This is a genomic window from Microbacterium sp. ZOR0019, from assembly GCF_000800925.1.
GTDB lineage: Bacteria > Actinomycetota > Actinomycetes > Actinomycetales > Microbacteriaceae > Microbacterium > Microbacterium aurugineum.
In genome coordinates this window covers 57,672-106,760 of record NZ_JRKC01000050.1, presented here as the reverse complement: position 1 = coordinate 106,760, position 49,089 = coordinate 57,672, and the positions used below count along the sequence as shown (strand labels likewise).

At 69.4% G+C, this 49,089-nt stretch carries 41 protein-coding genes, 1 tRNA gene and 1 pseudogene (1 of these 43 cut by a window edge); 25 read left to right on the top strand and 18 right to left on the bottom strand.

The annotated features are described in order from the left end of the window. The first annotated feature begins 63 nt into the window (after positions 1 to 63). The 5 genes from L978_RS10905 (at position 64) to L978_RS10885 (ending at position 3,768) form a co-directional block, all read left to right on the top strand. Positions 64 to 378 (top strand): AzlD domain-containing protein, encoded by a 315-nt coding sequence (locus tag L978_RS10905; protein WP_047523077.1) that lies wholly within the window; start codon positions 64 to 66, stop codon positions 376 to 378. A 52-nt stretch (positions 379 to 430) separates the two neighbouring features. After that, a complete protein-coding gene (locus L978_RS10900) occupies positions 431 to 835 on the top strand; it encodes a histidinol dehydrogenase (protein WP_231555044.1) in 405 nt (134 codons plus the stop codon). 9 nt (positions 836 to 844) lie between these two features. Further along, positions 845 to 1,165 carry a ferredoxin gene (fdxA, locus tag L978_RS10895; protein ID WP_047523075.1) on the top strand — a complete coding sequence of 107 codons (321 nt, stop codon included), beginning with the start codon at positions 845 to 847 and terminating at the stop codon, positions 1,163 to 1,165. Positions 1,166 to 1,174: 9 nt separating this feature from the next. Continuing rightward, on the top strand, positions 1,175 to 2,287 hold the full coding sequence (gene dapC / locus L978_RS10890; protein WP_047523074.1) for a succinyldiaminopimelate transaminase: 1,113 nt from the start codon (positions 1,175 to 1,177) through the stop codon (positions 2,285 to 2,287). Between the two features lie 140 nt (positions 2,288 to 2,427). After that, complete coding sequence (locus L978_RS10885) at positions 2,428 to 3,768, top strand: citrate synthase (RefSeq protein ID WP_372491360.1); 1,341 nt, start codon at positions 2,428 to 2,430, stop codon at positions 3,766 to 3,768. Between the two features lie 133 nt (positions 3,769 to 3,901). On the opposite strand, the gene L978_RS10880 is transcribed toward L978_RS10885, so the two are convergent. Together L978_RS10880 and dapD are read right to left on the bottom strand one after the other, a co-directional pair. Continuing rightward, the gene (locus L978_RS10880; protein ID WP_047523073.1) at positions 3,902 to 5,278 is read right to left on the bottom strand and encodes a DEAD/DEAH box helicase; all 1,377 of its coding nucleotides are present in this window, start codon (positions 5,276 to 5,278) and stop codon (positions 3,902 to 3,904) included. A 261-nt stretch (positions 5,279 to 5,539) separates the two neighbouring features. Then, positions 5,540 to 6,487 (bottom strand): 2,3,4,5-tetrahydropyridine-2,6-dicarboxylate N-succinyltransferase, encoded by a 948-nt coding sequence (gene dapD, locus L978_RS10875; protein ID WP_047523072.1) that lies wholly within the window; start codon positions 6,485 to 6,487, stop codon positions 5,540 to 5,542. A 65-nt stretch (positions 6,488 to 6,552) separates the two neighbouring features. On the opposite strand from dapD, the gene dapE reads away from it, so the two are divergent. The 3 genes from dapE to L978_RS18580 all read left to right on the top strand — a co-directional run bounded on the left by dapE (position 6,553) and on the right by L978_RS18580 (position 9,093). After that, on the top strand, positions 6,553 to 7,626 hold the full coding sequence (dapE, locus tag L978_RS10870) for a succinyl-diaminopimelate desuccinylase (RefSeq protein ID WP_047523071.1): 1,074 nt from the start codon (positions 6,553 to 6,555) through the stop codon (positions 7,624 to 7,626). Continuing rightward, on the top strand, positions 7,608 to 8,825 hold the full coding sequence (locus L978_RS10865; RefSeq protein ID WP_047523070.1) for a hypothetical protein: 1,218 nt from the start codon (positions 7,608 to 7,610) through the stop codon (positions 8,823 to 8,825). Before dapE ends, L978_RS10865 begins: the two co-directional genes overlap by 19 nt. A gap of 94 nt (positions 8,826 to 8,919) precedes the next feature. After that, a complete protein-coding gene (locus L978_RS18580; RefSeq protein ID WP_017203323.1) occupies positions 8,920 to 9,093 on the top strand; it encodes a DUF3117 domain-containing protein in 174 nt (57 codons plus the stop codon). A 103-nt stretch (positions 9,094 to 9,196) separates the two neighbouring features. Here the strand turns inward: L978_RS18580 and L978_RS10860 are convergent, their stop codons facing one another. Further along, a complete protein-coding gene (locus L978_RS10860; RefSeq protein ID WP_047523069.1) occupies positions 9,197 to 9,835 on the bottom strand; it encodes an O-methyltransferase in 639 nt (212 codons plus the stop codon). 89 nt (positions 9,836 to 9,924) lie between these two features. On the opposite strand from L978_RS10860, the gene L978_RS10855 reads away from it, so the two are divergent. Then, the gene (locus L978_RS10855; protein WP_047523068.1) at positions 9,925 to 10,299 is read left to right on the top strand and encodes a twin-arginine translocase TatA/TatE family subunit; all 375 of its coding nucleotides are present in this window, start codon (positions 9,925 to 9,927) and stop codon (positions 10,297 to 10,299) included. Between the two features lie 21 nt (positions 10,300 to 10,320). On the opposite strand, the gene L978_RS10850 is transcribed toward L978_RS10855, so the two are convergent. Genes L978_RS10850 through L978_RS10835 form a run of 4 tightly spaced genes read right to left on the bottom strand, consistent with a single transcriptional unit; the run spans position 10,321 to position 13,735 of the window. After that, entirely contained in the window at positions 10,321 to 10,815 is a 495-nt protein-coding gene (locus L978_RS10850) for a hypothetical protein (protein WP_047523067.1), read from the bottom strand. A 3-nt stretch (positions 10,816 to 10,818) separates the two neighbouring features. Beyond that, positions 10,819 to 11,958, bottom strand: a complete 1,140-nt coding sequence (locus L978_RS10845; RefSeq protein WP_047523066.1) for an Mrp/NBP35 family ATP-binding protein — start codon at positions 11,956 to 11,958, stop codon at positions 10,819 to 10,821. After that, positions 11,955 to 12,467 carry a DUF1003 domain-containing protein gene (locus L978_RS10840; RefSeq protein WP_047523065.1) on the bottom strand — a complete coding sequence of 171 codons (513 nt, stop codon included), beginning with the start codon at positions 12,465 to 12,467 and terminating at the stop codon, positions 11,955 to 11,957. Before L978_RS10840 ends, L978_RS10845 begins: the two co-directional genes overlap by 4 nt. Continuing rightward, entirely contained in the window at positions 12,467 to 13,735 is a 1,269-nt protein-coding gene (locus L978_RS10835) for a magnesium transporter MgtE N-terminal domain-containing protein (RefSeq protein WP_047523064.1), read from the bottom strand. The genes L978_RS10840 and L978_RS10835 overlap by 1 nt, the downstream gene beginning before the upstream one ends. 85 nt (positions 13,736 to 13,820) lie before the next feature. Between L978_RS10835 and L978_RS10830 the strand changes: the two genes are divergently transcribed. Together L978_RS10830 and L978_RS10825 are read left to right on the top strand one after the other, a co-directional pair. Then, positions 13,821 to 14,528: a general stress protein gene (locus L978_RS10830; protein WP_047523063.1), complete on the top strand. Its 708-nt coding sequence runs from the start codon at positions 13,821 to 13,823 to the stop codon at positions 14,526 to 14,528. 25 nt (positions 14,529 to 14,553) lie between these two features. After that, positions 14,554 to 15,216, top strand: coding sequence for an alpha/beta family hydrolase (locus L978_RS10825; protein ID WP_047523095.1), 663 nt, complete (start codon positions 14,554 to 14,556; stop codon positions 15,214 to 15,216). 3 nt (positions 15,217 to 15,219) lie between these two features. On the opposite strand, the gene L978_RS10820 is transcribed toward L978_RS10825, so the two are convergent. The 3 genes from L978_RS10820 to L978_RS10810 are packed head-to-tail and all read right to left on the bottom strand — an operon-like array spanning position 15,220 to position 18,620. Continuing rightward, on the bottom strand, positions 15,220 to 16,128 hold the full coding sequence (locus L978_RS10820; protein ID WP_047523062.1) for a phosphotransferase: 909 nt from the start codon (positions 16,126 to 16,128) through the stop codon (positions 15,220 to 15,222). Between the two features lie 9 nt (positions 16,129 to 16,137). After that, on the bottom strand, positions 16,138 to 17,559 hold the full coding sequence (locus tag L978_RS10815) for an aminopeptidase P family protein (protein WP_047523061.1): 1,422 nt from the start codon (positions 17,557 to 17,559) through the stop codon (positions 16,138 to 16,140). A gap of 38 nt (positions 17,560 to 17,597) precedes the next feature. After that, complete coding sequence (locus L978_RS10810; RefSeq protein ID WP_047523060.1) at positions 17,598 to 18,620, bottom strand: endonuclease/exonuclease/phosphatase family protein; 1,023 nt, start codon at positions 18,618 to 18,620, stop codon at positions 17,598 to 17,600. Positions 18,621 to 18,720: 100 nt separating this feature from the next. Between L978_RS10810 and L978_RS10805 the strand changes: the two genes are divergently transcribed. Together L978_RS10805 and L978_RS10800 are read left to right on the top strand one after the other, a co-directional pair. Continuing rightward, the gene (locus L978_RS10805; protein WP_047523059.1) at positions 18,721 to 19,593 is read left to right on the top strand and encodes a PHP domain-containing protein; all 873 of its coding nucleotides are present in this window, start codon (positions 18,721 to 18,723) and stop codon (positions 19,591 to 19,593) included. A gap of 62 nt (positions 19,594 to 19,655) precedes the next feature. Beyond that, positions 19,656 to 20,539, top strand: a pseudogene (locus tag L978_RS10800) (DUF817 domain-containing protein). A 69-nt stretch (positions 20,540 to 20,608) separates the two neighbouring features. Here L978_RS10800 and L978_RS10795 read toward each other — a convergent pair. Beyond that, the gene (locus L978_RS10795; protein WP_047523058.1) at positions 20,609 to 22,129 is read right to left on the bottom strand and encodes a DEAD/DEAH box helicase; all 1,521 of its coding nucleotides are present in this window, start codon (positions 22,127 to 22,129) and stop codon (positions 20,609 to 20,611) included. A 196-nt stretch (positions 22,130 to 22,325) separates the two neighbouring features. On the opposite strand from L978_RS10795, the gene L978_RS10790 reads away from it, so the two are divergent. Then, the gene (locus L978_RS10790; protein ID WP_047523057.1) at positions 22,326 to 23,039 is read left to right on the top strand and encodes a ferritin-like fold-containing protein; all 714 of its coding nucleotides are present in this window, start codon (positions 22,326 to 22,328) and stop codon (positions 23,037 to 23,039) included. Between the two features lie 8 nt (positions 23,040 to 23,047). Here the strand turns inward: L978_RS10790 and L978_RS10785 are convergent, their stop codons facing one another. Both L978_RS10785 and L978_RS10780 read right to left on the bottom strand, forming a co-directional pair. Beyond that, on the bottom strand, positions 23,048 to 23,335 hold the full coding sequence (locus L978_RS10785) for a hypothetical protein (protein ID WP_047523056.1): 288 nt from the start codon (positions 23,333 to 23,335) through the stop codon (positions 23,048 to 23,050). Positions 23,336 to 23,342: 7 nt separating this feature from the next. Next, a complete protein-coding gene (locus L978_RS10780) occupies positions 23,343 to 23,567 on the bottom strand; it encodes a DUF3107 domain-containing protein (RefSeq protein ID WP_047523055.1) in 225 nt (74 codons plus the stop codon). A 172-nt stretch (positions 23,568 to 23,739) separates the two neighbouring features. On the opposite strand from L978_RS10780, the gene L978_RS10775 reads away from it, so the two are divergent. Next, positions 23,740 to 26,961 carry an ATP-dependent helicase gene (locus L978_RS10775; RefSeq protein ID WP_047523054.1) on the top strand — a complete coding sequence of 1,074 codons (3,222 nt, stop codon included), beginning with the start codon at positions 23,740 to 23,742 and terminating at the stop codon, positions 26,959 to 26,961. Next, positions 26,958 to 30,467, top strand: coding sequence for an ATP-dependent DNA helicase (locus L978_RS10770; protein WP_047523052.1), 3,510 nt, complete (start codon positions 26,958 to 26,960; stop codon positions 30,465 to 30,467). Before L978_RS10775 ends, L978_RS10770 begins: the two co-directional genes overlap by 4 nt. Here the strand turns inward: L978_RS10770 and L978_RS10765 are convergent. Then, positions 30,413 to 31,753 carry a hypothetical protein gene (locus L978_RS10765; protein ID WP_052193597.1) on the bottom strand — a complete coding sequence of 447 codons (1,341 nt, stop codon included), beginning with the start codon at positions 31,751 to 31,753 and terminating at the stop codon, positions 30,413 to 30,415. The two genes, L978_RS10770 and L978_RS10765, sit on opposite strands and share 55 nt — an antisense overlap. 97 nt (positions 31,754 to 31,850) lie before the next feature. Here L978_RS10765 and nudC point away from each other — a divergent pair, with 97 nt between their 5' ends. Both nudC and L978_RS10755 read left to right on the top strand, forming a co-directional pair. Further along, positions 31,851 to 32,732, top strand: a complete 882-nt coding sequence (gene nudC / locus L978_RS10760; protein WP_047523050.1) for an NAD(+) diphosphatase — start codon at positions 31,851 to 31,853, stop codon at positions 32,730 to 32,732. Beyond that, positions 32,729 to 34,450 carry an ATP-dependent helicase gene (locus tag L978_RS10755; RefSeq protein ID WP_047523049.1) on the top strand — a complete coding sequence of 574 codons (1,722 nt, stop codon included), beginning with the start codon at positions 32,729 to 32,731 and terminating at the stop codon, positions 34,448 to 34,450. The genes nudC and L978_RS10755 overlap by 4 nt, the downstream gene beginning before the upstream one ends. An 830-nt stretch (positions 34,451 to 35,280) precedes the next feature. Here the strand turns inward: L978_RS10755 and L978_RS10745 are convergent. Further along, on the bottom strand, positions 35,281 to 36,672 hold the full coding sequence (locus L978_RS10745; protein WP_047523048.1) for a zinc-dependent metalloprotease: 1,392 nt from the start codon (positions 36,670 to 36,672) through the stop codon (positions 35,281 to 35,283). Between the two features lie 117 nt (positions 36,673 to 36,789). On the opposite strand from L978_RS10745, the gene L978_RS10740 reads away from it, so the two are divergent. The 3 genes from L978_RS10740 (at position 36,790) to L978_RS10730 (ending at position 41,949) form a co-directional block, all read left to right on the top strand. Next, on the top strand, positions 36,790 to 37,881 hold the full coding sequence (locus L978_RS10740) for a YlbL family protein (RefSeq protein ID WP_047523047.1): 1,092 nt from the start codon (positions 36,790 to 36,792) through the stop codon (positions 37,879 to 37,881). Positions 37,882 to 37,958: 77 nt separating this feature from the next. Next, complete coding sequence (locus L978_RS10735) at positions 37,959 to 40,868, top strand: UPF0182 family membrane protein (RefSeq protein WP_047523046.1); 2,910 nt, start codon at positions 37,959 to 37,961, stop codon at positions 40,866 to 40,868. Between the two features lie 109 nt (positions 40,869 to 40,977). Further along, a complete protein-coding gene (locus tag L978_RS10730) occupies positions 40,978 to 41,949 on the top strand; it encodes an arsenic resistance protein (RefSeq protein WP_047523045.1) in 972 nt (323 codons plus the stop codon). A 108-nt stretch (positions 41,950 to 42,057) separates the two neighbouring features. On the opposite strand, the gene L978_RS10725 is transcribed toward L978_RS10730, so the two are convergent. Then, a tRNA-Met gene (locus L978_RS10725) sits at positions 42,058 to 42,131 on the bottom strand. Positions 42,132 to 42,225: 94 nt separating this feature from the next. Between L978_RS10725 and L978_RS10720 the strand changes: the two genes are divergently transcribed. Further along, positions 42,226 to 43,035 carry a carbon-nitrogen hydrolase family protein gene (locus L978_RS10720; RefSeq protein WP_047523044.1) on the top strand — a complete coding sequence of 270 codons (810 nt, stop codon included), beginning with the start codon at positions 42,226 to 42,228 and terminating at the stop codon, positions 43,033 to 43,035. Positions 43,036 to 43,060: 25 nt separating this feature from the next. Here the strand turns inward: L978_RS10720 and L978_RS10715 are convergent, their stop codons facing one another. Then, positions 43,061 to 44,263: an aminotransferase class I/II-fold pyridoxal phosphate-dependent enzyme gene (locus L978_RS10715; RefSeq protein ID WP_047523043.1), complete on the bottom strand. Its 1,203-nt coding sequence runs from the start codon at positions 44,261 to 44,263 to the stop codon at positions 43,061 to 43,063. A gap of 98 nt (positions 44,264 to 44,361) precedes the next feature. Between L978_RS10715 and L978_RS10710 the strand changes: the two genes are divergently transcribed. Genes L978_RS10710 through L978_RS10700 form a run of 3 tightly spaced genes read left to right on the top strand, consistent with a single transcriptional unit; the run spans position 44,362 to position 48,674 of the window. After that, positions 44,362 to 45,939, top strand: a complete 1,578-nt coding sequence (locus L978_RS10710; protein WP_047523042.1) for a trypsin-like peptidase domain-containing protein — start codon at positions 44,362 to 44,364, stop codon at positions 45,937 to 45,939. Positions 45,940 to 45,987: 48 nt separating this feature from the next. Further along, positions 45,988 to 47,241 carry a CDP-glycerol glycerophosphotransferase family protein gene (locus tag L978_RS10705; protein WP_047523041.1) on the top strand — a complete coding sequence of 418 codons (1,254 nt, stop codon included), beginning with the start codon at positions 45,988 to 45,990 and terminating at the stop codon, positions 47,239 to 47,241. After that, positions 47,238 to 48,674 carry a CDP-glycerol glycerophosphotransferase family protein gene (locus L978_RS10700; RefSeq protein WP_047523040.1) on the top strand — a complete coding sequence of 479 codons (1,437 nt, stop codon included), beginning with the start codon at positions 47,238 to 47,240 and terminating at the stop codon, positions 48,672 to 48,674. The genes L978_RS10705 and L978_RS10700 overlap by 4 nt, the downstream gene beginning before the upstream one ends. An 18-nt stretch (positions 48,675 to 48,692) precedes the next feature. On the opposite strand, the gene L978_RS10695 is transcribed toward L978_RS10700, so the two are convergent. Beyond that, on the bottom strand, positions 48,693 to 49,089 hold the 3' portion of the coding sequence (locus L978_RS10695; RefSeq protein ID WP_047523039.1) for a glycosyltransferase family 2 protein. The gene runs 677 nt beyond the window's last position; 397 of the gene's 1,074 nt are visible here — the last part of the coding sequence; its start codon lies off the right edge, out of view; the stop codon is at positions 48,693 to 48,695.

The following is a 49,089-nucleotide window of genomic DNA, read 5'->3' as shown; positions in this document are numbered from 1 at the left end:
CAACTGGCTCGGACGACCCGTGTCGCCGGCCGACGAGCCGCTGGATGGCGCGGAGGCCCCCTCATGAGCCTCTGGAGCGCGATCCTCCTCGCGGCGGTGATCTGTCTCGCCATGAAGGCGGCCGGCTATCTCGTGCCGTCTTCGGTACTCGAAGAGCCCCGCGTCGCCCGGATCTCCGATCTGCTGACCGTGGCCCTCCTCGCGGCGCTCGTCGCCGTGCAGACCCTCGGTGACGGACAGGCCATCATGGTCGATGCGCGTGTGCCCGCTCTGCTGGTCGCCGGGGGACTCCTGTGGTTGCGGCAGTCGTTCCTCGTCGTCGTGGTGGCTGCTGCACTGGTGGCGGCCCTGCTGCGCGTCTTCGGCCTCGCATCGTGAACCCCGGATCTCGTCGGCACACCGCCGGCGCCGGTAAGCTCAACGGGTGCGCGTGAGCTGGTTGTCGAGAGTGCTGTCCTGGGTGGCTGCGGCCCTGGTGGGCGGCGTCTACGGCGTGGCGGGCACCATCGCCCACAGTGTGATGTGGGGGCCCGTCCCGATCGGACTGATCGTCGCTGCGATCGCGTGCGCAGCGATCCTCGTCGCCGTGCGCGCGCTCACCCACGACCGAGGGGCAGCGGTCGCCGCCGGACTGGGGATGATCGGGATGCTGGTGCTGATCTCCGGCGTGGGTCCCGGCGGGTCCGTGGTCGTGCCGGACTCGCTGAGCGGTCAGATCTGGACGTACGTCGTCGCGGGAATCGTGCTCCTGGTCGTCGCCTGGCCCTCCTTCTCGGGTGCCCCCGTGCGCACGGAGGCACCCGCCGCGCAGGAATCCGAGGCGCGCGAGTCGTAGACTGGAGCGGTGACGTATGTGATCGCCCTCCCGTGCGTCGATGTCAAGGACCGAGCCTGCATCGACGAGTGCCCCGTTGACTGCATCTACGAGGGCGAACGCTCGCTGTACATCCATCCCGACGAGTGCGTGGACTGCGGCGCCTGTGAGCCGGTGTGCCCGGTGGAAGCCATCTACTACGAGGATGACCTGCCCGACGAGTGGCAGGACTACTACAAGGCCAACGTCGAGTTCTTCGACGAGATCGGATCTCCCGGAGGCGCGGCGAAGGTCGGCGTCTACGCGTTCGACCACCCGGTCGTGGCCGCGCTCCCGCCGCAGGGCGAGTAGGCGCGCGCTGTGAGCGTCCGAGACCTCGACGACTACCCCTGGGATGCCGTCGTCCCGTTCCGCGAGCGTGCGGCCCGACACCCGGAAGGGATCGTGGATCTCTCCATCGGCTCGCCGGTGGATCCGACTCCCGACATCATCCGGCGCGCTCTCGCCGAGGCGACCGACGCCCACGCCTATCCGCAGACGGTCGGCACGCCGACCCTGCGCGAGGCGATCGTCGACTGGTACGCGCGCCGCCGCGGTGTGCCCGACCTCCGCGTCGACAACGTCCTGCCCACGATCGGCTCCAAGGAATTCGTCGCGCTGCTGCCCACGCTGCTCGGTCTGGGGGAGGGCGACATCGTCGTGCACCCCCGAGTGGCGTACCCGACCTACGAGGTCGGCGCCCGCGTCGTCGGCGCGACACCGCTCCCCGCCGACGACCCCGCGGACTGGCCGGAGGGCACGAAGCTCATCTGGATCAACACCCCGGGCAACCCGGACGGCCGCACCTGGACGGTCGACGAGCTCGCCGCTGCCGTGCGTCGCGCCCGTGAGCTCGGCGCCGTGCTCGCGAGCGACGAGTGCTATGCCGAACTCGGGTGGGATGGCGAATGGGCCACCTCGCCGATTCCGTCGATCCTCGACCCGCGGGTGACCGGTGGCAGCCGCGCGAATCTGCTCAGCGTGTATTCCTTGAGCAAGCAGTCGAACCTCGCCGGTTACCGCGCCGCGTTCGTCGCAGGCTGTGCGCGCGTGGTCGGCGACCTCCTCACGGCGCGCAAGCACCTCGGCCTGATGCCGCCCGCTCCGGTGCAGCACGCCATGGCGGTGGCGCTCGGTGACGACGCGCACGTCGCGGCGCAGAAGGAGCTCTATCGCGCTCGGCGGGATGCGCTGCGTCCTGCGCTCGCAGCGGCCGGCTTCCGTATCGATGGTTCAGAAGCCGGGCTGTACCTGTGGGCGACGGAGGGACGGGATGCCTGGGATTCGATGGAGCGGCTCGCTGAGCTCGGCATCCTCGCGGGCCCGGGGCCGTTCTACGGTGCCGACGCCGCGCAGCATGTTCGGCTCGCCCTCACCGCCCCGACCGAGCGCATCCTCGAGGCTGCGCGACGCCTCACTGTCGAAGCTCTGTAGGTTATCCCCTTGAAGTGGCCGTCTGTTTGGCGGATGTCACAGTAGGCCGGAGTGCCTACTAGGCTGTAAAAGCGATTCGGTCGTGACCCGACCTGGTGCCTCAGCGCCGTGAGATCGCCAGTTCCGACTTGATCAAGATCATGTCCGACTCCACCGCGACGAGCGGGGGCGGACACCAGGAGGAGGTCCGCGTGAGTGCAGCGGCAGACCAGACGGCGAAGCTGACGATCGGTGAGACGACCGCCGAATTCCCGGTACTGCGCGGCACGGCGGGGCACGACAGTATCGACTTCTCGACGCTGACCCGTCAGACCGGCTACACCGGCCTCGACTACGGCTTCGTGAACACCGCGTCGACGAAGTCCGAGATCACCTTCATCGACGGCGACAAGGGCATCCTGCGCTATCGCGGATACCCGATCGAACAGCTGGCGGGATCGACCAGCTATCTCGAGGTCGCCTGGCTCCTGATCTACGGCGAACTGCCCTCGGCATCCGAGCTCGCGGAGTTCGACGAGAAGATCCGCCGCCACACGCTGCTGCACGAAGACCTCAAGCGCTTCTTCTCCGCCCTGCCGCACACGGCGCACCCGATGTCGGTGCTGTCGTCGGCGGTCGCGGCGCTCTCGACCTACTACGAAGGTCAGACCGACCCGCACAACCCCGAGCACGTCGAACTCAACATGGTGCGCATGCTCGCCAAGCTCCCGGTGATCGCGGCGTACGCGCACAAGAAGAGCGTCGGCCAGGCCTTCCTCTACCCCGACAACTCGCTGAGCTTCGTGGACAACTTCCTGAAGCTGAACTTCGGTGTGCACAGCGAGGAGTACGAGGTCAACCCGGTGATGTCGAAGGCTCTCGAGCTGCTCCTCATCCTGCACGAAGACCACGAGCAGAACGCCTCGACCTCGACCGTCCGCCTCGTGGGCTCCACCGGTGCGAACCAGTTCGCATCGATCTCCGCCGGCATCCAGGCTCTCTCCGGCCCCCTTCACGGCGGCGCGAACGAGGCTGTGCTGACCATGCTCGGGCAGATCCGTGACTCCGGTCAGAGCGTTTCGCGCTTCGTCGAGCGGGTGAAGAACAAGGAAGAGGGCGTGAAGCTGATGGGCTTCGGGCACCGGGTCTACAAGAACTACGATCCGCGCGCCAAGCTCGTCAAGGACGCGGCCGACGAGGTGCTCTCCTCGCTGGGCGTCACCGATCCCCTCCTCGACCTGGCCAAGGAGCTCGAGGAGCTCGCGCTCGCCGACGACTACTTCCGCGAGCGTCGCCTGTACCCGAACGTCGACTTCTACACGGGTGTGATCTACAAGGCGATGGGCTTCCCCACGCGGATGTTCACCGTGCTCTTCGCGATCGGACGTCTGCCCGGCTGGCTCGCGCAGTGGCGTGAGCTGCAGCTCGACCCGCAGACCAAGATCGGCCGCCCGCAGCAGCTGTACACCGGATCCTCGGAGCGCTCTTTCCCGACCCGCTGAGTCTCGGCCGCGCGCGGCCGTAAGCGGTCGAGGCCCCCTCTGCCCGCCGACGCCCCCTCACACTGACGACTGTCAGAGGGGGCGTCGACGCGCTGAGGTGGCCTCGACGTGAAAAGGGGTGGGGCGGGATGCGTCAGCGCCCCCGGGCGCCGCCCTGACGGGACTGGCCGCTCTGCGTGGAGTAGCCTCCGCCCTGGCCGGCACCGGATGCGCCGGAGCGGGGACGGCGACGACGACGGGAAGGCGGGTTCGCCGCCCCGTTCCGCTCGCCGCCCGCGGGACGCTGCTTCGAGGACTGACGCTGCTGCTGCGGCGCCTGCACCGGGGCCGGGCGCACGTGCGGTGCGCGCTCGGGGACGAGAGCGGTGACGGCCGCCGTGGTCACGTCCTCCAGCGGAGCGCTGATGGCGGCCTTGCGCAGCAGATCCTTGACGTCACGACGCTGCTCGGGCAGCACGACGGTCACGACCGTACCGGCGGCTCCGGCGCGCGCCGTGCGACCGGAACGGTGCAGGTACGCCTTGTGCTCCACGGGCGGCTCGACGTGCACCACGAGGTCCACGTTGTCCACGTGCACTCCGCGCGCAGCGACGTCGGTCGCGACGAGCACGCGCACGCCGCCGTCCTCCGGTGCCGCCGAGAACGCGCTGAGGTTGCGCTCGCGAGCGTTCTGCGAGAGGTTTCCGTGCAGATCGACCGCGGGGATGCCTGCGGCGGTGAGCTGTTTCGCGAGCTTCTTCGCCTGGTGCTTGGTGCGGGTGAAGAGGATGCGGCGCCCGGTGCCCGATGCGAGGTCGCGCACGAGCGCGGTCTTGTTGTCGGTCGAGTCGACCACGAGCACACGGTGCGTCATCTCGCCGACGGGCACGCTCTCCTCATCGACCTCGTGGCTGACCGCGTTCGAGAGGAAGCGGCGGGCCAGAGTGTCGATGCCGCGGTCGAGCGTCGCGCTGAACAGCAGGCGCTGACCGCCGGCCGGGGTCGCCGTGAGGATGCGGGTGACACCGGGGAGGAAGCCGAGGTCGGCCATGTGGTCGGCTTCGTCCAGCACGGTGACCTCGATCGCGCTCAGGCGCACGACCTGCTGCTTCATGAGGTCCTCGAGTCGACCGGGGCAGGCGACCACGATGTCGACGCCGCCACGCAGCGCCTGCTCCTGCGGACGCTGGCTGACGCCGCCGAAGACGGTCGTGACGCGCAGGCCCGCGGCCTCGGCGAGAGGAGCGATCGTCGCAGCGATCTGGGTTGCGAGCTCTCGGGTCGGAGCGAGGACGAGTCCGCGCGGCAGGCCTGCGCGGCGCTGCCCCCCGGACGCGGCGAGTCGCGCGACGAGCGGGAGCGCGAAGGCGATGGTCTTGCCACTGCCCGTGCGTCCGCGGCCCAGGAGGTCGCGTCCGGCAAGCGAGTCGGGGAGCGTGTCGCGCTGGATGGCGAACGCTTCGGTCTTGCCGGAGTCGGCGAGAACGGCTGCGAGCTCGGCGGGAACGCCGAGTTCAAGGAAAGTAGACATGCAGAAACTCCGTCAGCGCACGAGTGAACGGCGCGAGATAAGGGGTGAGGTGGGCGACGGCGCAGGAATTGCGCATCGATTCGCCGTTCGAAAGGCCAGCTGATGCTGGTGATGGGAGCAGTTCCGCTCGCTTCGGTCCTCGGAGACCCCGTGACGACGACGATGTTGTGGGACCGGCGGTCCGTGCAACGAGGTCAGTCTATCAGCGCGGGCATGCCGTCAGCTGCATGCCCGCTGCGTGCGCGAGTCGTCGACGGCGGATCAGGCGTGCAGCGCCTCGTTCAGCGTCACTCCGACGCCCGCCCGTCGCACAGCCTCGACCGCCCCGCTGAGCGAGTTGCGGCGGAACAGCAGTCCGTCCTGGCCCGAGAGTTCCGCACCCTTCACCGTCCGCCGCCCGCCATCCGGCGTCGCGGGACCGTCGGCGAGCACGACCTTGGTGCCGGCTGTCACGTAGAGACCCGCTTCGACGATGCAGTCATCGCCGAGCGAGATGCCGATGCCGGCGTTGGCGCCGAGGAGCGTGCGCGCTCCGATCGACACCCGGTGCGTGCCGCCGCCCGAGAGGGTGCCCATGATGGAGGAGCCACCGCCGATGTCGCTGCCGTCCCCGACGACGACGCCCTGCGAGATGCGCCCTTCGACCATCGAGGCACCGAGAGTGCCGGCGTTGAAGTTGACGAAGCCCTCGTGCATCACCGTCGTGCCGGGGGAGAGGTAGGCGCCGAGGCGCACGCGGGACGCGTCGGCGATGCGCACGCCGGACGGCTGGACGTAGTCGGTCAGACGGGGGAACTTGTCCAGCCCCTGCACCTGGATGCCCGCGCGCTGGAGGTGCGGACGACGACGCGCGGCGACGTCGGGGTGCACCGGTCCGGCGTTCGTCCAGGCGACGTTGGGCAGGTGCCCGAAGATGCCGTCGAGGTTCAGCTCGTTGGGACGCGCCACGAGGTGCGAGAGCGCGTGCAGACGCAGATACGCGTCGGCGGTGGAGGCGGGGCCTTCGTCGAGGTCGATCTGCAGCTGCACGACCTCGACCGTGACGTCTCGTCGCTCGTCGCGTCCGACGAGGGGTTCGAGTGCGGCGACGGCCGCCTCATCCGCGACGGGCTCCCCGCGTCGCACCTCCGGGTACCAGGCATCGAGAACCGTGCCGTCCCCGGCGATCGTGGTCAGTCCGATACCCCATACCGTGCGTGCGTCGCTCATCCCTCCACGCTATCGCGCCCGGCCGGCGACGACTTCACGCATGACGAGGTAAGTAGGCTGGACGCATGGTGCTCGATCTGACCGCGTCCTCCGTCGAACTCACTCGTGCGATCTGCGACATCCCGAGCGTCTCCGGCGACGAGAAGACCCTGGCCGATGCGATCGAGGCCGCGATCTCGCCGTTGGCCCATCTCGAGGTCTTCCGGCACGGGAACACGATCGTCGCCCGCACCGACCTCGGCCGTGCGCAGCGCGTCGCGATCGCCGGTCACATCGACACCGTGCCGATCAATGCGAACCTCCCGACGCGGGACATCGAGATCGACGGAGTGCCCTACCTGTGGGGACGCGGCACGGTCGACATGAAGGCCGGCACCGCGGTGCAGCTGAAACTCGCGGCCGAGCTCACCGCTCCCGCCGTCGACATCACCTGGATGTGGTACGACAACGAGGAGATCGAAGCCTCCAAGAACGGTCTCGGGCTGCTCGCGGCCGTTCGTCCCGATCTGTTCCAGGCGGACTTCGCGATCCTCGGAGAGCCGTCCAACGGTGAGGTGGAGGGGGGCTGCAACGGCACCCTCCGAGCGCTCGTCCGGACGACCGGCGTGCGAGCACACAGTGCCCGCGCCTGGATCGGCGAGAACGCGATCCACAGTGCCGCGCCCATCCTCACCCGGCTGGCGGAGTATCGCGCCAAGGAGGTGCTGGTCGAAGGGTTGCTCTACCGTGAGAGCCTGAGCGCCGTGCGCATCGCGGGTGGCGTCGCGGGGAACGTCATCCCCGATGCCTGCGAGGTCGAGGTCAACTACCGTTTCGCTCCCAACAAGTCGGCTGCGGACGCCGAGTCCCATCTCCGCGGGGTTCTCGCGGGCTTCGACATCGAGATCACGGACGCCGCCGAGGGTGCGCGCCCCGGGCTCGACGCCGAGATCGCGAAGCAGTTCGTGGCTGCTGTCGGCGCGGAGCCGCGACCGAAGTACGGATGGACGGATGTCGCCCGGTTCTCGGCCCTCGGTATCCCCGCGGTGAACTACGGCCCGGGCGACCCGCACCTCGCGCACCACGACGAGGAGCGCGTGCCGCTCGCGCAGATCGACGCCGTGGAGCGGGGCCTGCGCGTATGGCTCGCTTCGCGCTGAGTGCGGCTCGCCGGTGGGCGCAGACACCGCTCGCACTGCGCATCGCCTTCATCTATCTCGGTGCGCGGGTGGTCACCACCGCCTTCTTCCTCGTGGCGGGCTCCCTGTCGACCGGGGCCTCTCGGTTCGGTGCAGACGCGGGCGTCGTCGACTTCATCCTCGGTTGGGACGCCCAGTGGTATTGGCTCGTCGCCGAGAACGGGTATCCGACCGACCTCCCCCTGACCGACTCCGGGGAGGTCGCCGAGAACGCCTGGGCGTTCATGCCGGTGTTCGCCTATGCGGCCAAGACGGTCGGGTTCCTGTTCGGCTCGTGGGGCGTCGGCGCTCTCGTGATCTCGTTCGTCGCCGGGTACCTCGCCTGCCTCGCCCTGCACCGCCTGCTCCGTGACCGCATCGGAAGCGGCGCGGCGACCTGGGCGGTCGTCTTCTTCGCCGCCGGGCCCATCGCGGCCATGTTCCAGGTCGGCTACGCCGAGACCCTTTTCCTCCTGCTGCTGTTCCTCGCACTCGACGCGACCGCCGCGCACCGCTACTCCTGGCTCTACGTGCTCATCCCGGTGATGGCCTTCACCCGCCCCGGTGTACTCGCCTTCGCCCTCTACCTGGGGCTGCACGGGATCATGCGATGGGTTCGTCGGAAGGAGGATCCGCTGTCCGGTCGCGAGATCGCGCACATTCTCGCGCTCGGTGCGCTGGCGAGCGTGACCGGCTTCGCCTGGCAGGTGATCGCCGGCATCGTCACCGGCGACCCCGGCGCCTACCTCGCCACCGAACTCGCATGGCGTCGCCACTGGATCGTCGGTGGTGTCGACGGTTTCGTCCCGTTCGAAGGCTGGGTCCAGGCAGCGCAGTTCTGGTTCGGTTTCTGGGGGCTTCCGCAGTGGTGGGGGCCGATCGCACTGGCGCTGCTGGTCGTCGGGCTCGCGGCCACGCTGCTGTACTCCCCGCAGGTCCGTGCGCTCGGCGGAGACCTGCGGCTGTGGAGCGCGAGTTACCTGCTCTACCTGCTCGCGGTGTTCTTCCCCCAGTCGAGCACCTTCCGTCTGCTCCTGCCGCTCAGCCCGATGTGGGGTGCGGTCGCCGTCCCGCGCTCACGGCGTTGGAGGCTCGGGATCCTCGCGGTGTGTCTCGTCGGTCAGTGGTTCTGGATCTACCACATGTATGCGCTCGGGAACACGTTCTGGCAGGTGCCGTGATCGTGAAGCTCGACCCAATTGTTGCTCGGTGACCTCCAGCTCCCGGTGACACCCGATAAACTCATCCCATACCACCGGAGGAAAGGGAGCCACGATGGCAGCGATGAAGCCGAGGACCGGAGACGGACCCATGGAGGCCGTGAAAGAAGGACGACTCATCATCGTGCGTGTTCCACTCGAAGGCGGCGGCCGACTGGTCGTCTCCGTGAACGACGCAGAGGCCAAGGAGCTTCACGACGTGCTGGCCGCCGTCGTGGCACCGGCCTGATCGATCTCGGATCCGCGTCCGCGGATCCGGAAGGGCGGTGGATCCTCGGATCCACCGCCCTTCGTCGATTCCGGACTCTTCGGGAGCGATCCGTGCGGAGGGCTCAGTCGCGCTCGGGGAGGCTGATGAGCTGCAGCAGGCCTTCGGCGGCAGGGGATACGGTCGCGAGGACAGCCGACGATTCCTGCGTCTCCTGCACCAGGGAACGGTAGGCGGACGTGATCTCGTCGCGCTGGACGGGATCGGCGACGCGGCCGCCGGCGAGGACGCGGGGGACCAGTACCAGGCCGCCGGTGCGGGCGAGACGAAGCCCGTGTTCGACGTACTCGATGATGTGCTCGGGGTCGGCGTCGACCAGCACGATGTCATAGGAGGCCTCGTTCATCCGAGGCAGCACGTCGATGGCGCGTCCCGTGATGAAACGGACCCTCGTGGAGGGGACCCTCGCATCGGCGAACGCCTGACGTGCGGCTGCGAGGTGCTCGGGCTCGTTGTCGATCGTGGTGAGCACAGCTTGGGGGGCACCGCGCAGGAGCCAGAGGCCGGAGACACCGGCACCGGTGCCGATCTCGACGATCGACCGCGCACCCGTCGCGGCGGCGAGCACGGCGATCTGGGAGCCGACGACCGTGCTGACCGGCATCGCGCCCAGCTCGACCGCATGTGCCCGAGCGCGGGCGATGGAGTCCGGCTCCACGATGGACTCGCGAAGGAAACGCGCGTTCGCGTCGTGCTCGCTCATGGCCTGTTCTCCCTGCCTGCCCGGTGATTCCCTCCAGCGTATTCGCTCGTCGCGCGCGGGGACCGCAGGCGCGGCGGTAGCCTGTAGAGATGACGTTCGGGCTCACCTTCGAGAAGATGCTGCTGATCGGCCTCATCGCGGTGCTGATCATCGGTCCTGAGCGTCTTCCGCGGGCCGCCGAGAGCTTCTCCCGCATGGTCCGCAAGGCCGGCGAATACCTTCGCGACACCAAGAGTCGGATGCGCCAGGAGATGGGGCCCGAGATCGACGACGTCGACTGGCGAAAGCTCGACCCCCGTCAGTACGACCCGCGTCGGATCATCCGCGACGCCCTGTTCGAGGAGCCGCAGTCGGCGACGCCGGTACAGGCCAAGGAGACGATCGCCGAGCCCATCGCCCCCCGCGCCGCCCCGCAGGAGTTCAGCGCGACGAACCGCCCCCCGTTCGATCCCGAGGCCACCTGACCTTCAGGCGCGAAGGGGCTCTCAGGAGATCCGTGAGCGCAGGGTCGCGATGTCCGCGTCGCTGAGCAGGGCACGGGGGATGGCGGTCGCCGCGCTCGTCCCACGCACCTTGAGCAGCACCGCATCCCTGCCCACGCGCATGCTCTGGAACGTCCCGTAGGCGATCTCCGACTGTCTCCTACCGCTGCCCAGCCTCAGCACGTCGTCTTCGAGCTGTGCCCACACCACGGTCTCGACGGGCATCGCCGTCCGCACGGCCTGGCGGGCGGACGACACCGACATCACGACGGCGAACACCGCGAGACCGATGATCAGCAGCGGCATCCAGCCCGCGCCGAACGGCGGTTCTGCGCCCGCGGGCAGGGGGGTGCTCAGATTCAGGATGCTGAGCGTCAGCGCGCCGGCGAGTGCGACCCACATGACGATGGCAGCCGGCCGGGTCAGCGAGTAGATCGCCGCATCGCGAGCCATCCGCTGCAGTAGCCCCTCGTCGATCGTCAGGGAGCGGGGAGGCATCGGTCACTCTTCCTTGCGTGGTCCGCCGACGGTCATCGGCAGCGAACGGCCGGAGAGGCCGCGTCCCCGCCGGGTGAGCGCGCGAGCGAGGTCGTGGATCGCGGTGGCGGCGGCATCCGTGGCTGCCCCCGAGACGAGGGGCGCGCCGGCGTCTCCGCTCTGGCGCAGCGCAGGGCTCAGGGGGATCGAGGCCAGCAGCGGGACGACCTCGTCCGGTTCGGAGAGCGCATCGGCGACGGCCGCTCCTCCGCCCGACCCGAACAGGTCCAGCACGGTTCCGTCGGGGAGCGTGTACGCGGCCATGTTCTCGACCACGCCGATCACCTGTTGACCGGTCTGCCGTGCCACGAGACCGCTGCGGATCGCCACGTCGGAGGCAGCGGTCTGCGGAGTCGTCACGACGAGGACTTCGGCGTGCGGGAGCAGCTGTCCGATCGAGATGGCGATGTCGCCCGTGCCGGGCGGCATGTCGATGAGGAGCACATCGAGGTCGCCGAAGAAGACGTCGGTGAGGAACTGGGACACGGTGCGATGCAGCATCGGCCCCCGCCAGGCCACGACAGACTCGCCGTCGCGCAGGAACATCCCGATCGAGATCGTCTTCACGCCGTGGGCCACCGGTGGCAGCATCAGGTCGTCGATGCGGGTCGGCTGCGTCCCGGCCGGGATCCCGAGGAGGCCGGGGATGGAGAAGCCGTGCACGTCGGCATCGACGAGTCCGACCGAGAGTCCCTGGTCGGCGAGGGCGACCGCGAGGTTGGCGGTGACCGTCGACTTGCCCACTCCGCCCTTGCCGCTCGAGACGAGGATCACGCGGGTGAGGGAGTCGGGGCCGAACGGCATGTGCCGTGCCGGGCGACCGTCGCGCAGCTTCTCGGTCAGCGCCTTGCGTTCGGCGGGGGTCATCACGCCCACCTCGACGTCGACGTCAGCGATGCCGGGGACGGACGCCGCGGCCTGTCGCACGTCGGCTTCGATTCGGGCCGCGGCGGGGCAACCCACGATCGTCAGCACGATGCCGACCTGGGCGTGGGCACCGTCGACGGAGATGTCGCGCACCATGTCGAGCTCGCCGATCGGTCGACGCAACTCCGGGTCCGTCACGGCGGAGACCGCGGTGCGGACGAGGTCGGCCTCGGTCACGATGCGGCGCCCCCCGATGCCCTGTCGTCGGTGTCCTCGAGTTCGGCGAGCAGGGTCTTCAGCTCCTGGCGCAGCACGTCTCGGGTCACGGTCTGCGAGTTGCGCTCCTCGAGCGCCATGCGCAGTGCCACGATCTCGCGGGCCAGGTATTCGGTGTCGGCGAGGTTGCGCTCGGCGCGCTGGCGGTCCTGCTCGATCTGCACCCGGTCGCGGTCGTCCTGGCGGTTCTGCGCGAGCAGGATCAGCGGTGCGGCATAGGAGGCCTGCAACGAGAGCATGAGCGTCAGGGCCGTGAACCCGAGCGCGGCATCATCGAAACGCAGATGCTCGGGCATCAGGGTGTTCCAGACGATCCAGACCACGCAGAACAGGCTGAGGATCACGAGGAACGCCGGCGTCCCCATCGCCCGCGCGACCCACTCGGTGAACCTTCCGAAGCGGTCGCGAGAGGTGGTGCGCGGGCGGGCCGTGCTGCGTCCCGGCGCGTCCAGACGCGACTCGCGGGCCATCAGCTCGTCTCCTTCGCAGCGGCGGCGATGTCGTCGCTGTCCTGTGAACGCCAGTCATCGGGGAGGAGATAGTCGAGCACGTCGTCGATGCTGATGGCGCCGACGAGCCGATGGGCTGCGTCGATCACCGGCAACGAGACGAGGTCGTAGCTCGCCAGCAGACGCGCCACTTCGGCCGCCGACGCGGTGACGGGAACGGGCTCGAGGCTGTCATCGAGGATCGCTCCGAGTCGTTCATGCGGGGGATAGCGCAGCATCCGCTGGAAGTGCACGAGCCCGAGCAGGCGACCGGTGGGCGTCTCGAACGGGGGGAGTGTCACGAACACGGCCGCGGCCAGCGCCGGGTGCAGCTCGTGGCGCCGGATCAGAGCCAGGGCCTCGGCGACGGTCGCATCGGCCGACAGGATGATGGGTTCCGGGGTCATCAGACCGCCGGCGGTGTCCGGGCCGTAGCGCAGCAGCATCCTGACGTCCTCGGCCTCCTCGGGCTCCATCAGTTCGAGGAGCTGCTCCAGGCGGTCCGGGGTGAGCTGGGCGAGCAGGTCGGCGGCATCATCCGGCTCCATCTGGTCGAGGATGTCGGCCGCGCGCTCGTCGCCGAGCCGGTCGAGGATGTGCACCTGCTCGTCCTCGGGCATCTCCTCGAGGGCATCGGCGAGGCGGTCGTCCGAGAGCTCCTCGGCGACCTCGATCATCCGCTGCTGCGGCAGATCGAGAAGAGTGTTCGCGAGGTCGGCGGCATGCAGCTCGGAGTACGAAGCGACGAGCTGTTCGGCGGACTGGGATTCGCCCGGCGCGCGTTCCTCGGCGACCTCGTTCCACGCGGCGAACGTCGTGGGCCCCTTCGCGAAGGGAGAGGCGCTGGTCTTCGGCCGACGCAGGAAGAGCTGACTGATGGCCCATTCCCCGAGGCGATTGGGCTCGATCGCCACATCCTCGATCACGGCGGTACCGCTGCCGTCGGAGAAGCTGACGCGTCTTCCGAGCAGCTCCGCGAGCACCCGCACCTCGCCGGCCCGCGGAGAGAAGCGTCGCACGTTGATGAGTCCGGTGGTGATGACCTGACCGGAGCGGATCGATGTGACGCGGCCGATCGAGAGGAACACGTGTCGTCGTCCGGGGATCTCGACCACGAGACCGATCACGCGGGGTGCCGCGGTACTTCGGTACACCACGACGACGTCCCGGACCTTGCCGAGCCGGTCGCCGACGGGATCGAAGACGGCGCACCCGGCTAGGCGCGCGGCGAAAACCCGTTGTGTGCTCACCCCTCCAGAGTAGTCGGCGGGCCCGGTCATCGGCGGGATGGCCGCGCCTCGGGCGGTCTGACGGTGCGCGTGGAAGAATAGTCGGATGAGTATGCTGAACCGCCCCGCGAACAGCTCGGAGACCGGCGAGATCGTCGCTTCCACGCGCGACTACGAGAACGCACAGAAGACCGTCTCGAAGCTGATCGCCGGGGAGGTCCCAGCACGGGACATCGCGATCGTCGGGCAGAGCGTGCGGACGGTCGAGCGCGTGACCGGCAAGCTCGGATACGCCGCTGCCGCCCGCTCCGGCGCCATCAACGGTGTCCTGATCGGCCTGTTCCTCTCCGCGATCCTCGTGCTCGGCAACCCGGAGGTCCCGATCCAGCTCTTCGTCGGCTTCGTCCTCATCGGCGTCGCGGTCGGGATGCTCCTGAGTCTCGTGACCTACGCGATCGTCCGGCGTCGTCGCGACTTCGCGAGCGTCACGCAGTTCGCGGCGGATCACTACGAGGTCACCGTCCAGGCCGCCTCGCTCGCCAAGGCTCGCGACGTTCTCGGAGCGACGCGCGTCGCTCCGGTCCGGCCTCCCGTGAACCTCGACGAGCCGCCGCGATACGGAGAACGGATCACGCCTGGCGCGACGGCGCCGGCACCCGAGGAGCCCGTGATCCCGCCGCGGCCGGCAGACCCCGTTGCCGAACCGGCCGCCGATCCGGAGCCGGGTACGCCCACGCCCGAGCCCGGGACGCCCGCACCGATCGAGCCCGACGCGACGCCGGGTGCAGAAGACGCCCCGGGCGAGCGGGCGTGACGACGATCCCCGGACGTTCCTCCTGATGGTCGAGATCCAGGTCGCGCTGCCGAACGGAACCACCGTCGTGTCGGCCGACTGGACGCGCGGCGACAACGGGGCGACGGTGATCGTCGCCCACGGCGCGGGAACGGGAAAGGACCATCCCTTCCTCACCGGCTACGTCGAGGCACTCCGCGCGATCGGCTTCTCGACACTGCGCTTCAACTTCCCGTACGTGCAGCAGGGGCGGCGGATGCCGGGGCCGGCCGCGCATGCGATCGCCACCTGGAACGCGGTCACGACGTTCGCGCGCACATCAGACCCCGCGGCGACGATCTGGGCGACGGGGAAGTCCTACGGCGGACGCATGGCATCGATGGCGGTCGCGGAGGGTTTACGGGTGGACGGACTCGTCTATCTCGGCTATCCCCTTCATCCGCCAGGTCGGCCGGAGAAGCCGCGGGTCGAGCACCTGCCCGCGATCACCGTGCCACAGCTCTTCGTGGAGGGGACGAACGATCCCTTCATCCAGCCGATCTCGCAGTTCGAACAGGCTGTCGCGACCTGTCGAGAAGCCCGGATCGTCTGGATCGAGGGCGGCGGGCACACGTTCGAGGTGAAGGGCCGCAAACTCCCCGCAGAGCAGATCGGTGCGTCGCTCGCCCCGATCGTGGCCGAGTTCGCCCTCGGACATGCTGTCGACTGACTCTCAGCCGACGAGCATCGACAGCTCGGGGTCCGCGAGCACGCGGCGGACGGTGGAGATCCCCAGCGCGCTCATCCGCGGGTTCGACTTCTCGTAGTACCACCCGAGGCCCAGCGCCTGTTGCAGGGCCCACCCGGCACCCCGCTGCCACTCGGCCTCGCCGGCGGAGACACCGTCGCGGACGAGGCGTCGTGTCGGGGCATCGAGGAGGTGCCAGGCGGCGACGAGGTCGAGCGCAGGGTCCGCAGGTCCGAAGTCCCCGCCGTCGAGCACGCCCGCCAGCCGGACCTCGTCGTCGCGCTCGATGACCAGGAGGTTGAACGGCGTGAGGTCGCGGTGGCACATCAGCGGAGCGTCGGCGGGCGGAAGCGCGCACAGGGCCGCCCAGAGCTTCGCGGTGCGTGCCACGTCGATCAGGTGCGCGCTCCGCGACAGACACTCCGAGACCCACTCATCGTGGTCGCCGAGTCTCCCGCCGCGGCCGTTCCCGTCGAACACCCGTCCGCGCACGTCGACCGCGCGCAGTGCACGGATGAGGACGACCAGATCGTGAGCGAAGGCTTCCGACGCGGCAGCACGCACGGGGCCCGGCGGCTCGCCGTCGATCCAGGACTGGACGGCCCAGGCCGAGTAGAACTCTTCCGACGCGGCAGCGATCCCGTAGGAGCGCGGGGCGGGGAACGGACTCGCTGCGGCCAACTCATCGAGCGCCGCGGCCTCACGCGCGAGAGTGGGCTCCGATGCCGCGAGGCGCGGGAAGCGGGCGACAAGGCCGTCGCCCACCCGGATGATCCTGTTGACCGTCCCGGTGGACGAGACCGGTCGCAGCTCCTCTCGGCGCAGCTCGGGGAAGCGGCGCGTGATCAGCCGTGCCGCGACCTCGGTCTCGAGCGCGAGCTCACCGTCGTGCATCCGCCGAGGTCAGCTCTGGAGCCGGGCGATCCATGCTTCGACCTCGTCGGCCGTGCGGGGGATATCGGCCGAGAGGTTCACGGGGCCGTCCTCGGTCATCAGGATGTCGTCCTCGATCCGCACGCCGATGCCACGGAGCTCTGCGGGCACCGTCAGGTCATCGATCTGGAAGTACAGCCCGGGCTCGATCGTGAACACCATGCCGGGCGTCAGGACGCCGTCGTAGTACATCTCGCGCCGCGCCTGGGCGCAGTCATGCACGTCGATGCCGAGGTGGTGGGAGGTGCCGTGCACCATGTACCGACGGTGCTGGCCGCCCTTGTCCGCGTCGATCGCCTCGTCAGCGGTCACCGGCAGCAGGCCCCACTCCGCGGTGCGTGCGGCGATGACCTTCATGGCGGCCGCATGCACGTCGCGGAAACGGACGCCCACCCGTGCAGCGGCGAATGCGGCGTCGGCGGCCTCGCGCACGGTCTCATACACCCGGCGCTGCACCTCGGTGAAGGTTCCCGAGACGGGCAGCGTACGGGTGATGTCCGCCGTGTACAGGCTGTCGGCTTCGACACCGGCGTCGACGAGGATCAGATCGCCCGGGGCCACGGTGCCGTCGTTGCGGGTCCAGTGCAGGTAGCAGGCGTGCGGACCGGACGCCGCGATCGTGTCGTAGCCCTCGCCGTTGCCGTCTTCACGGGCGCGGCGGTGGAAGACACCCTCCACGACACGTTCGCCGCGGGCGTGCGCGACGGCGGACGGAAGCTCGCGGACGATGTCGTCGAAGCCGTTCGCGGTGATCTCGATGGCACGGCGCATCTCGGCGATCTCGAACTCGTCCTTGATGAGGCGCAGCTCGGACACGAAACGGGTGAGGGTCTCGTCCTCGTCGAGCACGAGCTCTCCCTCCACGGCCTCGAGCTCGTGGAGATGGGCGGTCGCGATCTCCAGGTCGGCCGCGACACCGTCCAGGGACGGGCGTGGGCCGATCCAGAACTCACCGATCGTGGCGTCGGCGTAGAACTCCGTCGTGGTGCGGTCGGCGCGCTCGCGGAAGAAGAGGGTGACGTCGTGCCCCGTGTCGGTCGGCGCGAAGACCAGGACCGAGTCGGGCTCGGCATCCGCGGCCCATCCCGTGAGGTGGGCGAAGGCGGAGTGGGCCCGGAAGACGTAGTCGGTGTCGTTGCTGCGCTGCTTGAGCGATCCTGCGGGGATGACGAGACGCTTCCCCGGGAAGGCAGCAGAGACCGCGGCCCGACGGACAGCGGCGTACGGTGCCTGCGCACGCGGAGCGGGAAGGGTTTCCGGACGCTCGGCCCATCCCGTCGAGATGGTGTCGAGGAACCCCTGCGGGAAAGGCTGCTTGCGGTTCGTGTTGCTGTTCTCGACAGACGCTTCGACGGTGGCTTCTGCGATCGTGTCGCGTTCTCCGGTGCTCATCCCTCCAGTCTGTCACCTGCAGGGCGGGTTGCGGGAGTTCAGCCGGCCGGCTCCAGCTGGACGACGAGCGCACGGTGGTCGCTGCCCCCGGCATCACCGAGGACGACCGAGCCCGTCGGTGTCCAGTTCGGCGAGGCCATCACGTGATCGATCGGCGCCCCGGCGAGGGGCGGGAGCGAGCTCGGCCAGGTTCCCGCGAGACCGTTGCCGGTGCGCGACGCGACATCGCGGCAGTATCCGATGTCACCACCGTCCACTCCGAGGGGCGCCATGTGATCGATCGTCGCATTGAAGTCTCCGGCCAGGATGAAGTCGCCCTGCGGACACTGATCGGCGATCCACTGCAGATCGCTCTGCCACTGCTGCATCTCTTCCACACGGGGAGCGACGGCGTGCACGGCGACGATCGTGGGTCCGGAGCCGTCGACCGGCATCAGCACGACACTCGGCACGGAGCCCGTGTTGCTGCTGCCGTCCTTCGAGGATTCGATCACCGAGTACTCGCCGAGGTCGGGGGCCACCAGCACCGTGGTGTGCCAGGACTGGGGGCCGTTGGGGACATCGGGGCGGAACTGCACGTGGTGGACCCACATCGGATGCCCCTGCTCGCGCAACATGATCGCGATGCGCTCGCCGACGTCCTCGGTCGTCTCCGGCAGGGCCACGACATCGGCGCCCTGAGCGAGGATCTGCTGGGCGATCACCTCGGCGGACACGGCTTCGCCCGCCGTGTTCCAGGTCAGCACCCGGATGCTGCTCTCCGTCTTCTGGGGGAGCTCGGTGGTGCCGAAGCCGCGGGTCGCTCCGATGACGCCGGTCGCCCCCGCACCCAGCAGCGCGACGATGAGGACCGACGCGGCGAATCCGCGCAGAGGGCGGGCGAAGAGCAGCAGGAGCGCGAGCACGGCGATCACCAGGAATCCGCCGAGGACCAGGCCGCGCGCGGACACCAGCTGCGCGAACGGATAGGTCTGCTCGAGACGGAAGAACTGCGGCCACACGACGATCGCCGTCGCGATCGCGAGCAGGACGGTGAAGAGGATCCCCAGTAGTCGAAACATCCCCTCAAGCCTAGGAGCGCCGCCTGTGAAGTCCCTGCCCCGACATCCGCTTCCGTGTGCCTCCGCGCCCACCGGCCGTCGCCCTCGGTACGCTCGGAGGATGGCCTCTCCGTCCGCCGGGTTCGCCGGTCCCGCCGACCTGCACCTGCACTCCAACCAGTCCGACGGGACGGAGGCGCCGGCCGAGGTCATCAGGCAGGCGCACGCGCACGGGATCCGCACCGTGGCGCTCACCGATCACGATCGCTCCACCGGGTGGGATGAGGCCGGTGACGCCGCCGTCGCGCTCGGCATGACGTTCATCCCCGGGATGGAGCTGTCGGCGAAGCACGAGTGGCGCAGCGTGCACGTGCTCGGCTACCTCTTCGATCCCGGAGACCCGGCTCTGCAGGCCGAGACCGATCGCATCCGCGGGGATCGGATCGGGCGCGCGGAGCGGATCGTGCGCAACATCGGACGGGACTACGACCTGCACTGGGATGACGTGGTCGCGCAGACGGCTCTGGATGCGACGGTCGGGCGCCCTCACATCGCGGACGCTCTCGTGGCGAGGGGCATCGTGCGCGATCGCACGGAGGCGTTCGACGGGATCCTGCATCCGCGCGAGGGATACTACGAACCGCACTACGCCCCGGACCCGCTGACCGCGGTGCGACTGATCACGCAAGCCGGGGGAGTGGCGATCATCGCCCACCCGGTCACCGCGGGTCGCGACCGGATGATGCCCATCCCGTACATCGAGCGGCTGATCGCGGCCGGACTCGGCGGCTTCGAGGTCGATCACCGCGAGAACACCGAAGCGGGCAAGCGGATGCTGCGCGAGCTGGCGCAGAAGCACGACCTCATCGTCACAGGGTCCAGCGACTATCACGGCAGCGGCAAGCCGAACCGTCCGGGGGAGAACACGACGTCCGACGAGATGGTCGCCCGCCTCCTGGCGCAGGGCACCGGCATCGCCCCGCGCTTCCCCTGACGGTCGGGATACTGTCGGGATACTCCCGGTGACCTGTCGACCGGGAGCGCTACATTCCGAGCATGCAACGAGCGACGTCCGTGGAACGCCGTGTCGATGCGTGGGCCCACCGCCTGCTCCTCGGCGCCCCGACGAGCGGCTTCCGCGCCGGCCTGATCGAGTTCGCGGTGTTCGTGGTCAAGCAGGCATGGGCGTGCGTGTTCGGGGCCACGCTGTTGCTCGTGATCGTCGCGGCACGGTTCTGGTACCCGCCGGATGCGGCGCTCGCGCGCAACGATGCCCTCACCATCGCCGCCGTGCTCATCCAGGTGGCCATGCTCGTGTTCCGTTGGGAGAGCGGACGAGAGCTGTGGGTGATCGTCCTGTTCCACCTCACCGGAACCGTGATGGAGCTGTTCAAGACCGATGTCGGCTCCTGGGCGTATGCCGCGGACGGTTTCCTGCGCATCGGCGGAGTACCGCTGTTCAGCGGGTTCATGTATGCCGCTGTCGGCTCCTACATGGTGCGCGTCTACCGGCTCTTCGACCTCGGCTTCACGCGATACCCGCAGCGGTGGATGACGGCGATCCTCGCGATCGCGATCTACGTGAACTTCTTCGCGCACCATTGGTGGTGGGATGCGCGGTGGATCCTGCTGGCCGCGGTCATCGTGCTGTGGCTGCCGACGGTGATGCACGCGCGTATCTGGCGTCGGACGATCCGGTCCCGCTGCTCGTCGTGTTCGTCGGAGTCGCCGTCTTCATCTACCTGGCGGAGAACATCGGCACCTGGGCAGGAGCATGGGCATACCCCGATCAGGCGGCGGGATGGCAGCCGGTCTCGGCGAGCAAGCTGAGTTCGTGGTTCCTGCTCATGATCATCTCGGTCGTGCTGGTCGCGTGGGTCTATCCGCCGCAGGTTCCTGCGGCGATCCTCCACGGGGAGCGGGCGGCCTCTCTTCGCTGAGCGGCGGCGACGAAGGGCGCGTGCTGCGGACTTCGTCCCCGGCACGCGCCCTTCTGAGAGGTCGAGGCGTCAGGCTCCGGTGACCGGCGCTGCGCCTGCGCCGGAACCTCCACGGCGGCGACGGCGACGGCGCGCCGGCGCGGGCTTGCCGTCGTGGTGCTCCTTGCCCGCCCCGTCGTGGGTGCCGGCGCCCTCGGCGCTGCGGTCTGCGGCCGGAGCGGACTGTCCTTCGCCGGTGGTGGCCCCCGACGCGCCTTCGGTGAAGGTCGAGCCGACCGGAGTCGCGCTGTTGCGACGGCGGCGACGGCGACGCGTCCCGGTCTCGTCGGTGCCTTCCGCGGCGGCGTCCGCGGCACGCTCGGGCCGACGGGTGCGCTCGGTCTTGACGGATTCGGTCTTCGGCGCCGACACCAGGCGGCCCTTCGTGCCCTGCGGGATGTCCAGGTCTTCGTACAGGTGGGGGCTCGACGAGTAGGTCTCGACAGGCTCCGGCTGACCGAACTCGAGCGCCCGGTTGATGAGGGCCCACTTGTGCAGGTCCTCCCAGTCGACGAAAGTGACGGCGATGCCGGTCTTGCCCGCACGCCCCGTGCGGCCGGCGCGGTGCAGGTACGTCTTGTCCTCGTCGGGGATGGTGTGGTTGATGACGTGCGTCACGTCGTCGACGTCGATGCCGCGGGCGGCCACGTCGGTCGCGACGAGAACGTCACGCTTGCCTGCCTTGAATGCGGCCATCGAGCGCTCGCGCTGGTCCTGCCCCATGTCGCCGTGCACGCCGCCGACGTTGAAGCCGCGGTCGTTGAGCTCGTCGACGAGGCGCTGCGCCGCGCGCTTGGTGCGCGTGAAGATCACGGTCTTGCCGCGGCCCTCGGCCTGCAGGATGCGAGCGATGATCTCGTCCTTGTCCATCGAGTGCGCGCGGTAGACGAGGTGCTTGATGTTGGCCTGGGTGAGGCCCTCGTCGGGGTCGTTGGCGCGGATGTGGATCGGGTTCGACATGAAGCGGCGGGCGAGGGCCACGATCGGGCCGGGCATGGTCGCCGAGAACAGCTGCGTGTGGCGGACGGCCGGGACCTTCTGGAAGATCTTCTCGATGTCGGCGAGGAAGCCGAGGTCGAGCATCTTGTCGGCCTCGTCGAGCACGACCTCCGTCGCGTTGGAGAGGTCGAGCAGGCGCTGGCCCGCGAGGTCGATCAGGCGGCCGGGTGTGCCGACCACGATCTGCGCGCCCGCCTTGAGCTGGTCGATCTGACCCTCGTACGCCTTGCCTCCGTAGATGGCGACGACGCTGGTGGAGCGGTTGCTGGTGAGCAGGTCGATGTCTTCGTAGACCTGCACGGCGAGCTCGCGGGTGGGGACGACGATGAGTGCTTTGACGCCGTGCTCCGGGTCCTTGCCGAGGCGCTGGACGACGGGGATGCCGAACCCGAAGGTCTTTCCCGTTCCGGTCTTCGCCTGGCCGATGATGTCCTGCCCCGGAAGGCCGAGGGGGATGGTCTGCTCCTGGATCGGGAAGGCATCGATGATGCCCTTGGCCGCGAGTGCGTCGACGATGTCCTGATCGATGCCGAGATCGGCGAAAGTTGTCACTTTATTCAGATTGCCTGTCCGGCGACCCTGGGGGATCGCCACGTAAACGGATCCACGCCGTCTCTTGTGCCACAGGCGCGGGGCCCCGCTCCGACGGCGGGGACACGCCCAGCCTACCGGAGGGGTGGTGCGGACCAGGAAGGAGGGCCCGGCGCGGGTATTGTGAATCTCGTGGTGGACTCAGGAGGAAGACCTCGTGGTTAAGTGGTTCTGGCAGCGCGATGACGCGCCACGGCGAATCCTCACCCTGCGCAGCCGAGGCGAGCAGAGCGATGCGACGAGGGTCGACTTCGCCGAACTCGCCCCCGAGCTCGATCGGTTCCTCGGTCAGGCCGCGTACCTGCAGCTGGGCTACTTCGAGACGCTCACCAGGCTCATCCGGGCGACCCCCGAGCTTTCCGAGAAGGAGTCCCTGTCGCGTGCGGCCGGGGCGGCGTTGACGAAGCATCGCGGGATCGTGGAGGTCATCGCCGAGCGCGGTGGCGACCCCACGCAGGTGATGCTGCCGTTCCGCGAGAACCTCGACGCTTTCCGACGCAAGACCATCGGTGCGCGACCGCGGGAGACGCTCCTCGCCGTGTACATCACCGCCGGGATGCTCGACGACTTCTACCTCGCGCTCGCGTCGAGCTACGGCGAGACCGGTCGTCGGGTGGCGGAGATCCTCCGCGAAGACGACGCCGGCCATGAGATCGTCGCGATCATCCAGGAGACGATCGAGAGCGATGAGGAGTGGCGGTCCCTGCTGTCGATGTGGGCGCGGCGCCTCGTCGGTGACACCATCCTGGTCTGCCGTTCCGCACTGCGGCCGGAGCTGCTCCAGGTCGACGACGAGCGCGTCGAGCCGGTCTACACCGAACTCATGGGCGCGCACGCGCGCCGGATGGATGCGATGGGCCTCGCGTCCTAGGTTGCCCGTCAGATGCCGAGTGCCGCCTTGGCATGGGCATCGGACCGCTTGCGCATCCCGGTGATCGCCACCGTCACCAGCGCGGCGACGACGGGAGCACCGAGCACGCTCGCGAGCCACAGCCAGATGCTGTCCTCACCGACGCCGGCCCACTGCAGACCCGTGTAGGTGATCGCCGAGACCGCTGTCGCGACGGCGGGCGCGAGCGCCACTCCGCGCAGCTCGCGCCCGGAGATCAGGAAATGCACCGCGATGCCCAGGGCACACGCGCCGATCAGTGCGAGCAGGATGTACATCGTCTGCTCAGGCGACGAAGCCGACGCGACGCGATTCCTCGGTGCCCAGTTCGATGTAGGCGAGGTTCGCCGTGGGGACGATGTAGGAGTTGCCCTTCACATCGGCGAAGCTCACGTGCGTGGCGTTCTGCTCCAGCGCCGAGGTGACCTGGGTGCGGACCTCGTCTGCGCTCACGCCGGTGTCGAAGCTCAGTTCGCGGCCGGTGTTGATGATGCCGATGCGGATTTCCACGCGTGCTCCTTGAAGTTCGGGGACTGGCCCAACTCTACCCCGCGGGCATCGGGCGGGATCGGCACCCGGCGTCGGTTTCGCCGTGAGCGCACAGGTCGGCGGTGGCGGGTCGCGAGGGTGTCGCGTGCAGGCGCGCACGACGATGTCCCCGCGTCCGGATAGCGTGGAGGGCATGACACCGGATGCCGCGCAGCGAGCTGTGATCGCTGCCGAGCCGTTCGCCTCCGGTGTCATCATCGGGGCGCCGGGAACAGGAAAGACGCGAACGCTCGTCGACCGCGTCGTGCACCTGCTCGATGCGGCCGATCTGCGACCCGAGCAGGTGCTGGCACTCACGCCGAGCCGCCAGGCCGCAACCGCACTGCGTGACCGGATCGGTGTCCGCATCGGGCAGGCGACCCCGGGGCCGTTGGCGCGGTCGCTCGGCTCCTTCGCCTTCCAGCTGGTCCGGGGGGCGATGGTGCGCGAGGGAGCGGAGCCGCCTGCGCTGCTCACCGGAGCCGACCAGGACCGCATCATCGCGGATCTGCTCGCCGGTGACACCGAAGACGGTCGCATCCCCTGGCCGGACGCGCTCAGCGGCTCGGTGCGCGCGTCGAAGGGATTCCGTTCGGAGCTCCGCGCGTTCCTCGCGGAGTGCACCGAGATCGGGGCCCGCCCGGACGAGCTCCGCGCCTCGGGGAACGACGTGTGGGTGGCAGCCGCGGAGTTCCTCGTCGAGTACCGGACGGTACTCGACGCTCTGCGTTCCGCGCACCGCGACGCCGCGGACCTGCTCAGCGAGGCAGCTGCCATCCTGCGCTCGGCCGAGGCGGCGACGCTCGGCCCGCTCGCGCCGTTGCGCGTCGTGCTGATCGATGACGCACAGGAGCTCACCCGCGGAGGGATCGATGTCGTCAGAGCGCTGCGGGGGCGGGGCATCGCGGTGCTGGCGTTCGGCGATCCCGATATCTCATCCGGGTCGTTCCGTGGCGCGAGCCCGGAGCTCTTCGCGCAGCTCGCCGGTGCCGTCGGCGAGGTGCATGTGCTCGACGGCGCGCACCGGCAGCATCCGGCGCTCACCGCCTTGACTCGCACCGTCACACAGGCGATCGGAGTCTCCGGACGCGTCGAGCATCGCCGGGCGCCGGTGCCCGTCGACCCGGAGGCGGTCGATGCGCACGTGTCGACCTTCGTCGCCCCGTCTCCCTACGAAGAGCTGGACCGCATCGCCGGTGTGATGCGCGACTGGCATCTGTCCGAGGGAATCCGCTGGGATCGGATGGCCGTCATCGCTCACGACACGCGTCAGGTGACCACGCTGGAGACCGAGCTCGCGGCCAGGGAGGTCCCCACGCGCGCCGCCGGTGTGCAGCGTCCGCTCGGGAGCGAAGGGATCGTGCGTGACATCGTCGGCATCGTGCGCCTCGCGTTGACGCCGGTCGAGGAGCGCACCCCGGAGGCGCTGGAGGAGGCACTGCGCACCCCGTTCGGGGGGATGGACGCGATCGGGCTCCGCCGTCTCCGCGCCCGCCTCCGGCACATCGAACTCGCACAGGGCGGGTCGACGCCTGCGCGCGAGCTGCTGCGCCAGGCGATGGCGAACCCCAGCCACCTGACGCTCATCGACTCGCCGGAATCCCGCTCCGCCGAGCGCTTCGCGGAGACGATCGAGGCGGTGGCGCGTGCCGCCGACCAGGGCGAGACGATCCACGATCTGCTGTGGCGGGTGTGGGAGCAGGCTCGTGCCGTCGACGGTCGGCGTCTGCAGGTGGCGTGGCGCGAGATCTCCCTGCTGCCCACCGGAGCGGAGACGGCCCGTTCGCTCGACGCGCTCGTCTCGCTCTTCGACGCGGCGAAGCGCTTCGTCGAGCGCACTCCGAACGAGAAGCCCGAGGCCTTCGTGCGCGACGTCCTCGACAGCGAGGTCCCCGAGGATTCCCTGTCGACCCCGGACCGTCCTGGCAAGGTCACGCTGCTGACTCCGGCCACGGCGCTCGGCACGGAGTTCGACGCCGTCGTCGTCGCCGGGGTGCAGGACGGCGTCTGGCCCAACGTGCGTCTCCGTGGCGGTCTGCTGCAGACCTGGCGTCTGGCCGATGCGCTCGAAGCCGCTCGCACCGGCGTGAGCATCGAACCGCCCGGGGTACTGGACCGCCGGCGGGCAGCGTTGCATGACGAGCTCCGCCTGTTCGTGCGAGCCGTATCGCGGGCACGGAAGCGACTCCTGATCACCGCGGTCGATGACGACGACCTCACCCCGAGCCCGTTCTTCGCCTTCCTGCCCGCCCCGCACCCGCCGGAGCGCCACGCATCGGCCGAGCATCCGCTCACTTTGCGGGGGCTGGTCGCCCGGTACCGACGGACGCTGACCACGGCGCACTCGGATTCGCTCAGACGCGACGCGGCAGGCCAGCTCGCCGTCCTCGCCCGAGAAGGCGTGCCGGGCGCCGACCCCGCCGAGTGGTACGGCGTCACGGCCCCTTCCACGCAGGCGCCACTGCGCGATCTCGCCGTCGACGGCGCGCGGGTCTCGCCCTCGAAGATGGAGTCCTTCGAGGAGTGCGGACTCAACTGGGTCGTCTCGGCTCTCGGCGGAGACACGGTGATGCCGCCGACGGCGGGGATCGGCACGATCGTGCACGAGGCGATGGAGCGGGTGCCCGACGGCGATGTCGAGCAGATGCGTGCGATCGTCGCGGAGCGTTGGCCGGAACTCGACTTCGAGACCGAGTGGATCGGCCGCAAGGAGCGTCGACGCGCCGATCTGCTCGTCGGGCGCCTGCATACGTATCTCGGCGAGGTGCGCCGCGAAGGCGGGCGGGTCCTCGGCAGCGAGGTGGAGTTCCGTTTCGCCGTCGACGTGGTGGCTGAGGGCGATGCGCACGCGGTGCCCGCCGTGCATCCCGTCGGGGAGGACCGCGCGAACCAGGCGATCATCCACGGGTACATCGATCGCGTCGAGGCGTATCCGCCGGATGCGGGCGAGCACGGCGCCGCACGCGGACGCGGCTGGGAACGGATGTCTGGCGGCCCGGACGGCCGCATCGTGGTGGTCGATCTGAAGACCGGGAAGAACGACCCCGAGTCGGATCCCGGTGTGCGCGAGCACGCGCAGCTCGCGGCCTATCAGGTCGCCGTCCAGCAGGGCCTGGTGGAGGACGCTCCGCCGGGTTCGTTGGCCGGGGCGCGTCTCGTGATCGTCTCCAAGACGCTTGCCAAGAGCGAGTACCGCATCGCGCATCAGCACACGCTCAGCGACGAATCGCGGACGGCCTTCCTGCGCCGCGTCTCGGATGCCGCCCGTGGCATGTCGGCGTCGAGCTTCACGGCGCAGGTCGAGTCGCACTGCGCCGACACCCAGCGCCGCGTGCATCCGTGCCGCATCCACACCGTCCCGGCGGTGAGCGCATGACCGGGTGGAGCGGCGGCGAGGGGATCTCGGCGACCGACATCGCGGCCGCGCTCGGACAGCCTCCGCCCACACCCGCGCAGCAGCGGGTGATCGAGGCGCCCCCGGAGCCGGCGCTCGTCGTCGCCGGAGCCGGCAGCGGTAAGACCGAGACCATGTCCGGGCGAGTGGTGTGGCTCGTCGCGAACGGACACGTACGACGTGACGAGATCCTCGGGCTCACCTTCACCCGCAAGGCCGCGGGAGAACTCGCCGAACGGATAGGCCACCGCTTGGCGGTCATCGACGAGTACGGCCACCGGGGCCTGCTGCCCCATCTGGCGCAGATCGTGGCCGACGGCTCCCTTCGCCGGGTCGAGGAGTCCGCCGAGGGGCGGCAGCGCGAGGTGGTGCGCAGGCATGTCCTCGACGAGCTCGCCGCTCATCACGGCACCGGGTGGGACCCTGCGATTCCCCGCGCGGCGGAAGACGTGATGATCCGTCCGCGGGTGTCGACCTACAACGCCTTCGCCGACGGGATCGTCCGCGAACATGCTGCGCGCATCGGCCGTGATCCCGACGTGGCCATGCTCAGCCAGGCCGCCTCCTGGATGCTGGCCCGTGAGGTCGTGCTCCGCAGCGATCTTCCTGAGCTGGAGAACATCGACTTCGCGCTCGGCACGATCATCGACGCGGTCCAGCGCCTCGCCGGTGACACCCTCGACCATCGAGTCGACCTGGAGGTGGCAGAACGGATCGCGCGGGACCAGGCACTCGCCTTCGCGCCCTACCGGGGCAATGCCGACGTGGAGAAGGCGGCCGTGAACCTGCTCAGCCTGCCGACGCTCTCCCGTCTGGTGCGTGACTACATGGCCGAGAAGGAGCGCCGCGGCGTGCTCGACTTCGCCGATCAGGTGGGTGGTGCATATGACATCGTCGAGTCCGCGCCCGACGTGCGCGACGAGCTTCGGGAGCAGCATCGTGTCGTGCTGCTCGACGAGTACCAGGACACGTCGGTCATCCAGACCCGCTTCCTCGCCGAACTCTTCCGGGACTCCGCGGTGATGGCGGTCGGCGACCCCCACCAGTCCATCTACGGCTGGCGCGGTGCGAGCGCCGACAACCTCTACGCCTTCTCGCGGACGTTCTCGAGCACCGGAACGGCGCAGACCTACAGCCTCATGACGAGCTGGCGCAACGACCGCGGCATCCTCGGCATCGCCAACCGTGTGCTCGAACCCCTGCAGCGGCCGGGACTCGACGTGCCGCCCCTCGAGCCTCGTCCCGGAGCGGGGGACGGCACGGTGTCCGTCGAGTACGCGTTCACGGTCGATGACGAGGCCTCCGCCGTCGCGGATTGGTTCGCCGCGCGGAGGGAAGAGCATGAGGCGCGCGGGGTCGGCGCTGCGCAGGGTCTGCGTCCGCACACCGGTGCGATCCTGTTCCGGTCGAAGCGTCACATGCAGACTTTCGCGGCTGCGCTCGCCGCGCGGGGCATCCCGCACCGCATCCTCGGCCTGGGCGGGCTGCTCGCGACTCCCGAGGTGGTCGATGTCGTCTCGACACTCCGGGTCGTGCACGACCCCACGGCGGGGTCCGCCCTGATCCGCCTCCTCACGGGACCCCGCTTCGGGGTGGGGGTCGCCGACATGGCCGCCCTCTACGACCTCGGTCGCGCGCTCTCGGAGCGGGACACCGCGTTGGCACCGCTGCCGGAAGAGGTGCGCGCGCGGTTGCGTTCCTCGCGCGGTGCCGATGAGGCGGTGTCCATCGTCGACGCGGTCGACGTGGTGCGCGCGGTGCGTGACGACTACCGTCTGCTCGAGACGATCAGCCCGGATGGACGCGCACGCGTCCGTGCCGCAGGGGAGATGCTGGAACGGCTCCGGCGGGCGGCGTCGCAACCGATCCCGGAACTGATCCGTCTCATCGAACTCGAGCTCCGACTCGACATCGAACTGGCCGCCAACGAGACACGAGGGCCGGCCCGGATCGCCGCCACGCAACTGCGGGCGTTCACGGACGAGGTGCGGGCCTTCCTCGCGGCCGACGAGCGGGGGAGCATCGGGAGCCTGTTGGCGTGGCTCGACAAGGCCGAGAGCACCGACGAGCTGATGCCGCGCCCTGAGCCTCCGGAGCCGGGTGTCGTGCAGCTGCTGACCATCCACGGCTCGAAGGGCCTGGAATGGGATGCGGTCGCCGTCGTGCGTCTCGTGGTCGACGAGCTCCCCAGCCGTGTCTCCGACACCTCGGGGTGGTTCGGCTTCGGCGTGGTTCCGTTCGCCCTCCGCGGTGATCGGGATGCGCTCCCGCGCTTCGAGTGGGACCCCGTCGAGGCGATGGGGGAGGAGGCGGATCCGCAGAAGAGGCAGAAGCTCGCCCAGGCCTCGTTGTCAGGCGGCGCCACGAAGGCGAATCCGCAGGGCGGCGCGCTCAAGCGCTTCAAAGACGCGTACCGGGCGTATCAGCAGCAGGAGGAGCGGCGTCTCGCCTACGTCGCAGTGACGCGTGCGCGGACCGATCTCCTGCTCAGCGGCGCGCATTGGGCGGGCCAGAAAGCGCCTCGGACACCGAGCCCGTACCTGGTCGAGGCGATGGACGTGTTGGGAGTCGAGCCGATCGCGCCGGTGGACGCCGACGACAACCCCTACGACGGTCCCGGATCGACCCTGCATTGGCCGCTCGACCCGCTGGGTGCCCGGCGCGCGACCGTCTCGGCGGCAGCGAGGGCCGTCGACGAGGCGGTCCGTGTCGGTGCCGCCGAGCCGTCGATCGAGCTCACGCGATTGTTGGCCGAACGTGCCGCCCGGCAACGCGGGAACGACGCCGAGGCCCCGACCCGTGTGCCGGCATCGCGGTTCAAGGACTACGTGACGGATTTCTCCGGCACGCTGTCGTCGATCGTCCGGCCGATGCCGGAGAGACCGTACCGACAGACCCGCCTCGGCACCCTCTTCCATGCGTGGGTGGAACAGAGATCCGAACTCGTCGGCGTCGGCACGCGTGTGGACGAGGCGCTTTGGGAGGTGGACGAAGACGAGGTCGCCCCGGAGCTTGCGGTCGGAGCGACGGCGGCGATCGACGCGCCGGGGGCATCGGCGGATGCCGCTGATCTCGCGGTCCTCCAGGCGACGTTCGAGCGCAGTGAGTGGGGCCCGCTGCAGCCGATCGCGGTGGAGATCGAGATCGACTTCGCCCTCGGCGCCGGGTTGCCGGACGTCGATGCGGGAGCGGCACACATCGTCATCTGCAAGCTCGATGCCGTGTACCGGCGTGCCGATCGCGGTGACCGCATCGAGATCGTGGACTGGAAGACGGGCAGGGCTCCGCGCACGGCGAAGGAGCGCGACGAGCGGATGCTGCAGCTCGCGCTCTATCGACTCGCATACCACCGGCGGTACGACGTGCCGCTGGAAGCGATCGACGTCGCGCTGTACTACGTGGCGGATGACCTGATCATCCGCGGCGACCGGGTCTACTCCGAGGAAGAACTCTTCCAGCGCTGGAGTGCCGCGCGCGCCGCCCGCTGAGCCTCGTCCGAGTCGTTCTCGTCGAAATCGCCGTACTCGTCGTCGGAGCGCGGGGGACGCGGGTGGGAGTCCGCGCGCGCGCCGGCCGGACCGCTCGTCCCGGCGAACAGGCTCGCGACCCCGGAGAGGTCTTCGGTCTCGACATCCAGCATCCCGGCACGACGGTCAGCGTCGTCGACGCGCTCGCCGGGCACGGTCGCGGTCGGTTCGGCGGAGGACGCGGTCACCGCGGCTTCCCCGTCTTCCCCGTCCGCCGAGTCCGCCCACAGCTCCTCGGGGTTGTACGCATCGGTGTGCATCGACGTGTCGACCTCGGCGACGGCGTCCTTCGGCACGCGGTCGAGAGCATCGAGTGCGGAATCGACGCCGACTCCTCGGGCGTCGATGATGGCGAGGTCGTCGGTACGCAGTCCCTCGGCGAGTGCCTCCAGCAGTGACGCCGCATCATCGACGATGTCGGGTCGATGCATCGCGTCGCCGTGGACGAGCCAGCGGGCGAACTCCAGCTCGGCGAGAAGACGGGCGCGCACCTCGAGGCCGGCGTCCGGCGCCCGGTCGATCGCGTGAGAATACGCGCGCTGGACGTCTTCGGCGGCGTCCGGTGCAGCGGACAACCAGGAGAGGTCGAGGGCAGGGTCTCCTACCGAGAGGCCGTGCCAGCCGACCACGCCGACCACCTCGGGGCCGCGCTCGGGGTGATCGTCGAACAGGAAGGAGGTCGCCTGCACGCCGCCCAGGACGACGGTGGATTCGAAGCGCCACAGCTCATCGTCGGCCACGGCGTCACGCCACCGCACGGTGAGGCGCGCGGGGACGCGGCCGGTGGCGGCCGCGGTGTCGACCAGGCGCTCCAGCTCTGCGCGGCTCTCCTCGGCGCTGCGCGTGGCGAGACCAGCACCGCGCACGACCGAGGTGGGCAGGCCATGGACGGCGGCGATCGAGGCGCCCATGGACTCCGCCGCGCCGCGACCGGCGGGCACCATGGCCGCCTCGATCTGGAATCCGGGGAGGAGTTCGGTGACGAGAGCACGTCCCTCGCCGAGCCGAGTCTCGCCGATGTAGGCCGGGGCACGGAAGGGGAGCATGGCGCGTGCCCCGTCGGTCAGCGCGCGCAGGGCGAGCGCTTCGGCAGCCAGTTCCCGCGCTGTCTCGTCATCGTCGGCGACGCGGATCGCGAGCTCACGGCCGTCGGTGAGAGTGGCGATCGCCGAGTCGAACCGTCCATCGCCATCGGCGCTCAGACGGCGCGCCCCCGTGACCTCCGCCCCGGGCAGTGCAGCGGTCACTGCCGCGGCTAGAGTGAAAGGAGAGCGTCCCATGCCCCCAGGGTAGGTCGGCTCAGGGGCGGTCCCGCCTCCGCCACGCCCGTGAAAGAGGGAGTCGATGACCAGTCAGCGCCCGTCTCTCGACCGTGCAGCCGAACTCCGCGATGAGGCGGACGTCCTCGAACGCCTCCGAGAAGACCCCGCCACCCGCGTGATCGTCGTCCGTGAAGGGCGCGTCCGGGTGGTCGATTCGACGTTGCTGCGGGTTCGTCCCTCGGCCGTCGTCGAAGCCACCTGGGCTCTGCTCGGACGGGATTCCGATGGTGCCGTGGTGCTCCTCGCCGCAGCCCCTCCGGAGACCGATTCCCTCGACGCGGCGCCGGATGAGATCTGGCTCGGACTCCGCGACCTCGGCGGCCGTATCGACGATCAGGAGTCCGAACTCCTCATCGGCGCCATCGCCCTCGCCGGCTGGCTCCGCGATGCGCCGTTCTGCCCGACATGCGGGGGCGGAACGGAGCTGCGGCAGGCGGGGTGGTCACGACGGTGCCTGGTGTGCGCTCGCGAGCACTTCCCCCGCACCGACCCGGCGGTGATCGTCGCGGTCGAGAGCCGTGACGGCGAGCGGCTGCTGCTCGGAGCGAACGCGAACTGGGGCGGCCGCATGTACTCCTGCTTCGCCGGGTTCACGGAGGCAGGGGAGTCGCTCGAGTCGACCGTGCACCGGGAGATCGAGGAGGAGTCGGGCGTGCGGCTGTCGTCGCTGCGGTACGTCTCCTCGCAGGCTTGGCCGTTCCCGCGTTCCCTCATGGTCGGCTTCCGGGCCGTCGTGGACGAGGAGTCCGCTGCGCTCGCCGATGGCGAGGAGATCATCGACGTGCGCTGGTTCTCCCGTGCGGAGATCGGCTCCGCGCTGGCAGGGCGGGGGCCGGTGGGCCTCCCCGGGCCCGCGTCGATCGCCCGCGCGCTGATCGTCGACTGGTACGAGGAGCGCGCGTGAGCGCACTCGATGCCCTCGACGAGCGGCAGCGAGCGGCAGCATCGGTCCTGCGCGGACCCGTGGCCGTGCTCGCGGGCGCAGGCACGGGGAAGACGCGCGTCATCACGCATCGCATCGCCCACGGCGTCGATACCGGGGCGTATTCGCCCTCCCGCGTCATGGCGGTCACGTTCACGGCCAAGGCCGCCGGCGAGCTGAGGGGGCGTCTGCGGGCGCTCGGCGTCGAGGGAGTCGCCGCTCGGACGTTTCACGCGACCGCGCTCGCGCAACTGAATTTCTTCTGGCCGACGCTCGCGGGTTCGCCCGCTCCGTCGATCATCGACAACAAGGTACGGATGCTGGGGCAGGCGGCCGATGCGATCCGGTTGCGGCCCAGCACCGCGACTCTCCGCGACATCGCCTCCGAGATCGAGTGGCGCAAGGTCTCGATGCTCTCGATCGACCAGTATGCGGCGCTCGACCGTCCGATCAGCGGAGTGGACACCGGTCAGCTCATCGAACTGATGCGCGGGTACGAGGCATTGAAGGACGACCGCCGTCAGCTCGATTTCGAAGACGTGCTCCTCGCCTGCGCGGGGATGCTGGAGACGGAGCCGCGGGTCGCCGCATCCGTCCACGAGCAGTACCGGCACTTCACGGTCGACGAGTTCCAAGACGTCTCACCGCTGCAGAACCGGCTGCTCGAACTCTGGCTGGGAGATCGGCACGACATCTGTGTGGTCGGAGACGCCAGCCAGACGATCTATTCCTTCGCCGGCGCCGACCAGCGCTTCCTGCTCGAGTTCGAGCGTCGTCACCCCGACGCCACAGTGGTGCGGTTGGAGACGAACTATCGTTCCCAGGCGCCGATCCTGACCGTGGCGAACGCGCTGATGCACGGACGTCCCGGTGCGCTCGAGCTCGTGCCCGCGCGCGAGCAGTTCACGGCCGATGCACCCACCGTGACCGCGTACGACTCCGAGAGCGAGGAGGCCGCGGGGATAGCGGCCTCGATCTCGGCTCAGCTCGCCGCAGGGGCATCGCCCTCGGAGATCGCCGTCCTCTACCGCGCGCACGCCCAGTCCGCGGTCCTGCAGCAGGCGCTCGCGGCCGAGGGCATCGCGACGACGGTGCTGGGTGGTACTCGCTTCTTCGCGATGCCGGAGGTGCGTCAGGCCATCCTGGCGCTGCGGGCGGCGGCCGTGGCTCCCTCCGAGCACGGGTTCCTCCCCGCGGTCCAGCGGGTCCTGCGCGAGCTCGGTCTCACGGAGGAGCCGCCGGCTGCGGGCGGTGCGCAGCGCGGCGGATGGGAGGCGCGTCGTGCCATCCTGCGCCTCGCGGAGGATGCCGGTCCCGAGGCGGATCTGCGCAGCTTCAGCGACGCGCTCATGGCCCGCGCGAAAGACCAGCACGAGCCCACGATGCGCACGGTGACCCTATCGACCCTGCATGCGGCGAAGGGCCTCGAGTGGCCCCACGTGCACCTCGCTGGGTGGGCCGAGGGGTCGTTGCCGATCTCCTACGCGACGAGCTTCGAATCGGTCGATGAGGAGCGGCGCCTGGCCTACGTCGGTGTCACGCGCGCCGCGAGGACGCTGTCGCTGTCGTGGGCGAGAACGGCGGGGCGGGGAGAGCGGTCTCCGTCGAGGTTCCTCGCTGAGATGGGGACCACGGCTCGCGGCACCGGCATTCTTCGTGAAACCTCACCGAATGCCACCCGATCGAGCCGTCGGCGCTGACCTGCGCGATACGGCTCTCCGAAGCCGGATGTTCCCCCAGGAGCACTGCGGCGATCCGTCCGGCCTCGGCGACCTGCACCGCGCGGATCGGCCCGGGATCGCGACCGATCAGCTGTGCGTGCAGCAGGGGCCAGGCCGGGTCGAGATCCGTGGCGTGTGCGTCCCGGCAGGCGAGGCACGCGGACGCTCCGGGGATGACGAGGGGGCCGACCGTCACGCGTCCCGGTTCGAACGACACGGGAAGGTGCGGGATGTCGTCACGGAGGAAGCGGGCGAACGGCAGAGCGGCGGCGGCACCTCGCACGAGCACGACGGCGACAGCGGGTGGCTGAGCAGGATCGACGAGGGTGATGCCCTCGTCCACGAGCGACTCCCGCACGCGGTATTCGCACCTGCCGTCGGTGATGCCGATGCTCTCGACCCAGGCGGGGCGGGCCGCGGCTGGCTCATCGATCAGGAGCGGTTCCACCCGGGCGAGCAGGGCGCGAGCCTCTTCGCGCGGGGCGCCGGCGGCATGGGCGATCACGTCGAACGATCCCCGGCGGAAGGACGAGCGCAAGCGGCTGAGGAGGCGCTCCACCCAGGGGGCGACCGCATCGAAGCTCAGGGCACTGTCGTAGCCGAGCTGGAGCGTGCATTCGTCGCGCCACAGCAGTGGCGCGTTCGGGTCCACGCGCGTGAGGATCGGGGGAGTGAGCGGCATCCCTCCGATTCTGGAGGGGGCACGCGCACGGCGATCGCCACTCCGCCGCTTCGGTGGAGAACTCCCTGCGATTCGCATGACGGGGGAGGAGAAGTGCGACTTCTCGGTTCCGTCCGCGCCGCGTCGGTCAGACGGGTCGGTCGCCTTCCGGGGCAGCGTCGTCGCCGTCGCTGTCCTCGGGCTTGTCCTCCGCGAAGTCGTCGCCGTCGAGCAGCCGCGCCAGCGCCTCGTCGAACTCGTCGGCGACCGGCTGCTCACCGCGCTCCGCGGCCTGCAGTCGCGCCACGAGCGCCCGGGGGTCGTCGATGTCTTCGGCTGTCGGCATCAGGTCGGGGTAGTCCCACAGCGAGTCCCGTGCACCGATACCCACGGCGTCCGTCACGGCCTGCCACATCGCCGACGCCTCCCGCATCCGCCGCGGACGAAGCTTGAGCCCGACGAGTGCGCCGAGCGCGTCCTCCGCGGGGCCGCCCACCGCGCGCCTCCGGCGGGCTGCTTCCGCGATGCGCGCACCGTCGGGGAGCCGCGATGTCGCCTGTGCGGTCACCACGTCCACCCACCCGTCGATCGTCGCGATGAGGTTCTCCAGCCGGGTCAGCGCCTCGCGCTGGGCCTCGCTCTGCACGGGGAGCAGTGCGCCGCCCTCGATGGCCGCACGCAACTCCTCCGGGTCGGACGGGTCGAGCCGGCTCGCGACGTCTTCCAGGGCATCCACGTCGACCGTGACTCCGCGGGCGAAGTCCGTGATCTGCGCCATCACGTGCAGGTGCAGCCATTTCGCGTGCCGGTAGAGACGCGCATACGCGAGCTCCCGGGTGGCGAGGTAGAGCGCGATCTGGTCTTCCGGGATCTCGAGGCCCTCGCCGAAAGCGGTGAGGTTCTGCGGGATCACGGCCGCCGTGCCGGCGGGGAGCACAGGGATTCCCACGTCGCCACCGGAGACGACCTCGAGCGAGAGGTTCCCGAGCACCTGCCCGAACTGCGCCGCGAACACGGATCCGCCCAGACCCCGCATCAGCCTTCCGGCGCCCTGGACGACGCCGCGCATCTCCTCGGGGACCTGCGTGTCCAGCGCGGAGGTCAGTGCATCGGCGATGCTGGTCGACACCGGATCGGCGATCTCCTTCCACACCGGAAGGGTCTTCTCGACCCACTCGCCGCGCGTCATCGCGATCGGGGATTCGGCGAGCTCCGAGATCGTGGTCGCCTCGCCCAGCCACAGGTTGGCGAGGGAGAAGGAATCGGCGAGTGAGGTGCGTGATCCGCCGCTGATGCCCTGCCCGTCGCGATTGGCGATGAACAGGGCCTGACGCAGGGCGTTCTCCCAGGGGTCGCCGCCGAACGCGCCCTGGAGCTGCGACATGATCGTCTGCATCATCGCGGGGTCGAGGCTGAAGCCGTCCATGCCTTCGAACGCGCCGCGCAGCGCCTCGGGGTCGATGTCGCCACCGCCCTGGTTCGCGAGCATCCGTCGGAGGAACTCCTGGAAGTCCTCGGGGGTCGGGTCGTTGTCTGCCATGTCGCTCGCCTCTCAGCACATCTCTTGCCGTGGCATCTACGCTAGTCACAGGTTTCTGCGCGCGACCCCGATGCGGGCAGATCGGTGTACGCCGCTCGCGAACGACGGAGGAATGCTGTGGATCGAACGCGGTCTGGAAAGCCTGGACTCGGAGTCTGGGCGCTGATCGTCGCGCTCGTCGCCCTCGTCGTACTGACGTTCCTGCCGTCCCCCTATGTGATCCAACGGCCCGGTCCGGTCTACGACACGCTCGGCACCGCGACCGACAAGGACGGCGACGAGGTTCCGCTGATCAAGGTCGACGGCGCCGAGACGTTCGAGACGGCCGGCACGCTGGATCTGACCACCGTGCAGGTCGTGGGGAACCGTGAGCGCACCCCGAGCTGGTTCGAGCTGGCCCTGGCCTGGATGGACTCCTCGCGCGCCGTCGTGCCGCTGGACTCCGTCTTCCCTGAAGGCGTGACGACCGAGCAGCGCGACGAGCGCAACGCCACGCTGATGATCGACTCACAGCACGAGGCCACCGCAGCTGCGTTGAACGAGCTCGGGTACGACACCGGCGCGCAGGTCGTGGTGGTCGACGCCGTCCCCGACTCGCCGGCACAGGGCGTGCTCGAGGCCGACGACGTGATCACCGCGATCGACGGCGCACCGGTGGCCTCGGCGACGCAGCTGCGAGAGGCGATCCAGGTGGCGGCGGGCGATCCCGTGACGCTCACCGTGCTGCGTGATGACGAGGAGCAGACGGTCGAGGTGACACCGGTGGAGCACGTGGAGGGCGGGGTCACGACCTGGCTCATCGGCGTCACGCTCCGCACGGACTACGACTTCGAGATCGATGTCACCATCCAGTTGGACAACGTCGGCGGGCCCAGTGCAGGGATGATGTTCGCGCTGGGGATCATCGACACCCTCACGGAGGGGGAGCTCAACGGTGGGGAGAACATCGCCGGCACCGGGACCATCGACGCCGCGGGCACCGTCGGTCCGATCGGCGGGATCCGGCAGAAGCTGTACGGTGCGCGCGACGCCGGCGCGGAGTTCTTCCTCGCGCCCGAAGCGAACTGCGACGAGGTCGTCGGGCACGTCCCGGACGGACTCCAGGTGATCCGCACCGCGACGCTCGACGAGTCGCTCGCCGCGCTCGAGGTGATCGCCGACGACGGCGACGTCGCCGCGCTGCCGACGTGCGAGACCGCCGGCAGCTGATCCCCGACCGGGCACCGTGACCTCGCCGTGACCGGGATGACAGCCTGCGCACAGTGAGCGATGCCTAGGATGGAGGGGTGACCTCGACCTCAGCTCCGACTCCGGCCACGCCTCGAACGTCCCGACGTATTCTCGGCATCTCTCTGGTGATCATCGCCGCCCTGATCGCGGTGTTCTTCGTGTTCGCCTCCCTCTACACCGAATTCCTCTGGTTCGACCAGCTGGGCTTCACCGGTGTCCTCACCACGCAGTGGATCGCCACGGCGGTGATGTTCGTGGTGGGCTTCCTCGGAATGGCGGTGCCGCTGTTCGTCGCCATCCAGCTCGCGTACCGGCTGCGCCCGGTGTACGTGCGGCTCAGTTCTCAACTGGACCGCTACCAGGAGGTCATCGAGCCGCTGCGTCGACTCGCGATGTGGGGCATGCCGATCTTCTTCGGGCTGTTCGCCGGGTTCGCCGCCGCAGGGCAGTGGAAGACGGTGTGGCTCTGGGCCAACGGTGTCGCCACGTCCAGTGTCGATCCGCAGTTCGGCATCGACACCGGGTTCTACATGTTCGCGATGCCGTTCTACTCGATCCTGCTCGCGTTCGTGTCGGCGGTCCTGCTCCTCGCACTCCTGGTCACCGCGCTCGTCTCCTACCTGTACGGATCGGTTCGTGTGGGCCAGGGAGAGCTGCGCATCTCCAAGCCTGCGCGTATCCAGCTCGCGGTCATCGCGGGTCTCTACCTGCTCGTGCAGGCGGCGAGCCTGTGGCTCGACCAGTACAAGACCCTCGTCGAGCCCGACGACCGCATCACAGGTGCGGCGTACACGGGTGTCAACGCGACGATCCCGGGCCTCGCGATCCTCGCCATCATCGCCGCCGTCGTGGCGATCCTGTTCTTCGTCACCGCGGTCATCGGCCGCTGGCGCTTCCCGCTCGCGGCCACGGCGCTCCTGATCGTCGCCGCGCTCGTCGTCGGGGTCGGCTACCCCTGGGTGGTCACCACCTTCCAGGTGAAGCCGAACCAGAACGCCTACCAGGCGGAGTACTACCAGCGGAACATCGACGGCACGAAGGAGGCCTACGGCGTCGCAGACCTCGAGACCACGCCGTTCGCCGCCAAGACGGACGCCGAGGCCGGTCAGCTGCGCGCCGATGCCGAGACCACGGCGTCGACCCGCATCATGGACCCCAAGGTCATCCCGCCCACGGTGCGTCAGCTCGAGCAGTACCGCGGCTACTACCAGTTCCAGACGACCATGGACGTCGACCGCTACGAGATCGACGGCCAGATGCAGGACACCGTGGTGTCCGTGCGTGACCTCGACATGTCCGGTCTCGGCGACGGTGACAACTGGAACAACCGTGTGGCGGTCTACACGCACGGCTACGGTCTCGTGGCAGCCGCGGGTAACCAGCGGACCTCGGACGGCGAGCCGGTGTTCCTCGAGCGCGGCATCCCGTCCTCCGGGTTCCTGACGGACCGGGAGAACTTCGAGCCTCGCGTCTACTTTGGCGAGAAGTCGCCCGAGTACTCGATCGTCGGAGCGCCCGAAGGCGCCGAGCCGGCCGAGATCGACTACCCGCGGGGCAAGGACGGCTCCAGCGAGACCAAGACGACGTTCTCCGGGGACGGCGGACCCAAGATCGGCGACACGTTCACGAAGCTGCTGTACGCGCTGAAGTTCCAGTCCGAGCAGATCCTGTTCTCGAACCTCGTGAACGAGGAGTCGCAGATCCTCTACGACCGCGATCCGACGACCCGTGTGCAGAAGGTCGCGCCCTACCTCGAGCTCGACAGCGATCCGTACCCGAGCGTGGTGGACGGTCGTATCGTCTGGATCGTCGACGGCTACACCACGAGCCAGACCTACCCGTACTCGACGAGCGTGAGCCTGTCGGACGCGATCGCCGACTCCAACGTCACGTCGCCGACGCTGGCCATCGACGACATCAACTACATCCGCAACTCGGTCAAGGCCACGGTCGACGCCTACGACGGCTCCGTGACGCTGTACGCCTGGGACGATGAGGACCCGGTCCTCAAGACCTGGCAGAAGATCTACCCGTCGACGTTGAAGCCGATCAGCGACATGTCGGGTGAGTTGATGAGCCACGTGCGCTACCCGACGGACCTGTTCAAGGTGCAGCGCGACATCCTCGGCGTCTACCACGTCGACAAGGCCGGCTCCTTCGCACAGCAGGACAACCGCTGGCAGACGCCGAACGACCCGCGCAGCGAGTCGATGCTGCAGCCGCCGTACTACCTGACGATGCAGATGCCCGGCCAGGATTCCCCGCGGTTCTCGATGTTCTCGACGTTCATCCCGAACTCGCAGGGCTCGGGCGGCAGCCGCGACGTGCTCATGGGCTACCTCGCGGTGGACTCGGACGCCGGTTCGGAGAAGGGCGTGAAGGCAGAGGGCTACGGCCAGCTGCGGATGCTCGAGATCGACACGGACACGACGGTGCCGGGCCCCGGCCAGGTGCAGAACACCTACAACTCCGACACGTCCGTCGTGCCTCAGCTCAACCTGCTGCAACAGGGAGAGTCGGAGGTCATCTACGGCAACCTGCTGACGTTGCCGGTCGGTGGCGGTCTGCTCTATGTGCAGCCGGTGTATGTGCAGTCCTCCGAGGGCACGCAGCTGCCGCGTCTGCAGAAGGTGCTGGTCGCGTTCGGTGATCGTGTCGCTTTCGAGAACACGCTGACCGAGGCTCTGGACACGCTCTTCGGCGGTGATTCCGGTGCCACCGGTGGTGACGACACGGTCGAGCCGAGTGACCCGGACACGGAGAACCCGGACGCCGGCGAGACGCCGACCGAGCCCACGCAGCCGACGGATGCGCAGGCCGACGCCTTGGCTGCCGCGCAGCAGGCACTGGTCGACCGTGAGACGGCGCTGCAGTCGGGTGACCTCACGAAGTTCGCGGAGGCCGATGAGCGCCTCACCGCGGCCGTCGAGAAGCTCCTGGAGCTGGACGCCGCCGCCGAGAAGTGAGTCGCCCTGCACCGCAGTGAATGGGCGCCCCCGTGAGGGGGCGCCCATTCCTGTTCCGGCGGCGCGGCTCCGATTCGCGAGTGGCCGTGCGGCAGGACATGCTGGTGGCATGCGAAGCGTGATCGTCTGGGGTGAGCGTCACCAGGTCGCTCTTTATCTCGTGGCGATCGCCGCGGGTGGCGTGCTGGGTCTGCGGGTGCCCTCTGCTGCGCGTCCGCTCGAAATCGCGATCACCCCGGTGCTCGCTGTGCTCCTCTTCGCCACCTTCCTCGGAGTGCCCTTTCCGGCGATCGGCCGGGCGTTGCGCGACGGGCGGTTCCTCGCCGTCCTCCTCGCGGTGAACTTCGTGATCGTGCCCGTGGTGGTGTTCGGGCTCTCGCGTTTCGTGGCGCAGGACGCGGCGTTGCTGGCCGGCGTCCTCCTGGTGCTGCTCACCCCCTGCGTCGACTATGTGATCGTGTTCACCGGGCTCGGGGGAGGGGCGAAGGAACGGCTGCTCGCGGCAGCACCGATCCTGATGCTCGGACAGATGCTGCTGCTCCCGCTCTTTCTGTGGTGGTTCGTCGGCGTGGACCTGGTTCGAACCGTCGAGCTCACCCCGTTCATCGAGGCCTTCGTCTGGGTGATCCTCCTTCCTCTCGCGGCCGCGGGGGCGGTGCAGTACGCGGCGTCTCGGTCGCGGTGGGGACGGATCGTCGAGGCGGTGGCGGCCGATGCGATGGTGCCGCTGATGATGCTGACGCTCGCGGTCGTCGTCGCCTCCCAAGTGCACGGCGTGAGTGCGCGCCTGGCGGACCTCTGGGTCGCCGTGCCGATCTTCCTCGGGTTCGCCGCTCTGATGCTCCCTCTCGGCGCAGTCGCCGGTCGTGTCTCGAAGCTCGGCGTCCCCGCTCGACGTGCGATCGTCTTCTCCGGCGCGACACGCAACTCGCTCGTCGTCCTTCCGCTGGCGCTCGCGCTTCCGGCATCCTTCGCTCTCGCACCGTTGGTGGTGGTGACCCAGACGATCGTCGAGCTGATCGTGATGGTGGTCTTCGTCCGGCTCGTTCCGCGATTCATCCGAACCGGGGAGATCTCGTGATCCGGCCGGCTCCGCGCCCGCCGGCGACATCCATGCGCGCGTGCTCCTGCAGGAAAGGCGAAAGGCCCTCTGATCTGGATTTCTCTAGATCAGAGGGCCTTTCATTTGTTGCGGGGACAGGATTTGAACCTGCGACCTCCGGGTTATGAGCCCGGCGAGCTACCGAACTGCTCCACCCCGCGGCACAAGAAGTAACTTATCACGGAATGCGGACCTCGGCGAATCGAGGCGCCCGGGGATGACGCCCCGGGCGTGTCGATGCGGGAGGATGGATGCATGTCCGAGACAGCAGCCGTCCCCGTCGCCGTGTGTCAGTTCGCGCCGACCGCTTCCCGTTCGGAGAACCGCGAGAAGATCGCGGAGTTGACGGCGGAGGCAGCGGCTCGCGGGGCCAGGCTGATCGTCTTCCCCGAGTACTCGAGCTACTTCGTCGACCCGATGGACGAGAGCCTCGCGGCGAACGCGGAAGACCTCGACGGGGACTTCGTCACGACGCTCACCGCACTCGCCGCCGATCATGCGGTCGTGATCGTCGCAGGGCTGGTGGAGCGCGCGTCGGACGACCGCCGCGTGCGGAACACGCTCGTCGCGGTGCGGGGTGACGGCATCCTCGCGGTCTATCGCAAGCAGCACCTCTACGACGCGTTCGGACAGACGGAGTCCGACTGGATCGAGGCCGGCGAGGTGGGGGAGGTGTCGACGTTCGAGGTCGCCGGTCTGCGGTTCGGGCTCATGACCTGTTACGACCTGCGTTTCCCGGAGGTCGCCAGGTCGCTGGTCGACGCGGGGACCGATGCGCTGGTCGTGCCTGCGGAATGGGTGCGAGGTCCGCTCAAGGAGCACCACTGGACCACGCTGCTCGCCGCGCGTGCGATCGAGAACACCGTGTACGTGGTCGCGGCGGACCACCCCACGCCGATCGGCGTCGGACATTCGCAGATCATCGATCCGCAGGGCGTCGTCCTCGCCGGGGTCGGTACCGCGCCCGGAATCGCGGTGGCGGTCGTGGAACGTTCTGCGATCGACCGGGTGCGCGCCGTGAACCCCTCGCTCCGTGTGCGGCGGTACGCCGTCGTGCCGCGCTGAGGGAACGATCCGGTCCCTCGAACGCTCAGGCGATGAAATCGGCCAGGCGGGACGCCGCCTCCTCCAGGACATCCACTCGCTTGCACGCGGCGAAGCGCACGAGTCCCGCGTACTCCTGTCGATGCGGTTCCGACACGAACGCGGTCAACGGGATGGCGACGACGCCGACACGTTCCGGCAGCGTTCGGCAGAACGCCGCGGCGTCCGTGCCGCCGAGCGCGGTCGCATCGGCCACCGTGAAGTAACCGCCCTGTGGCGTGTGCACCGTGAACCCGGCCGCGCGCAGTCCGTCGCCGAGGATCCCATGCTTGTGGGCGAGCGCGGATGACGCATCGGTGAAGGTGGAGTCGTCGAGTCGGAGCCCCGTGGCGACGGCGGGCTGGAAGGGGGATCCGTTCACGTACGTGAGGTACTGCTTCACCGTGAGCACCGCCGTGATGAGAGCGGCGGGTCCGTGCACCCAGCCGATCTTCCATCCGGTGACCGAGAAGGTCTTGCCGGCGGAAGAGATCGTCAGGGTGCGCTCGGCGGCGCCGGGCAGCGTCGCGATCGGCGTGTGGGGTGCCTCGAAGGAGAGGTGCTCGTACACCTCGTCAGTCACGATGACGGCGTCGTGCCGCGCAGCGAGCCGCACCACCGCGGTGAGGACGTCGTGTCCGAAGACCGCACCCGTCGGATTGTGCGGGTCGTTGACGAGGATGATCCGCGTGCGATCGTTCACGGTGGCCGCGAGCTGGTCCAGATCGGGCTGGAAGTCGGGCGCGCGGAGCGGAACCGTGCGCAGGCGCGCTCCCGCCAGAGCGACCGCTGCGGCGTAGGAGTCGTAGTACGGCTCGAAGACGACCACCTCGTCGTCGGGACCGTCGATCAGCGCGAGCAGCGTGGCCGTGAGCGCCTCGGTCGCCCCTGCCGTCACGATCACCTCGGTACCGGGGTCGACATCGAGCCCGTAGAACCGGCGTTGATGCTCGCTGATCGCCTGGAGCAGGTCGGGTACGCCGCGACCCGGCGGGTACTGGTTCGCCCCGTGGGCGATCGCGGCCCGAGCGGCTTCGAGCACCTCCGGAGGGCCGTCCTCGTCGGGGAATCCCTGTCCGAGATTGATCGCTCCGGTTCGGGCCGCGGCAGCGGACATCTCTGCGAAGATGGTGGGCGCGACTGTTCCGTCTGCGGCGAGCAGACCGGCGCCCGCCGCCGTGCGACGCCATGCGCCGGGGATGACACTCATGAAGAACAGGCTAAGGCCATAGCTGAAACTCATCTTCGACATAAGGAACGCACAGACACAGGCGTCATTCTGAAGTGGTCGTTGAAGGAGCACACACCATGAACGAAGACAACACACAGGACCACTCGGTACCCGCGTCGAACGACGCCGTGCCGTCCACCGAGGCAGCAGAGGTCGCCGCTCAGCCGGCGACGGAGGCCGCCGCTGACACCACCGCGCCGTCCGCCGTTTCGCCGGGTCCCTCCGCGCCGGCTCCCGTCGCCCCCGTCCAGGGACACGTCGTACCGCCGACCTTCACCTCGCAGGTGCCGGCGGCGCCCGTGGTCGAGCCCGTGCCGTACGTCTTCGCCGCCCCCGCGAACTCCGCGACGGCAACGGCCCCTGGTGCCGCGTTCGGCATCCCCACCGCCGCGTCCTACACGCAGCCCACGCAGCCCCTCGGTGCGGACACGCTTCCCGGCGAGGCGAAGGCCAAAGACCAGAAATCCCGAGGCGGCGCGAAGTTCGCGGCGTTCATCGTCGCGGCCGCGCTCGTCGGCGGTGTCGCCGGGTTCGGTGGCGGCGCCTTGCTGAACGGTCTTCAGAACCCGCCGTCCTCCGGCACGGCCTCGGGGCCGCAGACCGTCACGGTCAACAACCCCGGGTCGGTCAACGAGACCACCGCCGTCGCGACGTCGGCCCTCCCCTCCGTGGTCACCATCGAGGTCGCGGGCTCCCAGGAGGCAGGCAGCGGCTCCGGTGTCATCATCAGCGACGACGGCTACGTGCTCACGAACACCCACGTGGTGACGCTGGGCGGAGCCGTCGCCGATCCCGCGATCCGGGTGACCGCCTCGGATGGGAAGCTCTACGAAGCCACGGTCGTGGGCACCGACCCGATCTACGACCTCGCCGTGATCAAGCTGAAGGACGCCAAGGGGCTCACGCCCATGAAGTTCGCCGATTCGTCGAAGCTCAACGTCGGCGACACCACGGTCGCGCTCGGCGCCCCGCTCGGCCTGGCGAACTCGGTCACCACCGGCATCGTCAGCGCACTGAACCGGAGCATCCAGATCGCGTCGTCGGCACTGCCGGACTCGTCCTCCGAGGATGCTCCTGAGCAGCAGTCGCCCGATCAGGGCCAGGGGCCCTTCCAGTTCGACATCCCCGGAAACTCCGGTCAGCAGACGTCCGACTCCATCTCGATCGCCGTGATCCAGACCGACGCCGCCATCAACCACGGCAACTCCGGGGGCGCGCTCGTCAACAGCAAGGGCGAGTTGATCGGCATCAACGTGGCGATCGCGAGTTCGGGCAACTCCGAGGACTCCGGTTCCATCGGCATCGGCTTCGCCATCCCGTCGAACATCGCAAAGCGGGTCTCCGACGAGATCATCGCCGATGGCGCCGCGACGCACGGCCTCCTCGGCGCCTCCGTCCAGGACGCCTCGAACGTCGAGGGCGCGACCGTCGCCGGCGCGTACATCGCCGAGGCGAGCGACGGCGGCGCTGCGGCGGCAGCCGGCATCGAGAAGGGTGACATCGTCACCTCGTTCAACGGGGTTCCGATCACCAGCGCGACCGACCTCACGGCGCAGGTCCGCGCGGCGGCGGCCGGCAGCGATGCCCAGGTCACCTACGTCCGTGGCGGCAAGTCCTACGACATCGAGGTGACGCTCGGCGAACTCGCCGGCTGAGTCCCCGGTCTCACAGAGAAGGGCGCCACCCCGCGATAGGCTCGCGAGGTGGCGTCCTTCTCTTTCGGCTCCGGCAACGCGGCCAAGCTGCTCCGGATCCCGTTGTACGCCGTCGGGCGCCTCGGCACCTTCCTCGTCCCGCGAGGGCGACGCTGGGTGTTCGGCTGCGGCGCAGGCATCGGCGACGGAGCCCTCGCCCTGTACCACTACGCTTCTTCGCTCGGCCACGAGACCCTGTGGCTCACCGGCTCTGTGCGCGAGGAGCGGGAGGCGACCGCTCTCGGTATCCGCTTCGTCCGGAAGAACGGTCTGCGCGGCTGGTGGGCGACAGCCGGAGCGGGTGTCCTCGTCGTGACGCACGGCCTCGGCGACGTCAACCGCTACGCCGTCGGCGGCGCTTTCGTCGTCCAGCTCTGGCACGGGATCCCGCTGAAGAGGATCGGACTGGATTCGCCGGCCACGACGCAGGTGCCGAAGGTTCCCGGAGCACCCCTTCTACGCCGGGTGATCGCCCTCCTGTACCGTGCGACCGCCCAGCGGATCCGCGTGCTGCCGGCGGCTTCGACCCGTGCCAGGGGGCGATTGGAATCGGCATTCGGTCTCGGGGACGATCGGGTGGTCGTGACCGGTGAGCCGCGCGTCGATGTGCTCTCCGCCGGCTCGGGTGAGGAACGTCGGAACGCGGCCTCCGCGCTTCTCCACCGCGTCGTCGGGGAGATTCCGGAGGGGGCGCGGACGATCCTGTATGCGCCGACCTGGCGTGACGGAGCGCCCGATCCGGCGGTGCCGTCCGCCACGGAGTGGATCTCCATCCTCCGCCTCCTCGAAGAGCAGAACGCGGTGCTGCTCGTGAGGTCGCACCCTCTGGGAGCGGGGGGCTATGTGCCACCGCTGCCGAGCCGGAGGGTCCGCGCGCTCGGCGCGTCCGTCCTGGCCGATGTGACGCCTGCGCTCGCCGCCGTGGATGTGCTGGTCACCGACTACTCCTCGCTCGCTTACGACGTCGGACTGCTGAGGATGCCGGTGCTCTTCCTGGCTCCGGACGCGGCGGAGTATGCGCGCACTCGAGGCTTCTACGGTCGGTTCGAGGAGGTCGCCGGCTCCGCGACGGCCGCGGACTGGCCGTCGCTTCTCACGCAGCTCGAGCACCTCCTGTCCGATGCCGACTCGTACGACGCGGCGTCGGCACGTTCCGCTACGCTCAGCGCGACGATGCATGCGCATCGGGACGGTCGCAACACGGAGCGCGTGTACCGCGTGATCCGCGCACGGGGGATCCCCGCGCCGAAGGGAGCAGTATGACAACGGCCCGCATCGATGACGTGGCAGAGACGCTGGTCATCGCAGGGACCGGTCAGCGTCCGGCCACGGCGGCGCTCGTCGGACCGCGGGCGCGGGTGGAGGCTCGCGTCAGCGGAGGCGGCAAGACCTGGAAGGCCACGTTCGCCTTGCAGGCCTCGCGGTGGGGCGGGCCTTCGCTTCCGCTTCCCTCCGGCGCGTATGAACTGCGGATCGCGGACGCCGACCTCGACGCTCTGCACATCGATCCCGTCGTCCTCCGCGGTGTACGCGTCGCCGTCACCGGGAGCGCTGTCCGCATCGCACCGCCGATCGACCCCGTGTACGAGACCGCCGAGGGGCGATCGACCCTCGAGGAGCGGTATGTCGCGCAGTCCGGCGGCACCGAGAACGCGGTCTTCTTCGAGAGCTTCTACGGCCGCAGCGTGGGCTGCAATCCGCGGGCGATCGACCGGGAGCTCGCAGCGAGGGCACCCGGTGTGCGTCGCTACTGGAGCGTCGTCGACCTCTCGGTCGAGGTGCCGGACGGGGCGATCGCGGTCGTCGAAGGAAGCCCGCAGTGGTGGCACGCGCGGGGCGCTGCCCGGCTCCTCGTCGTGAACGACTGGCTGCGCCGTCGTTTCGCCCGCAAACCCGGACAGAAGGTCGTGCAGACCTGGCACGGGACGCCGTTGAAGCGTCTCGCGCTGCACCGTCCCGGTTTCGATCCGCGTCGGATGGCCGCCGTCGTGAAGGAATCGCGTCGATGGGACGTGCTGCTGGCTCAGAACACGTACTCCGAGCGCATACTCCGCAAAGCATATGCGTTCTTCGGACGACCGATCTGGGTGGAGGGGTACCCCCGGAACGACGCGCTGATCACGGGGGACCCCGCCGCGATCCGCAAGGATCTGGGCATCGAGCCCGAGGAGCGGGTGCTTCTCTATGCCCCGACCTGGCGTGACGATCGCGCGGAGATGGTCGACTTCGTGGATGCGGAGCGTCTCGCCCGAGAGGCGAATGCCGTGGTGCTCGTGCGTGGGCACTCGCGGACGCTGGAACAAGGACGAGACCGTGCCGGAGCGCGCGTGATCGACGTGACGGGCTACCCGGAGACCGCGCGTCTGCTGCTCGCTGCGGACGCGCTGATCACCGACTACTCCTCGGTGATGTTCGACTTCAGCGTCACGGGCAAGCCGATGTACTTCCTGGTACCGGATCTCGACCACTATCGCGGTCAGTTGCGAGGTTTCTACTTCGACCTCGCGGAGCGGGCCCCGGGTCCGCTGGTGCGTACCCAGGAGGAACTGGCCGCGGCGCTCGAAGACCCGGAACACGAAGCCGTGTTCGCCGAGCGCTATACGGCGTGGCGACGACAGTTCAACTCCCGCGACGACGGCCGTGCTGCCGAGCGGGTGGTCGATCGCATCCTCGACCTCGGTTTCGTCACACCCTGATCCGGTCGCTCACCCGTCTCAGGGGAGTGGCGTGTTCCGGGTGCCCAAGCGCGAAGCATCCACAGTGTCCCGAGCGCCTCGGAGCACGCCGCCGAGGAACCCGATGCCCCACGAGAGGTGCATCGTGGGCAGGACGAGCAGAGTCCACAGCCGTTGGCGCGCACCGCCGCCGCCGGGCGCGAGAGCGACGCCCATCACCAGCAACACGTACAGGGCGAGTGGCCCGTAGACGAGGATCGAGGCGATCCAGGAGACCGCGCCGGTGATGACTCCTGCCAGCTGGAGCGCCCCCAGGACGAGGGCGAGCGCGGCCACGAGCACGAGCGCGGGGGGAGCGAAATAGCGGAGGCCGTTGCGTCGCCCGAAGCGTCGCACCAGCTCACCCCGCCAGGCGCCCGTCGCGCGGAACTGCCGC

Bases quoted from the DNA above. Each gene is read 5' to 3' on its own strand.
- L978_RS10905 (WP_047523077.1), top strand. From the start codon at position 64: ATGAGCCTCTGGAGCGCGATCCTCCTCGCGGCGGTGATCTGTCTCGCC.
- L978_RS10885 (WP_372491360.1), top strand. From the start codon at position 2,428: ATGTCCGACTCCACCGCGACGAGCGGGGGCGGACACCAGGAGGAGGTC.
- L978_RS10880 (WP_047523073.1), bottom strand. From the start codon at position 5,278: ATGTCTACTTTCCTTGAACTCGGCGTTCCCGCCGAGCTCGCAGCCGTT.
- dapD (WP_047523072.1), bottom strand. From the start codon at position 6,487: ATGAGCGACGCACGCACGGTATGGGGTATCGGACTGACCACGATCGCC.
- dapE (WP_047523071.1), top strand. From the start codon at position 6,553: ATGGTGCTCGATCTGACCGCGTCCTCCGTCGAACTCACTCGTGCGATC.
- L978_RS10865 (WP_047523070.1), top strand. From the start codon at position 7,608: ATGGCTCGCTTCGCGCTGAGTGCGGCTCGCCGGTGGGCGCAGACACCG.
- L978_RS18580 (WP_017203323.1), top strand. From the start codon at position 8,920: ATGGCAGCGATGAAGCCGAGGACCGGAGACGGACCCATGGAGGCCGTG.
- L978_RS10860 (WP_047523069.1), bottom strand. From the start codon at position 9,835: ATGAGCGAGCACGACGCGAACGCGCGTTTCCTTCGCGAGTCCATCGTG.
- L978_RS10855 (WP_047523068.1), top strand. From the start codon at position 9,925: ATGACGTTCGGGCTCACCTTCGAGAAGATGCTGCTGATCGGCCTCATC.
- L978_RS10850 (WP_047523067.1), bottom strand. From the start codon at position 10,815: ATGCCTCCCCGCTCCCTGACGATCGACGAGGGGCTACTGCAGCGGATG.
- L978_RS10840 (WP_047523065.1), bottom strand. From the start codon at position 12,467: ATGGCCCGCGAGTCGCGTCTGGACGCGCCGGGACGCAGCACGGCCCGC.
- L978_RS10830 (WP_047523063.1), top strand. From the start codon at position 13,821: ATGAGTATGCTGAACCGCCCCGCGAACAGCTCGGAGACCGGCGAGATC.
- L978_RS10825 (WP_047523095.1), top strand. From the start codon at position 14,554: ATGGTCGAGATCCAGGTCGCGCTGCCGAACGGAACCACCGTCGTGTCG.
- L978_RS10820 (WP_047523062.1), bottom strand. From the start codon at position 16,128: ATGCACGACGGTGAGCTCGCGCTCGAGACCGAGGTCGCGGCACGGCTG.
- L978_RS10815 (WP_047523061.1), bottom strand. From the start codon at position 17,559: ATGAGCACCGGAGAACGCGACACGATCGCAGAAGCCACCGTCGAAGCG.
- L978_RS10810 (WP_047523060.1), bottom strand. From the start codon at position 18,620: ATGTTTCGACTACTGGGGATCCTCTTCACCGTCCTGCTCGCGATCGCG.
- L978_RS10805 (WP_047523059.1), top strand. From the start codon at position 18,721: ATGGCCTCTCCGTCCGCCGGGTTCGCCGGTCCCGCCGACCTGCACCTG.
- L978_RS10785 (WP_047523056.1), bottom strand. From the start codon at position 23,335: ATGTACATCCTGCTCGCACTGATCGGCGCGTGTGCCCTGGGCATCGCG.
- L978_RS10775 (WP_047523054.1), top strand. From the start codon at position 23,740: ATGACACCGGATGCCGCGCAGCGAGCTGTGATCGCTGCCGAGCCGTTC.
- L978_RS10770 (WP_047523052.1), top strand. From the start codon at position 26,958: ATGACCGGGTGGAGCGGCGGCGAGGGGATCTCGGCGACCGACATCGCG.
- nudC (WP_047523050.1), top strand. From the start codon at position 31,851: ATGACCAGTCAGCGCCCGTCTCTCGACCGTGCAGCCGAACTCCGCGAT.
- L978_RS10745 (WP_047523048.1), bottom strand. From the start codon at position 36,672: ATGGCAGACAACGACCCGACCCCCGAGGACTTCCAGGAGTTCCTCCGA.
- L978_RS10730 (WP_047523045.1), top strand. From the start codon at position 40,978: ATGCGAAGCGTGATCGTCTGGGGTGAGCGTCACCAGGTCGCTCTTTAT.
- L978_RS10720 (WP_047523044.1), top strand. From the start codon at position 42,226: ATGTCCGAGACAGCAGCCGTCCCCGTCGCCGTGTGTCAGTTCGCGCCG.
- L978_RS10715 (WP_047523043.1), bottom strand. From the start codon at position 44,263: ATGAGTGTCATCCCCGGCGCATGGCGTCGCACGGCGGCGGGCGCCGGT.
- L978_RS10710 (WP_047523042.1), top strand. From the start codon at position 44,362: ATGAACGAAGACAACACACAGGACCACTCGGTACCCGCGTCGAACGAC.
- L978_RS10700 (WP_047523040.1), top strand. From the start codon at position 47,238: ATGACAACGGCCCGCATCGATGACGTGGCAGAGACGCTGGTCATCGCA.